The organism is Micromonospora sp. MW-13 (assembly GCF_003434305.1).
Classification (GTDB): Bacteria; Actinomycetota; Actinomycetes; order Mycobacteriales; family Micromonosporaceae; genus Micromonospora.
On sequence record NZ_QKKX01000002.1, the window covers coordinates 1 to 56,554 of the forward strand.

Consider the following 56,554-nt stretch of genomic DNA (forward strand, 5'->3'; position numbering starts at 1 on the left):
CCCACCCACCCACCCACCCACCCACCCACCCACCCACCCACCCACCCACCCACCCACCCACCCGCGTCGATCATGGAGTCGTGGGGGTGCGCGAAGTTCGCAAAGCACCCCTTTCGCCCACCTCAAGTCCATGATCGACGGGTGGGGTGGGGTGGGGTCGGGGCGTGGGGTGGGGTGTCAGGTGGGGGTGACGGTGGGCCAGGGGACGGTCAGTTCGCCGAGGCGCCAGCGGCGCGGGCGGTACTCGATCGGCCAGCCCGAGGCGCGGGTCGCCGCGATCGTGTGCAGCCAGCGCTGGCGGGGGCCGAAGGGGGCGTACGGGGCGGCGACCCGCCAGGCGTCGTCCAGGTCGCGCAGCAGGGCGTGGATGCGTTCGCCCGGCACGTTGCGGTGGATCAGCGCCTTCGGCAGCCGCTCGGCCAGCTCGGCGGGGCTGCCCAGCGTGCTGAGCCTGGCGGCCAGGGTGAGCGTGCGGGGGCCGGCGGCGTCGACCAGCACCCAGCCGCCGAGCCGGCCCAGCTCGTCGCAGGTGCCCTCGACCAGCGCCCCGCCCGGGGCCAGCCGGTCGGTGACCGTCCGCCAGGCGTCGGCGACCTCGCCCTCGTCGTACTGCCGCAGCACGTTGAACGCCCGGACCAGGGCGGGCCGCAGCCCGGCCAGCTCGAACCCGCCCCGGGCGAAGGTGAGCCCCGGCGGGTCGGCGGCGGGTTGGGCGGCGGCGACGCGTACCGGATCGATCTCCAACCCGACCACCCGCACGTCGGCGCGGATCCCGGCGGCGAGCCGGGCGCGCAGCTCCACGGCGGTGACCGGGGTGGCGCCGTAGCCGAGGTCGACCACCAGCGGGTCCGGCGCCGCCCGGAGGCGGTCGCCGCAGGTCTCGACGATCCAGTTGTCCACCCGGCGCAGCCGGTTGGGGTTCGTCGTGCCCCGGGTGACCACGCCCTGGGGTCGCATCAGCGCCGCCTCCGTCCGCGGGACCGGATCACGCCGGGTGGCTCACGGGTTCGCCCGGTGCACCTTGTGCTGGGCGGCCTGGGCCAGCGGGCGGACCACCAGCCGGTCGACGTTCACGTGCGGCGGGCGGGTCGAGCACCAGGCGATGCAGTCGGCGACGTCCTCGGCGACCAGCGGCTCGGCCACCCCCGCGTAGACCGCCGCCGCCTGCTCGGCGTCGCCGCCGAAGCGGACCAGCCCGAACTCGTCGGTCCGCACCATCCCCGGATCGATCTCGACGACCCGGACCGGCCGGCCGCACAGCTCCAGCCGCAGCGTGCCGGCGATCGCCGTCTGCGCGTGCTTCGCGGCGGCGTAGCCGCCGCCGCCCTCGTACACGACGAAGCCGGCGGTGGAGGAGACGACCACGATGGTGCCGGCGCCGGACGCCTCCAGCGCCGGCAGCAACGCCTGGGTGACCCGCAGGGTGCCGAGCACGTTCACGTCGTACATCCACTGCCAGTCACCCACCGAGCCGGACTCCACCGGGTCCAGCCCGCGCGCGCCCCCGGCGTTGTTGACCAGCAGGGTGACCGGGCCGGGGGCCGCGGCGGCGGCCTCGGCCAGCTTGGCGACCGACTCCGCCGAGGTGACGTCGCACGCCACGGCGGTGGCCGCCCCGCCGGCCGCCTCGATCCCGGCGACCAGCTCGGCCAGCCGGTCGGTGCGCCGGGCGGCGGCGAGCACGTGGAACCCCTCGGTGGCCAGCCGGCGGGCGGTGGCCGCGCCGATCCCGCTGGACGCCCCGGTGACGATCGCGACGGAGGTCATCGGGCCATTCTCGCTCGGGCGGGCGGACCCCGTGTCGGCGGGCGGGCGCGCGGCGCCGATGAGGTCCGTCACGCCGGGGGGCCGCCGGGACGCATTTCCGATGCCCGATGGGGAAGATGACACGCGGCGCGCAGGTTGACCGAGAAGCGCCGGTCGTGCGGACGGCATCAACCGTGACAGAGGGAGCGGACGTGGCGGAGTTGCACACCGGTGTCGGTCGTCAGCGAGGTACCCGGCCGTGGTCCCGGCCCCGGCGGATCGCCACCGTGTCGGTGCACACCTCACCCCTGCACCAGCCCGGTACGGGCGACGCCGGCGGGATGAACGTGTACATCCTGGAGGTCGCCCGGCGGCTGGCCGAGGCCGGCGTCGAGGTGGAGATCTTCACCCGGGCCACCTCCGGCGACCTGCCGCCGGTGGTGGAGATGGCCCCCGGCGTGCACGTCCGGCACGTCACCGCCGGCCCCCTCGAAGGGCTGACCAAGGAGGAGCTGCCCGGCCAGCTCTGCGCGTTCACGGCCGGGGTGCTGCGGGCCGAGGCGGCCCGCCCGCCGGGCCACTACGACCTCATCCACTCCCACTACTGGCTCTCCGGGCAGGTCGGCTGGCTGGCCAAGGAGCGCTGGGGGGTGCCGCTGGTGCACACCGCGCACACCCTGGCCAAGGTGAAGAACGCCCAGCTCGCGGTGGGGGACCGGCCGGAGCCGAAGGCCCGGGTGATCGGCGAGGAGCAGGTGGTCGCCGAGGCGGACCGGCTGGTCGCCAACACCGAGGTCGAGGCCCACGACCTGCTTCACCGGTACGCCGCCGACCCGGCCCGGGTCGCCGTGGTCGAGCCCGGCGTCGACCTGGACCGGTTCCGCCCCGCCGCCGGGGACCGGCGCGCCGCGACGCTCGCCGCCCGCCGTCGGCTGGGGCTGCCCGCCGAGGGGTACGTGGTGGCCTTCGTCGGTCGGATCCAGCCGTTGAAGGCCCCCGACGTGCTGATCCGTGCCGCCGCCGCGCTGCGTGAGCGCGACCCGCTGCTCGCCGACGAGCTGACCGTCGTGATCGTCGGCGGCCCCAGCGGCAGCGGGCTGGACCGGCCGACCGCGCTGATCGAGCTGGCCGGCTCGCTCGGGATCGCCGACCGGGTGCGCTTCCTGCCGCCCTGCACGGGTGACGACCTGCCGGCCGTGTACCGGGCCGCCGACCTGGTCGCGGTGCCGTCGTACAACGAGTCGTTCGGGCTGGTCGCCCTGGAGGCCCAGGCGTGTGGCACGCCGGTGCTGGCCGCCGCCGTGGGCGGCCTGGTCACCGCCGTCCGGGACCAGGCCAGCGGGGTGCTGATCGACGGCCACGACCCGGTCGACTGGGCCCGTGCGCTGGCCCGCCTGCTGCCCGACCGGGTGCGCCGGGCCACCCTGGGCCGGGGCGCCGAGCGGCACGCCCGCGACTTCTCCTGGGACCGTACGGTCGCCCACCTGCTCAAGGTGTACGGCGAGACGATCGCCGAGCACCGCGGCCGGCTGGCCGCCCAGCTCGCCGGCGACCCCGCCCTCACCTGCTCCTGGTGAGGCCGGGGGCAGGGCGCCCCGGCCATGGTCTCCGGCGCCCCTCCCGCAGGCGGCGGCCGGCCGTGGGCCGGGCGGGGCGGCCGTAGAGTGGGGCGGATGAGCAGTGCGAAGAGCGAGGTCGCCGCCCTGATCGAGGCGGTGTGCGCCGAGCGGGAGCTGGCCGCCGAGTCCACCGGCGAGGCGTCGTACGCGGTCACCCTGCCCGGCACCCACAAGCTCAAGACGGTCTGCAACCTCGTCGTCGGCGAGCACGCGCTGCGGATCGAGGCGTTCGTGATGCGCCAGCCGGACGAGCGGCGCGAGGAGCTGTGGGCGTGGCTGTTGCAGCGCAACGCCCGGATGTACGGGGTGTCCTTCTCCATCGACGCGGCCGGCGACGTCTACCTGACCGGCCGGGTCAACCTCGGAGGGCTCGACGAGGCCGAGCTGGACCGGCTGCTCGGCGCGGTGCTGACCTACGCCGACGAGTCCTTCGACACGATGCTGGAGATCGGCTTCGGCGCCGCCATCCGGCGGGAGTGGGAGTGGCGGGTCAAGCGTGGCGAGTCGACCGCCAACCTGGCGGCGTTCGCGCACCTCTTCGAGCCGTCGTCGACGGCGCAGGTGCCGGTGGGAGGTTCGGAGCCGTCCTGACGGGTATGCCGCACCGCGCGGTGCGGCACTGGGACCGACCGTGCGCCGAGGACGGACTGTCGAGGAGCGTGAGCGTCGGATGGCTCAGCGGAACAGCTCAGGTCGCGGCGGGACTGCGACCATGACGAAACGGCAGGCAGGCAACCAGACCCCGGGCACCCCGGGGATCTCCGAGTCGGAGATCTCCCGGATGAGGGCCGACGACATCCGTGGCCAGTTGCGTCGCCGCGGCGTCTCCGGGATCTCCGCCCTGCGCAAGCCGGAACTGGTGAAGGCCCTGGCCCGGACGCTGCGCGCCGAGGGCCGCGGCGGCGCGGCGCGGGGCAGCGCCGGGCCGGCGGGCCGCGCCCGCGGCACGAAGGCCGTGGCCGGCGCGCGCAAGGCGACCGGGGGTACGCGCAAGGCGGCCCCGGCCCGGGCGAAGGCGGCTCCGGCGCGGGCGAAGGCGGCTCCGGCGCGGGCGAAGGCCACGGGAGCCAGGGCGAAGGCGGCTCCGGCGCGGGCGAAGGCGACGGGAGTCAGGGCGAAGGCGGCTCCGGCGCGGGCGAAGGCCACGGGGACCAGGGCGAAGGCGGCCCCGGCCCGGGCGAAGGCCACGGGGACCAGGGCGAAGGCGGCCCCGGCCCGGGCGAAGGCCACGGGAGCCAGGGCGAAGGCGGCTCCGGCGCGGGCCAGAGCGGCTCCCGCCCCGGCCCGGAAGGCGGCCCCGACGCGCGGGACGGCGGCGTCCGGCGCCCGGCGGGCGGCCCCCGCCGGTGCCCGGACGGCCGGCGCGAACCAGCGGCCGGCCGCCCCGGCGGCGGCCCGCCGGACGGGAACCAATCAGCGGCAGGCGCCGGCCCCGGCCGGCCGGGGCACCGCGAACCGGCCGCCGCAGGCCGCCCGGACCGGGCGTTCGACGTCCCGGTCGGCGCGGTCCTCGCAGCTCATCACGTCTCTCCAGGACCGGCCGGAGCGCCCCGGGCGCAGCCTGGTCACCACCGACCACGACGTGATCCGGCGCTGGGCGCGGGAGCGCGGCGCACGGCCGGCCACGATCGCCGGGACCGAGCGGGAGGGCCGGGCGGGGGTGCTGACGTTCAACCTGCCGGGCTACCGGGAGAGCAGCCGGGTGCGCGAGATCACCTGGGACGAGTGGTTCCACACGTTCGATGTGCGCCGGCTGAACCTCATCTACCAGGAGCAGTTGCGCGACGGCCGGCAGAGCAACTTCTTCCGCACAGAGTCGCCCGATCGGGAGGACGCCTGAGGGTTTGCGGGAATGCCCGGCGGGTAGACCCTGTTGGCTCAAGGCGAGGCCGAGAGTGCGGGTCCCGGTTCCGGACGACGGTGCTGTGACCGGCGAGACAGCCGATCCGGGTTGAATCCGCAATCTGGGCGAACTAACTTTATTGCACCGCGCCACGCTCGGAAACGTTCGGGGGAGCGGCGGATCGATCAGATCCGTGCACGGGCGAGGCGCAGGGGAACGGATGGGTCACACCGTTGGGGGACGGTGCCATCCGTGGGAACCGGCGGCGCGAGCGGGCGACGCTTACGGGGGTGAGTGTCGCCCGCCGCCGCCGGGCACGATGCGAGCGCCCACCACGACCCAGGGTCGAGGTGGGCGCTTTGCGCGTTTCTGGCCCCGGCCACAGTCGGAGCACCGCCCACCGCCGGGTCAACCCGGGCCGCCGGCCCCGGCCCCGGCCCCGGCCCCAGCCGTGGTCCTGGCCAGGTGCTGTCCTTGCCCGTGCCGCAGGTCGGCGACGCGGCGTTCCCGGGGCGGGCCGGCCAGGAGGTGGCCCACGGCGGCCAGCAGACCCAGCGCGCCGACGATCAGCCAGTGCCGGTCGCCGAGATACTGGAGGCTGAGTCCGCCCAGGGCCGGCGCGACGAACGACGCCGCCGGGAAGGCCAGGTAGAACACCGACTGGTAGCGGGCGCGCAGCTCGGGCGGGGCGAGGTCGGCGTTGATCTGCGCGTTCGGCGGGGCGGCGAGCATCGAGCCGACCGTCCAGACCACCGCGGCGGCCAGGTACGCCGGCAGCGTCCCGGCGAAGGCCAGGGCGCCGAAGCCGAGGGCGAGCAGCGCGGTCGACGTGGCGAGGACGACGTCCTTGCGGTGCCGGTCGATGAGCCGGGGCACGAAGAGCTGCCCGAGCACGATCAGGGCTCCGCCGAGCGCCACCACCGCCCCGTACGCCGACGGCGCCAGCCCGTCCGCGCGCATCGCCAGCGGCATGATCGTCGAGGTCTGCGTGGTGAGCACGGCCAGCACGAAGGTGAGCCCGACGAAGACCAGGAACGTCCGGTCGGTGAGCGCGGTGTGCAGCCCGGGCCGGCGCGGCCCCCGGGCGCCTCCCGTCCGGGCGGTCCGCTGACCGCTCGCGGGCGGTGCGGACCGGGCGCGGGTGAGGGTCTCCGGGACCTTCCAGCCGATCACCACGGCGGCGGTCAGGGTGGCTGCCGCGTCGACCAGGAACAGCGCCAGGAAGCTCGCCTCGGCGAGCAGCCCGGCCAGCAGCGAGGCCACGGCCATACCCAGGTTGAACGCCCAGAACTGGAGGTTGAACGCGCGGGAGCGGCGGTGCTCCGGCACCACGTCGACGATCGCGGCGACGAAGGCCGGGCTGGGCATGGAGTGCACCACCCCGACCAGGGCGGCCAGCGCGGCGATGGCGGCCAGGTGCCGGCTGAAGGCCAGCCCGACCATCAGCCCGGCGGTGGCCAGGTGAGCGGCGAGCAGGGTGGCCCGCCGTCCCCACCGGTCGGCCAGCACCCCGCCGAGCAGCACGCCGCCCGCCCCGCCGGCCCCGTACGCCCCGACCACCGTGCCGGCCAGGGCGGCGCTCGCCCCGCGCCCCTCGGTCAGGTAGAGCGGCAGGAAGAGCATGGCGAACGCGCCGGCCCGGTTGATCAGCAGGCCCGCCCAGAGGTACCAGAACGTGGCGGGGAGACCGCCCGCGGTGTCGTGCCACCGGCGCCGCAGGGGTTGCACCCGACCTCCCGGTAAGGTTTGTTAACTCTTCCGGCGTAGACGGTAGGAAGTCGGGGCCCGGCGCGCCAGCGTGTCCCTGGTCACCGGGCCGGTACGGCCCGGCGGTCCCGGCCGGGCTGCGGGGCGTACCCGTCGGTGGCGGGCCCGACCGGCTCGGCGGGCGCGGTGGCCGCGGCCTAGGCCGCCTGCGGCGCCGGGGACCGGGGGTCGGTGGCCGGCTCGACCGGCGCGGCCGGCGGGCGCAGCGCGGCGGCCCGCCGCTCCCGGGCAGGGCCGGAGACCAGGTGGGCGACCGCCATCACCGCGCCGATCGCCGCGCAGCCCAGCCAGAGCGCGCCGTTGCCGGCCTGCTGCCGGACCAGGCCGCCGAGCAGCGGGGCGGTGGCCCCGGCGAGCTGCCAGGACAGCGAGAACACCCCCTGGTACCGGCCGCGCAGGTCGGCGGGGGAGAGTTCGGCGATCAGGGTGGAGTTGGACGGCGAGTTGAGCATCTCGCCGACGGTCCAGACCAGCACGGTCAGCGCGTAGAACCAGGCGACGTCCGCGAACGCGGTGAGCCCGAAGCCGGCCCCCATCACCACGGCGGCGAGGGCGAGCACGTGCGAGCGGCTGCGCCCCCGGATCAGCCGGGGGACGAAGAGTTGCCCGGCCACGATCAGCACCCCGTTGAGCGCGATCACCGTGCCGTAGGTCGACGGGCTCAGGCCGTCGTCGCCCATGGCGATCGGCAGCATCGAGATGTGCTGGAGGAAGACCAGCGCGCCGAGCAGGTTGAGCGCGACGAAGCCCAGGTACACCCGGTCGGTGAGGATGGTGCGCAGCGCGCCCCGGGGGCGGGCCGCCCCCGGGGCGGGTCCGACCGCGCCGGCCGGGACCCGGGTCTCCCGCACCTTGACGAAGATGACCACGGCGGTGGCCAGGGTGGTGGCCGCGTCGACCACGAACAGCAGCAGGTAGCTGGCCTCGGCGGCGAGCCCGGCGAGGATCGCGGCGCTGGCGAAGCCGAGGTTGATCGCCCAGTAGTTGAGCGAGAACGCGCGCAGCCGGTCCCGCTCCGGGACCACGTCGATCATCATGGCGCCGAACGCCGGCCGGGCCGCCTCGGCGAACAGGCCGAGCAGCAGCGCGCCGACGGCGACCGCCCAGAGTTCCCGGGCGAAGCCGAGGGTGAGCATCATGCTCGCCGCGCCGAGGTGGGCGGTGAGCAGCGTCGGCCGCCGGCCCCACCGGTCGGCGAGCGTCCCGCCCAGCGTGGTGCCGACCGCGCCGCCGACGCCCCAGAGGCTGAGCACCAGGCCGGCCGCGAGCTCGTCGAAGCCGCGTTCCTGGGTGAGGTAGATGGCCAGGAAGACCAGGACGAACGAGCCGAGCCGGTTGATCAGGGTGCCGGTCCACAGGTACCAGAAGGTCCTCGGCAGCCCGCCGGTGGTGTCCCGGAACCAACCCCGCATCGTCCGCACGCTCGCGCCCCCGCCTCGGTAATGACCGATCTAATTAAAGCGCCTTACAACCTAGTCCTGGCCGTGATCGCGGGTCATCAGCTTTTCCACGTGGTGGTCGTCACCGCCGGTCCCCGCGTGTCCGCCCAGGGCGTGCGGCAGGATGATCGGCATGACTGCGAGCGAAGGGCCCACCATCGGGACGCTGGTCCTGCTGCGGCACGGCGAGAGCGACTGGAACGCGAAGAACCTCTTCACCGGCTGGGTCGACGTCGACCTGACCGCCAAGGGCGAGGCCGAGGCGCGGCGCGGCGGCGAGCTGCTGCGCGAGCACAGCCTGCTGCCGGACGTGGTGCACACCAGCGTGATGCGCCGGGCGACCCGAACCGCCGAGCTGGCGCTGAACGCCGCCGACCGGCACTGGATCGCGGTGCGCCGGTCATGGCGGCTCAACGAGCGCCACTACGGCGCGTTGCAGGGCAAGAACAAGAAGCAGACCCTGGACGAGTACGGCGAGGAGCAGTTCATGCTCTGGCGCCGGTCGTACGACACCCCGCCGCCGCCGATCGCCGACGACGACGAGTGGTCGCAGGTCGGCGACCCCCGGTACGCGCTGCTGCCGACCGAGCTGATGCCGCGCACCGAGTGCCTCAAGGACGTCGTCGAGCGGATGCTGCCGTACTGGTACGACTCGATCGTGCCGGACATCCTGGCCGGCCGGACGGTGCTGGTGGCCGCGCACGGCAACTCGCTGCGCGCCCTGGTCAAGCACCTCGACCAGATCGGTGACTCCGCGATCGCCAAGCTGAACATCCCGACCGGCATCCCGCTGCGCTACGACCTGGACCCGCAGCTTCGCCCGCTCACCCTGGGCGGGACGTACCTCGACCCGGCCGCCGCCAAGGCCGCCGCCGCCGCGGTCGCCAACCAGGGCCGCTGACGGCGTGCGGAGGGCCCCCGCCGACGCCTCGTGCGCGGCGGGGGCCCCTCCCGACCCGGCTCACTCGGCCGACGCGGCGGACTCCCCGGTGATCAGGTAGACGACGTGCTCGCCGGCGTTGACCACGTGGTCGGCGAACCGCTCGTAGAAGCGGCCCAGCAGGGTGGCGTCGATCGCCGTCTCCACCCCGTACGGCCAGTCGTCGCCGAGCAGCACCGCGAACAGGCTCTTGTGCAGGTCGTCCATCGCGTCGTCGTCGCGGTCCAGCTCGGCGGCGACGTCGGCGTCGGGCTTGGCCAGCACCATGCCGATCTTCTCGGCCATCCGGTCGGCGATCGACGCCATGTCGGTGAAGACCGGCCGCAGCTCCGCCGGGACCGCCGGGGACGGGTGCCGGCGCAGGGCGGTCTTCGCCACGTGGTCGGCCAGGTCGCCCATCCGCTCCAGGTCGGCGGCGACGTGCAGGGCGGTGATCATGGCCCGCAGGTCGGAGGCGACGGGCGCCTGGCGGGCGAGCAGGTCGCAGACCCGCTCCTCGACCTGGCGGTAGAGCTCGTCGATCTCGGCGTCCCGCTCGATCACGGTCTCGGCCGCCTGGCGGTCGGCGGTGAGCAGGGCGCGGGTGGCCTGGCGCATGGCGGCGCGGATGGCCTCCGCCATGTCCACCAGCAGCTGGCTGACGATCTGGAGGTCGGCCCGGAACTCGTCGCGCATCATCACGTCCTGTGGTCGGTGGTCGCCGGCCCGGTCGGTCCGGGCGTCGGCGCAGGGGCGGGCAGGTGCGCGCCCACCGTAGGCCGGGGGAGATGCCCGGAGGTGAACGCCGGTGAACGACGCGGGACCGAGGAGTGAACATTGCCGGAAGCGAGAGCGTTTCATCCCGTTTGTAGCGTTCTTCAGGTGAACAATGACCCTACGATCGCCGGGTGGAATGGGCGGTGACGGCGGCGGTGGTCGTGGCACTGGTGGCCGGGCTGGCCATCGGGGCGCTGCTGCCCCGGTTCGTGCGGGCGTGGCGTCGCCGCGGCCCGGCCGTCGGGAGCAGCGGGTTCGGCCGCCTGCTTGGGACCAGGGGGAGGCCCGTGATGGTCGACGTTCAGCAGACCGGCCTCTCCAGCCTCGGCCGCCGGACGGTGGACTCGCTGCGCGCCGGCGTCGTGGTGCTCGACCCCGACGACGTGCCGGTCCTGGTCAACCCGGCGGCCCGGGCGATGGGGCTGCTGCGCACCGGCGCCACCCCCGGCACGATCGCCGCCCACCCGCTGATCCGTACCCTGGCCGGGCAGGTGCGCCGCACGGGCGTGCGGCGCGAGATCGAGCTGGACCTGCCGCGTGGCCGCGACAACGCCGGCCCGGGCCCGCTCGGCGTGCACCTGCGGGCGATGGCGATCGGCGGCGGGCACGTGGCCGTCGAGGCCGCCGACGTCACCGAGTCGCACCGGCTGGCCCGCGTCCGCCGGGACTTCGTGGCCAACGTCAGCCACGAGCTGAAGACCCCGATCGGGGCCCTGCAACTGCTCGCCGAGGCGCTGCTGGACGCCACCGAGCCGGCCGGCGCGGCGGCCCTCGACCTCTCCGAGGACCTGGTCGCCGCGCGCCGGTTCGCCGAGCGCATCCAGCACGAGTCGACCCGGCTGGGCCGGCTGGTGCAGGAGCTGCTGGAGCTGACCCGGCTCCAGGGGGCCGAGCCGCAGCCCGCGCCCGAGCCGGTCGCGGTGGACTGGGTGGTCGCCGAGGTAATCGATCGCACCCGCACCAGCGCCGCCGCCCGCCGGGTCGAGGTGGCCACCGAGGGCGAGCGCGGGCTGACCGTGTACGGCAGCGACTCCCAGATCGCCACCGCCGTGGCCAACCTGGTGGAGAACGCCATCAACTACTCGGGCGAGGACACCGAGGTCCGGGTCACCACCCGGGGCGACGGCGAACACGTCGCGATCTCCGTGGCCGACCAGGGGATCGGGATCGCGCCGACCGACGTCGAGCGGATCTTCGAGCGCTTCTACCGCGCCGACCAGGCCCGGTCCCGGGCCACCGGCGGCACCGGGCTGGGCCTGGCCATCGTCAAACACATCGTCAGCAACCATGGCGGCCGGGTCGAGGTGTCGAGCACTCTTGGTGGTGGGTCGACGTTCACCCTCCGGCTGCCCGCCCGTCCGCCGGACGACCTCCTGCCGACACCGCCGTCCGGTGGGATCGAGGCCGGCCCGGCCGATCTCCGGCAGGTCCGACCGTAATGAAAGGAACCCCGTTGAGCCGCGTTCTGGTGGTCGAGGACGAGGAGTCGTTCTCCGACGCCCTGTCGTACATGCTCCGCAAGGAGGGCTTCGAGGTCTCGGTCGCGGACACCGGCCCGGCCGCCCTCACCGAGTTCGACCGGACCGGTGCCGACATCGTGCTGCTCGACCTGATGCTGCCCGAGATGTCCGGGACCGAGGTGTGCCGGCAGCTCCGCCAGCGCTCGCACGTGCCGATCATCATGGTCACGGCCCGGGACAGCGAGATCGACAAGGTGGTCGGCCTGGAGATCGGGGCCGACGACTACGTCACCAAGCCGTACTCGCCCCGGGAGCTGGTCGCCCGGATCCGGGCGGTGCTGCGCCGGCAGAGCCCGGAGGTGGCCGAGTCGGGCGCGCCGACCCTGGCCGCCGGCCCGGTGCGGATGGACATCGAGCGGCACGTGGTGACCGTGGCCGGGAGCGCCGTCCAGCTTCCGCTCAAGGAGTTCGAGCTGCTGGAGCTGCTGCTGCGCAACGCCGGCCGGGTGTTGACCCGCGGGCAGCTCATCGACCGGGTCTGGGGGGCCGACTACGTCGGCGACACCAAGACCCTGGACGTGCACGTGAAGCGGCTGCGCTCGAAGATCGAGCCGGAGCCGTCCGCGCCGCGGTTCATCGTCACCGTCCGCGGCCTCGGCTACAAGTTCGAGCCGTGACCAGGCCGGGGGCCGCGCCCGGGGCCCCGCCGCCGGCGGAGACCGGTCAGCCGTTCCAGCAGTAGCGCCGCTCCGGCCGGCCGGCGACCCCGTAGCGCAGGCTCACCTCGGCCCGGCCGGTCTCCGTGAAGTGCTCCAGGTAGCGGCGGGCGCTGACCCGGGAGATCCCGATCCGGTCGGCGCACTCGGCGGCCGACAGCGTGCCGGAGTGCTCCCGCAGCGCGCGCCCGACCAGTTCGGCGGTCTCGGGGCTGAGGCCCCGGGGCAGCGCCGAGGTGGGGATGTGCGCGCCGGTGCGGGACAGCACCCGGTCGACGTCGGCCTGGTCGCTGACCACGGCGGCCCGCAGCGAGTTGCGCCGGGCGGCGTACTGCTCCAGCCGGGTCCGCAGCTCGTCGAACCGGAACGGCTTGAGCAGGTAGTTGACCGCGCCGTACCGGACGGCGCGGCGGACCGCCTCGGCCTCCCGGGCGGCGCTGATCACCAGTACGTCGCAGTCGTGCCCGGCGGCGCGCAGCCGGGTCACCACGTCCAGGCCGAACATGTCCGGCAGGTACAGGTCGAGCAGCACCAGGTCGGGGCGCAACTCGTCGACCGCGGCCACGGCCTGCTCGCCGGTGCTCGCGGTGCCGACGACCCGGAAGCCCTCGACGCGCTCGACGAACCCGCGGTGGATCCGGGCCACCATGAAGTCGTCGTCCACGACCAGCACGCCGATCATCGGACCCCCTCCGCGACACCGGTCACCGACATCCGGGCGGTGAACATGGCGCCCTCCTCGGTGTTCGTCACCGCGACCTCGCCGCCGCGACGCTTGCACACCAGCCGGGTGAGCGCCAGCCCGATCCCGCGTTCCCCGCCCCGCGCCGCCTTGGTGGTGAAGCCGTGGGTGAAGACCTCCTGGGCGAGTTCCGGCGCGACCCCCGGACCGCAGTCCCGGACGACGATCTCGACCGACGACGCGTCCCGGCGCAGCTCGACCTCCACCCAGGCCGGCCCGGCCGCGCCGCCGGCCCCGCCCGCGCCGCCCGCCACCGCCTCCACCGCGTTGTCGACCAGGTTGCCGAGCACGGTGGCGACGTCCACGGCCAGCTCCGGCTCCAACCGGTCCAGGCCGGTCCGCTCGGAGATCCGCAGCTCCACCCGGCGCTCGGCGGCCACCGCCGACTTCGCCATCAGCAGCGCGGCCACCGCGGTGTCGTGGATCCGGCTGGTGACCGTCAGGTCCAGCGACGCCCGGTGCCGGCTCAGCGCGTCGACGTACCGGACCACCTCGTCGTGCTCGCCGATCTGGATCAGGCCGGAGATGGTGTGCAGCTGGTTGGCGAACTCGTGGGTCTGCGCGCGGAGCAGCTCGGTACTGCTCCGGAACGACCCGATCTCCCGCTCCAGCCGGGCCAGCTCGGTACGGTCCCGCAGGGTGGTGACCGAGCCGAGCCGCCGGCCGTCCTTGTCCACCGTCATCCGGTTCATCACCAGCACCCGGCCGGCCCGGACCACCACCTCGTCGCGGGCCTCCGGGCCGCCCGTGCCGGCCAGCACGTCCCGCAGCCGGCCGGAGATCCGCAGGTCGGCCAGGCTGCGGCCGAGGCACTGCTCGGGCAGGTCCAGCAGCCGGCGGCCGACCTCGTTCACCAGCGTGACCCGTTGGTGCAGGTCCAGCGCGATCACCCCCTCGGCGATGCCGTGCAGCAGCGCCTCCCGGTGCTCGGCCAGCCCGGCGATCTCCCGGGGCTCCAGGCCCAGGGTCTGCCGCTTGATCCGCCGGGCCAGCAGCCACGACCCGGCCACCCCGAGCAGGCTGGCGATGCCGAGGTAGGTGAACAGGTACGACGACGCGCCGACCAGCCGCTGCGACCAGGTCGGCGACGCCTCCCCGATCACCACCACCCCGAGGTGGCGGCCGAGGTTCTCCTCCCCGGCGCCGAGCACCGGCACCTGGGCCACCAGCTCGCGGGACCCGCCGACCGCCAGCTCGCCCGACCAGCTCCGGCCCTGCGCCACCCGGGGGTCGCCGAGCACGATCGGGGTGCCCACCAGGGTGGGGTCGGTGGAGCTGACCACCCGGCCCCGGGCGTCCGCCACGGTCACCGAGGTCACCCCGGACTGGGTCCGCGCGTTCTGCACCAGCGGGGCGACCAGCTCCGCCGGGGCCGGGCGGTCGAGCCGGTCGCGCAGCAGCGGGTTGCCGGCGAGCTGTTCGCCGAGGGCGGCCACCCGGCGGCCCTCGACCCGGTTGAAGGTGGCCGCCGACTGGGCCAGCGACACGGCGGCCACGGCCACCAGCACGACGACGATGATCGCGAGCTGGAGGACCAGCAACTGCCCGGCCAGGGTACGGCGGGGAGTGACCACGACCACAAAGACCTCAATCTCCGCTGGTGACAGAAGCGAGACGGCGAGCCGGCCCGGAGGCCATCATCTTGCCGCCGGACTCCTTCGAAACGGAAGAGAAACATGATGGCAACTCGGAGAAACATGCTGGTCATGGGCGTCGCCGCCGCCACGGCGCTGGCGCTGGGCGCCTGCGGAGCCACCGCGGGGAAGGACGAGGGCGGCTCCGGCGGCGACGGGCCGGTCGCCGGCCTGCGGATCATGGTGCCGAACACCCCGGGCGGCGGGTACGACACCACCGCCCGTACCGCCGCCAAGGTGCTGGAGGACGCGAAGATCGCCACCGGGGTGCAGGTCTTCAACCTGCCCGGCGCGGGCGGCACCGTCGGCCTCCAGCGGACGGTGAACGAGAAGGGCAACGGCAAGCTCGCCATGCAGATGGGGCTGGGCGTGGTCGGTGCCTCGTACACCTCGAAGTCGTCGGCGACGCTCACCCAGACGACCCCGCTGGCCAAGCTGATCGAGGAGGCCGGCGCGATCGTGGTGCCGAAGGGCTCCCCGTACCGGACGATCGGCGACCTGGTCGCGGCCTGGAAGGCCAACCCGAAGGGCCTCGCCGTCGGTGGCGGCTCGTCGCCCGGCGGCCCGGACCACCTGCTGCCCATGCAGCTCGCGAAGACCGTCGGCATCGACCCCCGCCAGGTCAACTTCGTCTCGTACGACGGCGGCGGCGAACTGCTGCCGGCCCTGCTCGGCGGCAAGGTGGCCTTCGGCGCCAGCGGCTTCGGGGAGTTCCTCGACCAGGTCGAGGCCGGCCAGCTCCGGGTCCTCGCGGTCACCAGCGAGGCGCCGATCGAGGCGCTCAGGGACACCCCGACGCTGAAGTCGTCCGGGATCGACCTGGTGTTCACCAACTGGCGGGGCATCGTCGCGCCGCCGGGGATCAGCGACGCCGACAAGCAGGTGTGGATCGACGCGCTGACGAAGATGCACGAGTCCGAGCAGTGGAAGGCCGAGCTGGCCAAGCGCGGCTGGACCGACGCCTTCGTCACCGGCGACGCGTTCGCCACCTTCCTCACCGAGCAGGACAAGTCGGTGGCCGACCTGCTCAAGCAGCTCGGGCTGGCGTGACCGGCATGACGACCCGACCGGACCGGGGCGGCGACCCGCCGCCCCGCTCGGCCGCCGTACGGTCGGTGCCGGAGCAGCCGACGGCCCCGGCCGCGGAGGACACGCCGGCCGGCCCGGACCACGCCGGCGCCGCGGCGACCCCGGCGGCGCGCCGCGGCGACCGGGCCCAGTACGGGGTCTGCGCGTTCCTCGCGGTGGTCGGCGGCCTGGTCATCGCGGACGCACTGCGCACCGGGCACGCGATCAGCACCGCCGACCCGATCGGCCCGAAGCCGGTGCCGCTCCTGCTCGGCGCGCTGCTACTGGTCGTCGCCGCGATCTACGCGGTGGACGTCGCCCGGGGCGGTCGTGGCGAGCCGGAGGCCGGCGAGGACGTCGACCTGACCACCCCGGTCGACTGGCGGACCGTGCTGCTGCTGATCGGCGCCTTCCTGGTCAACGCGGTGCTGATCGACCGGCTCGGCTGGGTGATCAGCGGGACGCTGCTGTTCTGGGGTTCGGCGTTCGCGCTGGGCAACCGGCACCACGTGCGCAACCTGCTGATCGCCGTCGCGTTGTCGCTGGTCACCTTCTACACCTTCGCCATCGGGCTCGGCGTCAGCCTGCCCGCCGGCGTGCTGCAAGGGATCCTGTGATGGACAACCTGGGCAATCTGCTAGACGGGTTCGCCAACGTGCTGACCCCGACGAACCTGCTGATCGCGCTGCTCGGCGTGACCATCGGCACCGCCGTCGGCGTGCTGCCGGGCATCGGCCCGGCGATGACGGTGGCGCTGCTGCTCCCGGTCACCTACGGGATGGAGCCCACCCAGGCCTTCATCATGTTCGCCGGCATCTTCTACGGCGGCATGTACGGCGGTTCCACGACCTCGATCCTGCTCAACACCCCCGGCGAGTCGTCGTCGGTGGTGACCGCGATCGAGGGCAACAAGATGGCCAAGGCGGGCCGGGCCGCGCAGGCCCTGGCGACTGCCGCGATCGGCTCGTTCGTCGCCGGCACCATCGCCACCCTGCTGCTGGTGGTGGTCACCCCGCCGGTGGTGTCGTTCGCGATCAGCCTCGGCGCGCCGGACTACCTCGCGCTGATGCTGTTGTCGTTCGTGGCGGTGACCGCGGTGCTCGGCGCGTCCCGGGTGCGCGGCTTCGCCTCCCTGCTGCTCGGCCTGGTCATCGGCACGGTGGGCATCGACGCGGTGAGCGGCCAGCAGCGGCTCACCCTGGGCATCCCGCAGCTCGCCGACGGCATCGACGTGGTCGTGGTGGCGGTCGGCATCTTCGCCGTCGGCGAGGCGCTCTGGATCGCCGCGCACCTGCGCCGCCGGGCCGCCGAGGTGATCCCGGTGGGCCGGCCGTGGATGGGCAGGCAGGACTGGAAGCGGTCCTGGAAGCCGTGGCTGCGCGGCACCGCGTACGGGTTCCCGTTCGGCGCGCTGCCGGCGGGCGGGGCGGAGATCCCGACCTTCCTGTCGTACGCGACGGAGAAGAAGCTCACCAGGCACCCGGAGGAGTTCGGCCGGGGCGCGATCGAGGGCGTCGCCGGCCCCGAGGCGGCCAACAACGCCTCCGCCGCCGGCACGCTGGTGCCGATGCTGGCCATCGGCCTGCCCACCAACGCCACCGCCGCGGTGATGCTGGCCGCCTTCCAGCAGTACGGCATCCAGCCCGGCCCGCTGCTGTTCGAGCGGGAGTCCGGCCTGGTCTGGACGCTGATCGCCAGCCTCTTCGTCGGCAACCTGCTGCTGCTCGTGCTGAACCTGCCGCTCGCCCCCGCTTGGGCGCGGCTGCTGCGGGTGCCGCGCCCGTACCTCTACGCCGGCATCCTCTTCTTCGCCTCGATGGGCGCGTACGCGGTCAACGCCTCGCCGTTCGACCTGTTCCTGCTGCTGACCCTCGGCCTGCTCGGGTTCGGCATGCGGCGGTTCGGGCTGCCGATCCTGCCGCTGATCGTCGGGGTGATCCTCGGCCCCCGCGCGGAGCTTCAGGGCCGGCGGGCGCTGCAACTCTCCGGCGGCGAGCTGTCCGGGCTGCTCGGCGGCTGGGTGTCCGGGCTGATCTACGCCGCGATCGCCGTGGCGCTGCTCTGGCCGCTGCTCGGCCGGTACGTCGTACGGCCCCTGCGTGAAAGGTTGGTGACCGGATGACCGTGCTGGTGGGGTACGTGCCCTCGCCGCTGGGCGAGGCGGCCCTGCGGGCCGCCGTGGAGCAGGCCCGGTTCCGCGACGAGCCGGTGCTGGTGGTGAACACCTCGCGCGGCGACGCCTACGTGGACCCGCGGTTCGCCCACGAGCCCGACCTGGACCGGGTGGTCCGCGAGCTGACCGCCGCCGGGGTGCCGCACGCGGTCCGGCAACTGGTGCGCGGCCGGGACGCCGCCGAGGAGATCGTGGACATCGTCGAGGCGGAGGACGTGTCGCTGGTGGTGATCGGCATCCGGCACCGCACCCCGGTCGGTAAGCTGATCATGGGGTCCACGGCGCAGGAGATCCTGCTCCGGGTGCCCTGCCCCGTGCTCGCGGTGAAGGCCGGCTGAGTGGGACGGCCGCGTCGCCGGGGACTCCCCCGCTGAGGGGGGTCCCGTGCGCACCCAGGCGGGCCTGCTGCTCGCGCACACCGTCGTCGTGCAGGCGGTGACGTTCATGCTTCGGCCGGCGTCCGCGTACCGGGCGCTGGAACTCGACGTGCCGCCGGCCTGGCTGGGCGTGCTCGGGGCCAGCTTCGCCGTCGTGCCGCTGGTGCTGGCGGTGCCCGCCGGCCACGCCGTCGACCGGTTCGGGGAACGGCGGATCGTGCTGGTCGGCTCGGGCCTGCTCGCCACCGCCGGCCTCGGCTTCGTGCTGCTCGCCGACACGGTCGCCGGGCTGGTGCTGGCCAGCATGGTTCTCGGCACCGGGCACCTCTGCGCCGTGGTGGGGCAGCAGGCCCTGGTCGCCAACCGCACCCCGGCGGACCGGTACGACGCCGCGTTCGGCTACTACACCTTCGCCGCCTCGCTCGGTCAGGCGGTCGGGCCCGGCCTGATCGTGGTCTTCGGCGGGGGACGGCCCATCCCCGACACCGGGGCCATCTTCCTCGGCGCGACCGCGCTGGCCGGGCCGCTGCTGGTCACCGCCGGGTTCCTCCGCCCGTCGGGGCACCACCGTCGCGCGGCCGGGCCGGGCGCCGGCGGGATGCCCGACCTGCTCCGCCAGCCGGGCCTGGTCCGCGCCCTGACGGTGAGCTGCGTCGTCCTGGCGGCGGTCGACATCACGCTGGTCTACCTGCCCGCCCTCGGCGCCGAGCGGGGCATCGCGGCCGGCTCGATCGGCGTGCTGCTCGGGCTGCGGGCGGTCGCCTCGATGGCCTCCCGGCTGCTGCTCGGCCGGCTGGTGGCCGCCGTCGGCCGGCGCCGGTTGCTGATCGGCACCGTCGCCCTCGCCGCGGGTGGCCTGGCGCTGCTGCTGCCGCCGCTGCCGTTCTGGGCGCTGGCGGTGGTGGTCACCGTCTCCGGGCTGGGGTTGGGCGCCGGACAGCCGCTGACCATGTCCTTCCTCGCCGAGTCCGCGCCGCCCGGCCTGCGCGGCCGGGCGATGTCGCTGCGGCTGACCGGCAACCGGCTCGGCCAGGTGCTGATTCCCAGCGTCGCCGGTGCGCTGGCGGCCGGGGCCGGGGCGGCCGGCGTGCTCGCCTGCACCGCGGCCGGCCTGGCCGGCGCGGCGGTCGCCGCCACCGGCCTGCACCGTCCACCCCCCACCGATCCGGTCGGCGGGTGAGCGCACCGTCCGATTCCCGTACGAGAGAAGGAAGAACCATGTCGACCCCTGCCACCGCCGACCTCTACGACCGGCACGGCGACGCGCTCGGCTCCTGCGACACCCAGCTCCGCCAGTACGGCGCGCTGCCCGCCTTCCACGGGCCGGCGGTCACCGTGCGCTGCTTCCAGGACAACGCCCTGATCAAGTCGGTGCTCGCCGAGCCGGGGGACGGCCGGGTGCTGGTGGTGGACGGCGGCGGGAGCCTGCACACCGCCCTGATGGGCGACCTCATCGCCGGGACGGCGGCGGGCAACGGCTGGGCGGGGGTGGTCATCAACGGAGCGGTCCGCGACGTGGCCGCCCTGGCGGCCCTGCCGATCGGGATCAAGGCGCTCGGCACCAACCCCCGCAAGAGCACCAAGACGGGGGCCGGCGAGCGGGACGTGCCGGTCTCGTTCGGCAACTGCACGTTCGCGCCGGGCGACGAGGTGCACAGCGACGACGACGGCGTCGTGGTGCTGCCGGTGAGCGGGCGGGAGTAGGCCCCCCGCCGGGCAGGTCGGGTGACGGGACGCGGCCTGCCCGGTCGGGGCAGGCCGCTCAGGCGCTGGCCGGGTGCGGGGCGACCTGGCCCTGGCGGAGCCGGGCCGTGCACAGCTCGGCGAGCTTCGCGTACGCGGGCATGCCGATCAGCGCGGTCAGCTCCGGCCCGTACGAGACGTACATCGGCTCGGTGCCGACGTGCGCGTCCGTCGACGAGGTGCACCACCAGTCCAGGTCGTGCCCGCCCGCGCCCCAGCCCCGCCGGTCGAACTCGGTCAGGGTGGTGATCAGCACCTTGGTGTTGTCCGGGCGCTTGTGCCACTCCTGGTCCCGGCGGATCGGGAGCTGCCAGCAGACGTCCGGCTTGTACTCCAGCGGGTGCACCCCGTCGCGCAGCGCCTGGGCGTGCAGCGCACAGCCGCCGCCGGCCGGGAAGTCGGCGTCGTTGAGGAACACGCACGGGGCGTCGCCGTCGCGGGTGGCGGTGCGTCGGGCCGGGTTCTTGCCGTCGATGGTGTCGTCGGAGGTCCAGTTCTTGAACCCCCGCCGGAAGTGCTGCCAGGTCTCCGGGGTGAGCCGCTTGACCGCCGCGCGGACCCGCTTCTCGTCGTCGGAGTCGGTGAAGAACGCGCCGTGCGAGCAGCAGCCGTCGGCGGCCCGGCCGGCGACGATGCCGTGGCAGCCCCTGCCGAACACGCACGTCCAGCGGGACAGCAGCCAGGTCAGGTCGGCGCGGACCACGTGCGTGGCGTCGGCCGGGTCGACGAACTCGATCCACTCCCGGGGGAAGTCCAGCCCGACCTCCCGGCTGCGCGGGTCGCCGGGGTCGTCGACCAGGACCTGGATCTCGATCTGGCTCGTCACTCGGCCCAGCGTACGCCCGGTCGCCCCGTCCCACCGGCGGGCCGCCGATCCGGCCAGGCCCTAGTGTCTTCACCATGCGACTGGGAGTCCTCGACGTCGGGTCCAACACCGTGCACCTGCTGGTGGTCGACGCCCACCACGGCGCCCACCCCTGGCCCGCACACTCCGAGAAGGTGGTGCTCCGACTCGCCGAGCAGATCGGCCCCGACGGCGCGCTCACCGAGGCGGGGGCGGACGACCTGGTCAAGGCGGTGGGCATGGCCCGGGCCGCCGCCGCCGGGCTGGAGGCCGCCGACCTGATCGCGTTCGCCACCTCGGCCGTGCGCGAGGCCACCAACGCGCAGGAGGTGCTGGCCCGGGTGCGCGACGAGACCGGCGTACGGCTGGAGGTGCTCTCCGGCGCGGACGAGGCGCGGATGACGTTCCTCGCGGTGCGGCGGTGGTTCGGCTGGTCGGCCGGGCGGCTGCTGGCGCTGGACATCGGCGGCGGTTCGCTGGAGGTCGCCGCCGGCATCGACGAGGACCCGGACGTCGCGGTGTCCCTCCCGCTCGGCGCGGGCCGGTTGACCCGCGACCGGCTCCGGATCGGCCCCGACAGCGCGGCCCCGCCGTCCGCCGAGGCGGTGGAGGAGCTCCGGGAGTACGTCGACAGCCTGCTCGACCCGGTGGCGGAGAAGATGACCGAGGTGGGCTGGGAACGTCCGGTGGGCACCTCGAAGACGTTCCGCACGCTGGCCCGGCTGGCCGGGGCGGCCCCGTCCGGGGCCGGGCTGTGGGCCCGGCGCAGCCTGACCAGGGACGGCCTGCGGCAGGTGCTCGGCTTCGTCCGGCACATCCCGCCGCGGCACCTGTCCGAGTTGGAGGGGGTGAGCGTCGGGCGGGCGCACCAGCTACTGGCCGGGGCGGTGGTGGCCGAGGCGGTGATGCGCCGGCTCGACGTGCGGTCGCTGGACATCTGCCCGTGGGCGCTGCGCGAGGGGGTCATCCTGCGCCGGCTGGATCAGCTCACGCCGATGTGAGCAACCCTGACGTTACGGGGCGATTTGCGACCGCTCGTCACGATGCCGCAGCGGGGCGGGGCTACCCTGGCTGGTGTGACTACCCGCGTGCCGGTGCTCCTGTCCACTTCCTCGGTCTTCCCTGAGCGGACCGCGGCGGCGTTCCAACTGGCTGCGGCGCTCGGCTACGACGGCGTCGAGGTGATGGTCTGGACCGACGCCGTGAGCCAGGACGCCGGGGCGCTGCGCGGCCTGGCCGAGCACTACGGGGTGCCGGTGCTCTCCGTCCACGCGCCGTGCCTGCTGGTCACCCAGCGGGTGTGGAGCCCCGACCCGTGGGAGCGGCTGCGCCGGGCCGCCGAGCTGGCCGAGACGCTGGAGGCACCGACCGTCGTGGTGCACCCGCCCTTCACCTGGCAGCGGGACTACGCCCGGAACTTCGCCGACGGGCTGGCGACGGTCGCCGACCAGTTCGACGGCCTGCGCCTGGCGGTGGAGAACATGTACCCGGTGCGGATGGCCGGCCGGCAGTTCGTCCCGTACGTGCCGGGCTGGGACCCGACCGAGACCGGCTACCCGTCGTACACGCTCGACCTGTCGCACTGCGCCGCATCGCACACCGACTCGCTGGAGATGGCCGACCGGATGGGCGCCGCCCTGGCCCACGTACACCTCGGCGACGGCACCGGCGAGGGGCGCGACGAGCACCTGGTCCCGGGGCGCGGCACCCAGCCCTGCGCCGAGCTGCTCCGCTCCCTGGCGGGGCGGGGCTTCACCGGCTCGGTCGCCGTGGAGGTCACCACCCGGGGCGCGAGGAGCCGCGCGGTCCGCGAGGCGGACCTGCGGGAGGCCCTGGAGTTCGCCCGTGCCCACCTCACCGCCCCGTCCCCGGTCGACGCCTGACCCGCCCCGGCGCGGTCGGCTCCCGCTCGGAGTCGCCGACGGTCCGGCGGGCCGGTCAGCTCACCGGGGTGAGGGACTCACCGGCCGGCGCGGTGACCTGCTCGCCGATCGCCGCCCGCTTGCGGGCCCGGTGCGCGGCCACGTGCGAACGGGTCGCGCAGCGCTCCGAGCAGAACCGCCGGCAGCAGTTCGACGAGGTGTCCAGGTAGACGTTGCCGCAGCGCTCGTCGGCGCAGACCCCGAACCGGGCGCTGCCGTACTCGCAGAGCCAGACCGACAGCCCCCACACGGCGCCGGCCAGGTACTCCGCGCTCACCGACGCGCCCCGGCTGGTCACGTGCATGTGCCAGTCACTGGAGTCGTGGCCGGAGATGCGCGGCTGCACCGGGTACGCCTCAAGCAGCGTGTTCAGCTCGGCCACCGCCTGGGCGTCCCGCCCGGAGGTGCCGTACTCGAAGACGTCGCGCAGGCGCTTCTGCGCCCGCCGGAAGATCGCGAGGTCCCGCTCCGCGACCTCGTCGCGCATCCACGCGTTGTCGTCGGGGAAGATGGCCCGCAGGTCGTCGAGGTCGTCCAGCCGGGCGTTGACGAGGTCAACCCCGGTCCGGGCGTACGCGTCGAAGTTCACGCCTTCAACCGTAGACGACTCAGGGGAGTCGCGGTGTGTCGATGTAGTGCGGCAGGAACCGGGCGTAGCCGTCGGTGATCAGACTCCGGCTCTCCCGCACCCCCGCGCCGGCCGGCTGCCCGTCGACGATCCAGCTGCCCAGCACCACGTGGTTGCCGTCGAAATCCGGCAGGGCCCGGAACTCCTGGTAGCAGAAGCCCTCGTCGCCGTAGATGCCCGGATTGGTGATCTCCTCGCCACCGGTGACGATCCGCACCGAGCCGCCCTCGCGGCCGAGCAGCGGCTTGGCGACGTACTCGGTCATCCCGCGCGGCGAGTCCAGGTACGCCGGCAGCAGGTACTCGTGGCCGGGGTACAGCTCCCACAGCACGGCGAGCAGCGCCTTGTTGGACAGCAGCAGCTTCCACGCCGGCTCGATCCAGGTGGTCGGGGTGCCCGGGTCCAGCGCCAGCGGGCCGTACGGCTCGGCGAGCATCCACTCCCAGGGGTAGAGCTTGAAGCAGGTGGTGACCGGCCGGTCGGCGGCGTCGACGAAGCGCCGGCCGTCCCAGCCGACGTCCTGGATCGGCAGCAGCTCCGCCGTGAGCCCGGCCTGCCGGGCCGTCTCGGCCAGGTACCCGGCGGTGATCTGGTCCTCGCCGGATTCCTCCTCGTTCGACCAGGCCACGTGCACCTGCTTGTCGTGCAGGTCGGCGCCGAACCTCGCCCAGGCGGCGACGAGCCGCTCGTGCAGGCTGTTCCACTGGTCCGCCTCGGGGCGGGTCTGCTCCAGCCAGTACCACTGGACGATGCTCGCCTCGACCAGCGAGGTGGGGGTGTCGGCGTTGTACTCCAGCAGCTTCGGCGGCCAGGTGCCGTCGTACCAGAGGTCGAAGCGGCCGTAGAGGCTGGGCGGCGCCTCGCGCAGCGACCGGGCCACCGCCTCGGCCGCCCAGGCGGGGATGCCCAGCTCGGCGTACCGGTTGCCGGCCACGATGTGCTCGGCGGCGGCGACGGACATCCGGTGCAGCTCCGCGGTCGCCTCCTCCAGCCGGAGCACCTCCTCCAGGCCGAAGGCGTACGCCGCGGTCTCGTCCCAGTACGACATGATCCCGCCGTCGGGCAGCTCGGTGTCGATGTACACCAGGCCCTGCGAGCGGACGGTGGCGTCCCAGTCCGGGCGGGGGGTGACCGCCTCGCGCCGCACGTCAGCCCCCGCAGGAGGCGAGGTGGGTGCCGAAGCCGCCGCGTTCGGGCACGGCGGCGGCGACCGGCCGCGGCTCGGCGCGGGTGGCGTCGGCGGCGGTGGTGGGCACGTGCATCGCCAGCGCCACGGTCGTCCCGCCGCCGGCCGGCCCGAGCGCGCAGTCGTCGTCATCGTCGTCGGAGGACATGTTGCAGCCGGAGAGGGTGAGCGCGAGGGCTGTCAGCGCGCCGAGCTGCACGGTGGCCGACCGGAGCCGGCGTCGGGGGCGTTCTTCCACGTGGATCGTTGTAGCTGATCCGCGCCACGTCGGCAGCCCCGGGGGCGGGGGCGACGTACGATGCCCGCCCCCCGGCGCGGGGGTGACCCCGGGCGTTACCCTCGGCACATGCTCCGTTCCGTCATTCTTGCCGCCTCCCGGTCATCCCAGGTCGAGCGGCTCGTCGCGACGGCCCCGTTCACCCGGGACGTCGTCCGCCGGTTCGTCGCCGGCGCCGGCACCGACGACGCGTTGCGCGCGACCCGCGAACTCGTCGCGGACGGCCTCGCGGTCACCCTCGACAACCTCGGCGAGGACACCGTCACCCCCGACCAGGCCACCGCCACCCGGGACGAGTACCTGAGGCTGCTCAGGCTGCTCTCCGAGGCCGGGCTCACCCCGGCGGCCGAGGTCAGCGTGAAGCTCTCGGCGCTCGGCCAGATGTTCGACGAGCAGCTCGCGTACGACAACGTCCGGGCGATCTGCGCGGTGGCCCACGAGGCGGGCACCACGGTCACCCTGGACATGGAGGACCACACCACCACCGACTCGACGCTGGACGTGCTCGGCAAGCTGCGCAAGGACTTCCCGTCGACCGGGGCGGTGCTCCAGGCGTACCTGCGGCGGACCGAGTCGGACTGCCGGGAGCTGGCCTCGACCGGGTCCCGGGTGCGGCTGTGCAAGGGGGCGTACAAGGAGCCGGAGTCGGTGGCGTACCAGTCCGCCCGCGAGGTGGACAAGTCGTACGTGCGGTGCCTGAACATCCTGATGTCCGGCGACGGGTACCCGATGCTGGCCACCCACGACCCGCGTCTGATCGCCATCGGCGAGGACCGGGCCCGCTGGTTCGACCGGGGCCCCGACCGCTTCGAGTTCCAGATGCTCTACGGCATCCGGCCGGACGAGCAGGCCCGGCTGGTCGGCGAGGGCTACCTGGTCCGCACCTACCTGCCGTACGGCACCGACTGGTACGGCTACCTGATGCGCCGGCTCGCTGAGCGCCCCGCCAACCTGGCCTTCTTCGGCCGGGCCCTCGTCTCGAAGAAGTAGCCGGCCCGGTGCTCGTGCTGATGGGCACGGGGACCCGGCGGCGGGGCCGGCCGGCCGTGGCGGCGCTCGCCCGAACGGTCCGCAGGTCGTAACCTTCGCCGGGTGACCGACGGGTTGGACGGGTGGAACGAACCGCGGCGACACCGGCTCTGGCCGCTTCGGGTCGTCCTCGGCGTGGTCCTGACGATGCTCACCTGCGGCCTCCCGACCGTGCTGCTGATCGGCGTCCTGCACGAGGTCGCCGGCCGGCCCACGGTCGGCCGGCTCGGGCCCGCCGACGCGGCCGACCCCGCCACCCGGGCGGCGCGCCAGCTCGGCGAGCGGATCGCCGGGCAGCTCGACCGCCAGGCCGCCGCGCTGCTCGGCGGCGACCGGGCCGGGTTCCTCGCCGTCGCCGAGCCGGCCGCCCACCCCGCCCTCACCCGCCGGTACGCCGCCCTGCGGGCGCTGCGGGTCACCGTCTGGCGGCCCGAGCCGACCGGCCTGCCGGCCACCGTCCCCAGCCGGCCCGACGAGTGGCGGATCGTCGTCCGCTTCCAGTACTGCCTCGTGGTTCCCGGCTGCCGGCCGAGCCCGGTGCTGATCGGCACCCGGTGGCGGGACTCCGGCGGCGAGGTCCGGCTGGTCGCCATGGAGGAGTCCCGGTCCGCCGAGACCGGCACCCGGCCGTGGGAAATCAGCGAGCTGGTGGTCGCGGTCGGTCCGCGTACCGTCGTGGCCACCACCCCGGCGCTGCGCGGGAAGCTGCCCGGCCTGCTCCGCCAGGCCGAGGCGGCGGCCCGGGTCGCCGACGGGTACGCGGTCGCCGGCGCGCCGCCCGACCGGTACCGGGTCTTCTACGCCGGCCGCGCCGAGTGGCTGAGCTGGTACGGCGGCGGCCGGCCGAAGTGGACCGGCGGGTACGCCGTCACCGTCGGGGGCGGCCACCACGAGGTGGTGCTCAACGCCGACGGTCTCTCCGCCGCCGGCGCCGACGACCTGCTCCGGCACGAGCTGACCCACGCCGCGTCCCTGCCCGAGCGCGGGTACCCGGCCACGTCCACCTGGTGGCTGGTCGAGGGGATCGCCGAGTACGCGGGCGCCGGCGGCCAGCCGGTCGGCCGGTACGAGGGGCTGGCCGAGGTGCGCGAGTTGCTCGCCCCGGGCGGTGGCTGGAACGGCCGGCTGGACGCCCTGACGCCGGCCGACGACGCCCCTGCCCGGCGGGTCGGCGGCAGCTACGGCGTCGGGTACCTGGCCGTGCGCCACCTCGTCGACCGGTTCGGCGAGCAGCGGCTCCTCGCGTTCTTCAGGTCGGTGGTGCACGACCGGCGGTCGCCGGACGAGGCGTCCGAGCAGGCGTTCGGCGAGCCCTGGTCGGCGCTGCACGACGAGTGCGTCGGCTCCGCCCGGGCGGCGGCGGGCTGAGCCGACGACGGGTCCCGGGGCGGTCGGCGACGGCGGCCCGGCTCATGATCGACCGCTGTCCGGCCCCGACGGGGGACCTGAGACACTGTTCCCCGCTCCCAGCGCGGAGCCCCGGTCCGCGTCCGGAAGCGGATCGGGGCACCCGTCCGGTGGCTCCGGTGGCGCCGCCGGAGCCACCGGGCGCCTCCGCGCACCGTCACCGGGAACGGGGTGGTCGGCGGGGCGGGACGGCGGTCGCGTACGGGCGGAAAACGCCGGATGACCGGCCGGGAACGCCATCCGTCCATGATCAGTTACGGGAAGGGATCGCGCCGGTCACAGCCGTCCCGCTACCGTACTGGTAACACGCGCGTAGCCCGTCCTGGCGGGAGCATCCCGTCCGGCGGCACGCGCCGGGCATGGGATGGGTCGGTGAGCCATGGCCGGGTCGCAGTCCGACGGTCGGCTGTCGGAGGTCAAGTTCCTCACCGTCGCCGAGGTGGCGTCGGTGATGCGGGTGTCCAAGATGACGGTCTACCGCCTCGTGCACAGCGGTGAGCTGACCGCCGTGCGGGTCGGCCGGTCGTTCCGGGTGCCCGAGCACGCGGTGCACGAGTACCTGCGGGGCGCCTTTCAGGAGACCGCCTGATCCGTCCCCGACCACCCCGCCGAGTGCGACGTAACGGGCATCGACGGGGGCGCGTTGGTCCTGCTGACGCTCTCCGGCTACCCTGGACCGGACCGTGACCCGACACCGGTGCGCCCCGCCGTCCGCCAAGTGGTCCGGTCCATTGTCCGCAAGCGGTCGTCGACGCCACTGCGTGGTGTCACCCGGTCCGCCCCGCACGTTGCATCGAAAGGCTTTCGTATGGGCTCGGTGGTCAAGAAGCGCCGCAAGCGCATGGCTAAGAAGAAGCACCGCAAGCTGCTGCGCAAGACCCGCGTCCAGCGTCGCCGTCTCGGCAAGTGACCCGGGCCGGGCCCAGGCCCGGCACCGGCGTCGCTTGCCAACTGTCGACCCTCGGAGGGCTCAGGTGATCAGGCCGCGGTTGTCCCGGCTCGATCCTGCCTGCCGAGGTTGGTGCACGACATGACCCCCGGTGGCACCCCAGGTGCCCCGGGGGTGGTCGTCGTCACCGGGACCGGTCGCTACCTCGGCGCCCACGTCGCGGCCCGGCTCGCCGCCGACCCGCGGATCGAGCGGGTGATCGGCGTCGACCCGGCCGCTCCGAACCCGGAGCTGGCCGGCCTGCTCGACGGCGTCGAGCGGATCCGGATCGACCTCGGCTCCCTCGGCGGCCTCCTCGCCGACCTCGACGTCGACGCCGTCGTGCACCTCGCCCTCGTCACCGCCCCCGACCCGCAGCAGGGCGGCCGGTCGGCGATGAAGGAGCAGAACGTCATCGGCACCATGCAGCTCCTCGCCGCCTGCCAGCGGGCGCCCAGGCTGCGCAAGCTCGTCGTCCGGTCGTCGACCGCCGCGTACGGGGCGTCGTTCCGCGACCCGGCGGTCTTCACCGAGGAGACCGAGCCGCGCGAGGTGCCGCGCGGCGGCTTCGGTCGCGACATCCTCGACATCGAGGGGTACGTCCGCGGCTTCCGCCGCCGCCGTCCCGACGTCACCGCCACCGTGCTGCGGTTCGCGCCGTTCATCGGCTCCACCGCCGACACCACGCTGACCCGGTACTTCTCCCAGCCGTTCGTGCCCACGGTGTTCGGGCGCGACCCCCGGTTGCAGTTCGTGCACTTCGACGACGCGCTGGAGGTGCTGCACCGCTCGGTCGCCGAGGACCACCCGGGGACGTTCAACGTGGCCGGGCCCGGCGTGCTCGCCCTGTCCCAGGCGATCCGGCGGGCCGGCCGGGTGGGCGTGCCGGTGCTCGAACCGGGCCTGTCCGGGGCCGCCGCGCTGGCCCGCAACCTCGGCTTCGGCCGGTACGGCCTGGACCAGGTCGACCTCTTCGTGCACGGCCGGGTGGTGGACACCTCCGCGCTGGAGCGCGAGTACGGTTTCACGCCCCGGTCCACCGTCGCCGCGTTCGACGACTTCATCCGCGCCCACCAGGGCGGTGTGGTGGTCACCCGCAGGCAGCTCGCCGCCGCCGAACGGGCCGTCCTCGACGGCATCCGCCAGGTGCGCGCGGCCGTACGGGAGCAGCCGTGAGCCAGCCGGACGAGGAGCGCCGCCGCGCCGGGGCCAACGGCCGGTACGACGTACCGCTGGACGTGGCCGGCTCGGACGCGGAGCCGGCGCGGTGCAACGGCCGGCACCCGGCCCCGGAGGCCGCCCCGGTTCCGGACGCCGGGACCGCCCCGGCGGCCGACCCGCCGGGTGGGGCGGCGGAGCCCGGGCCACGGGACCCGGCGGTACCGGACGGACCAGGCGACGTGTGGGACCGGCGGGTCGCGTCCGGGCTGGCGTTCCTGCGGCGCAGGTTCTCCGGCGACTACCAGGTGGACGAGTTCGGCTTCGACCCGGAGCTGACCGGGTCCGTCTTCCACCCGCTGCTGCGACTGCTCTACCGGGACTGGTTCCGCACCGAGGTCACCGGCCTGGAGCACGTGCCGTCGGATGGGTCCGGCCTGGTCGTCGGCAACCACTCCGGCACGGTGGCGCTGGACGCGCTGATCCTCTCCGCCGCCCTGCACGACCAGCATCCGGCCCACCGCTACCTGCGGCTGCTCGGCGCGGACCTGGTGTTCCGGATGCCGGTGGTCTCCGAGATCGCCCGCAAGACCGGCGGGACGGTCGCCTGCAACCCGGACGCCGAGCGGCTGCTCGGCTCCGGCGAGCTGGTGGGCGTCTTTCCCGAGGGGTTCAAGGGCATCGGCAAGCTCTACTCCGACCGGTACAAGCTGCAACGCTTCGGCCGGGGCGGGTTCGTCTCGGCGGCGCTGCGCACCGGCACCCCGATCGTTCCGGTGGCGATCGTGGGCGGCGAGGAGATCTACCCGATGCTCGCCGACATCAAGCCCCTCGCGCGGCTGCTCAAGCTGCCGTATTTCCCGGTCACGCCGACGTTCCCGTGGCTCGGCCCACTCGGGATGGTGCCGCTGCCGAGCAAGTGGCTGATCGAGTTCTGCCCGCCGATCCCGACCGCCCACCTCACCGACTCGGCCGACGACCCCCTGGTCGTGTTCAACCTCGCCGACCAGGTGCGGGAGACCATCCAACAGACCCTGCACACCCTCCTGGAACGCCGCCCCGACCCGTTCGGCCCCTGATCCCGCGCCGGCGGCGCGCTGCCGGCCCCGTGGCGGTCAAGCCGGCCCGGTGGCGGTCAGTGGGGGTGGCGGCGCCGGTGCAGCGCCAGCCCGGCGCTCACTGCGCCGGCCAGCAGCCCGGCCGCCGCCGTCGACGGCACGGCGATCCTGGCCACCCGTCGGCCGGTGCGGAAGTCCCGCACCGCCCAGCCCTGCTGCCGGGCCTGCCGCAGCAGCGCTGCGTCCGGGTTGATCGCCACCGCCCGGCCGACGGTGGAGAGCATCGGCAGGTCGTTGACGGAGTCGCTGTAGGCGGCGCAGCGGGACAGGTCCAGCCCCTCGACCTCGGCGAGCTGGGCCACCGCCTCGGCCTTGGCCGGGCCGTGCATCAGGTCGCCGACCAGCCGGCCGGTGTACGCGCCGTCGACCACCTCGGCCACCGTGCCGATCGCCCCCGTCAGGCCCAGCCGGGCCGCGATCACCCGGCCGATCTCGACCGGCGCGGCGCTGACCAGCCAGACCCGCTCGCCGATGTCGAGGTGCTGCTGCGCGAGGCGGCGGGTGCCGGTCCAGATCCGGGGAGCCATCAGCTCGTCGAAGATCTCCTCGGCGAGCCGTTCCACGTCGTCCACCCGCCAGCCCTCGACGAAGGCCAGCGCGGCCTCCTTGGCCTGCGACATGTCCCCGGCGTGCTCGGTGGCGAGCACCCGGAACCGGAGCTGCTGCCAGGCGAACCGGGCCAGGTCGCCGGTCGTGAAGTACTTCCGGGCGGCGAGCCCGCGGGCGAACCAGTAGATCGACGCGCCCTGCATCATCGTGTTGTCCACGTCGAAGAACGCGGCGGCGCCCGGGTCGGCGACGACCGGGGTGGCCGGCGCGGCTTCGGTCTCCGCCCAGCCAGCCGTGTGACCGTGGCGGTCGGTGCTGACCGTCACCTTGCGGGTACGGGCCACCCGACCTCCCTCGCTCGACGACCCGACAAGTGCCTCCAGCGAGAGTAGCCGGCCGGGCTGGCCGCCCGGCCCGCTGCGCGGGAACTGTGGCATGCGCTGCGTGTCCGCTGGTCAGCGGCCCGGGCCGCCCCCCGGGGCGGGCGGCAGCCCGCTGGGTCGGGCGCGCCCCGGCGGGGTCCGTCGGGGCCGTCGGGTGGCTCAGCGGTCGCCGGGACAGGCGGCGGGGGTCGGGCCGAGCGCGTCGCTGCCGGCCGGGGCGGGCAACTCGCAGTCGATGGCCGCGCGCAGGGCGTCCGAGCGTTTCCGGATGGCGTCGAGCAGGGTGAGCGAGCGGCGGACCCGGTCCCGCTCCGCCCGGCCGGCCCCGTCGAGCAGGTCGCCGACGGCCCGGCGCTGTCCGGCGACGAAGGTGTTCACCGCGTCCAGGCCGGCCGGGTCGGTGCGCTGCGCGGCGGTGGTGGTCAGCAGTCGTACGCCCTGGCGGGTGTCCGAGTCCATGTCGTCGAGGACGGCCTCGAACCCGAGCTGGTCCCCCCGCAGCGCGGCGGCCTCGCCGAGCCGGGTGCGGGCGAAGTCGAGGAAGAGCTGACCTCGGCTGAGGTCCGAGCTGGCCAGCGCGAGCTGGGCACGTTCGGTGGAGCGCTTCATGCCGTAGAGGGCGTCGCCGGGCACCGCGTTCTCGCTGGCGGCGGAGATGCCGGAGACGGCGATGGCGCCGGCGGCCACCCCGACCAGGATGGCGCCCCGGGCGCGGGCCCGGCGGGCGGTCGCCGCGGGCAGGAACGAGCCGCGCTGCCCGGCGCCGACCGCGCCCCGGTGGCCGGCCGGTGCCGCATCGGTCGCCCCGGTCGCCGTGGCGCCGACACCCTCCCGTTCGGCCGTGGCGACGAGCATCGCCCGCAGCCCGGTTCGGAAGCCGGTGTCGATCTCGACGGTCGGGGGATCGGCGTTGAACTGCCGGCTGACCGCGACGAGCGCGGCGAGCTGGTCGTCGGCCCGGGACCTGACGTGGTGACGTCGGCCGCCGTTGGCTTCGTCGAGAAGCTGCGCGAAGCGCTCGGCGCGCCGGCGGGAGAAGAGGTCGCTGTCCACCGCAGGCACCTCCTCTCGCTGGTCACGGCCGGTCGGCCGCTGTCCTCACCAGCGACCGGCGGCAGCGCGCGCCGACGAACGAAAGGCCGTGGCCGGCCGCGCTGTCCGGACCGTGGGGCCCGGGGATGCCGGGGCAACCACCGGTCGCACCCGGAGAAACGCTCCGCGCCGGGCACGGGTTACGGGGCCGGCGGGAGCGAAACCACGAAGAGTGATGGCCATCACGCTGTGGTGAGCGTGGATCCACCGTCGGATCAGGGCTGGAAGCCGTCCGGCAGCAGCCGGGCCAGGGCCCGGACCGCCCGGTACTGCAACGCCTTGATCGCGCCCTCGTTCTTGCCCATCGCCCGGGCGGTCTCCGCGACCGAGAACCCCTGGAGGAACCGCAGCACGATGCACTCCTGCTGCTCCGGGTTGAGCTGCTTCACGGCGGTGAGCAGGGCGACGTTGGTGATGTGCTCGACGACGGCCGCCTCCGGGCTGCCCTCCGGCCCGCGGTCCTCCCGGTCGGCGTCCAGCACGTCGCCGGTGGTGACCTCCAGCCGGTACCGCCCGGACTTGAAGTGGTCGGCGACCAGGTTCCGGGCGATGGTGACCAGCCAGGCGCCGAGGTCCCGGCCCTGCCAGGTGAAGCTGCCGATCCGCTTGAGGGCGCGCAGGAACGTGTCGGAGGTGAGGTCCTCGGCGAGCTGCCGGTTGCCCACCCGGAAGTAGACGAAGCGGAAGACCGTGTCCACGTACCGGTCGTAGATCAGCCCGAACGCCTCGGCCTCGCCGGCCTGGGCGCGCTCGACCAGCGTCCAGACCTCGGTGGCCGGGTCGGACGGGTCGGGCCGGCTGGGGTAGCCGGTCGACGTGCCGCCGGGCTCGGCCGGCGGGCTGGCGGACACCGCCGGTAGCACCGCGGTCTCGGTCGTCGCCGGGTCGGTAGTCGGCGGCGTGTCGGCGCTGCGCCGGCCCTGGGCCGGCATGGTCGGCCTGGCCGGCGAGGCGACCCGGCCGCCGTTGCCCCCGGGCGCGGCCGGGCGGGGCGGCGCCTCGTTGTGGTGCGAGCGGTTGGGCAGGCGTCTGGACGCCCCGTCGGCGCGCGCGGGGACGCTCCACAGGTCGTCGGAGCCGCGGGCCGCGCCCAGCCGTTCGTTGAGGGCGGCGCGGGCCGCCGCGGCCAGCCCACCCGGTCGCTCCGCGTAGCCGAAGCTGGTCACCGTGCCTCCCCGGTCCGGTCCCACGCCGGCCGCCGGGACGCCGCCGTGCGGGCAGGGTCACGGTGGCCGGGCAAAGTCCTTCCGGGACGTGCCGACAGGCGGCAGATCCCCTTGAGGTGCTGGTCCAATGCGCTCACAGGCACGGGGGCCTCCTCGGGCTGAGGGGTGTCGACTCACGGCAAATGGGGTGAGCCGACCCGAGTGATGATAGGGCCAACGTCACCCGCGCGTGGCAAGTCCGTTACACAGAGCGGAAGTATTTCCCGACCCGTCGCACCGATGGCGGACCGGTTGTCCGTCGCGTGTGGTTGACTTTCGCCCGGGGAGCTGGTCCGCATTGGAACCCCAGGTCAACCTGCGGATGTGGGCCCGGCCGGCGGCCCGCCGGACGGCCCCGCCGACCGCGCCCGCCGGGGCCGGTGGGGCGGTGCCGGCGGGGGACCGGGCGCGGCCTCGGGCGTGGCCGGGCGAGCCGCCGCTGTGCCAGACTCTGCCACCGTGCGGGACGCGGCCGACGGCCCCACGCCGAACCTCGTCGACCGGCTCCGCCGGACCGGCGGCCGACCACGGCGACCGCCCCGCGTTGCACCGGCGGGGACACCACCCTGACCTGGTCCCCACTGGACGCCTCGGTGACCGCGGTCGCGCGGGCCCTGGCCGCCGCCGCCCGGCCGCACCCGCGCTCCCGGTCACCCTCCGTGTCGGCCGACGACCCGCCGCCCTCCGCGCTCGCCGTGCCTGCGGGGGTGGCCGAGTCGGCGGTACGGGGTGTGCCGCACCCGCGGACCGGGAAGACTGTCCGGGCGTACGTGGTGCCGGCGCCGGGTCGTCCGGTGACCGGGAGGAACCGCTCGCCCACTGCGCCCGTAACCTGGCCCGGTTCAAGTGCCCGACCGCCGTCGAGTTCGTCGACGCGCTGCCGTACTCGGCGATCGGCAAGGTGCGCAAGACCCAGCTCAGGCCGGCACCGTCCCCGGCGGCGCCGACCGACACCCGCACGGAGGTTCCCGATGTCCAGTGACGCCCGGCTCGCCCTGATCACCCGCCCCGGCTGCCACCTCTGCGAGGACGCCAAGGCGGCGCTCGACCGGGTGGTGGCGGTCACCGGGGACCGGTGGATCGAACGGGACGTGACCGGCGACGTGGAGCTGGAGCGCGAGTACGGCGACCGGCTGCCGGTGGTGCTGCTCGACGGCAAGGAGCACGGCTACTGGCGGGTCGAGGAGGAGCGGCTGCTGCGGGACCTGACGACGCCGCAGCTCTGAGCGCGCGCCGCCCGCCTCCGCCCCGCCCCGCCCCGCCCCCGGCACGTCGGGGGTGGGGCTTATCGTGCGGGGATGACCCCTGCGCGCGCCCATCTGGTATGGGACTGGAACGGCACCCTGCTCAACGACCTCGACCTGGTGGTGGCCGCCACCAACGCCGCCTTCACCAGCGTGGGCGGGCCGACGGTCAGCGCGGACGAGCACCGGGTCCGGTTCCGTCGCCCGATCGCCGACTACTACGCCGAGGTGCTCGGCCGGGCCGTCGACGACGAGGCGTTCGGCGAGCTGGACCGGATCTTCCACGACGCGTACCGCAGCGGGCTGACCACCTGCGCGCTGGCCGACGACGCGGCGGTGGCGATGGCGGCCTGGCCGGGCGGCCAGTCGCTGCTGTCGATGTGGTTCCACGACGAGCTGGTGCCCGCGGTGCACACCCACGGGCTGACCGACAGGTTCGCCCGGGTGGACGGGCTGCGCGCCACGGTCGGCGGGGACCGCAAGGCGGAGTCGCTGGTCAAGCACCTGGCCGAGCTGGGGGTGGACGGCCGGGACGTGGTGCTGATCGGGGACTCGATCGACGATGCCGACGCCGCCGAGTCGGTCGGTGGGCGGGCCGTGCTCTACACGGGCGGGTTCACCGACCGGGCCCGGCTGCGCGCGTCCGGGCACCCGGTGGCCGACACCCTCACCGGGGCGGTCACCCTCGCCGCCGCCCTCCGATGACCGGGGCCGGTCAGGTGCGCAGGTAGGTCAGCACGGCCAGCACGCGGCGGTGCTGGGTGGTGTCGGGGGGCAGGTCCAGCTTGGTGAAGATGTTGCGGACGTGCTTCTCCACCGCCCCGTCGGTGACCACCAGGGCGCGGGCGATGGCGGTGTTGGAGTGCCCCTCGGCCATCAGGGACAGCACCTCGCGCTCGCGGGGGGTCAGCTCGCGCAGCGGGTCGTCGCGCCGGCGGCGGACCAGTAACTGGCCGACCACCTCCGGGTCGAGCACGGTGCCGCCGGCGGCCACCCGGGCCAGCGCGTCCAGGAACTCGTCGATGTCGGCCACCCGGTCCTTGAGCAGGTAGCCCACCCCGCCGCCGCCGGCCCCGCCGGTGGTGGCCAGCAGGTCGTCGGCGTACGACACCTCGACGTACTGGGAGAGCACCAGGACCGGCGTACGCGGGACCAGCCGGCGGGCCTCCACGGCGGCGCGCAGCCCCTCGTCGGTGTGCGACGGCGGCATCCGCACGTCGACGATCGACACGTCCGGCCGGTGGGTCACCACCGCCTCGACCAGCGCGTCGCCGTCGCCGACGGCGGCCACCACCTCGTGCCCCTGTTCGGTGAGCAGCCGCACCAGCCCCTCCCGGAGCAGCACGGCGTCGTCCGCGATGACCACCCGCATGGTGCTGATGTCTACCACGTCCGGGTCGTGGGCCGGGCCGTCGGCGCTCACAGCGGCAGTTCCGCGCGGACCTCCGTCGGGCCGCCGGCCGGGCTGACCACGTCCAGCCGGCCACCCGCCGCGCGCACCCGGTCGGCGATCCCGGCGAGGCCGTGCCCCTTGGCCAGGTGCGCCCCGCCGTGGCCGTCGTCGCTCACGCCGACGGCCAGCCGGCGCTCGTGTCGGGTCACCGCGACCGCGCACTCCGTCGCCCCGCTGTGCTTGGCGACGTTGGTGAGCGCCTCGGCGACCACGAAGTAGGCGGTGCTCTCCACGGCCGGGTCGAGCCGTTCGCCGGGGACCTCCAGCCGGGGGTCGATCCGCAGCTCGACCGGGACCAGCCCGCGCCCGGCCAGGGCCGCGAGGGCGCTGGGCAACCCACGGTCGACCAGGATCGGCGGCGCGATGCCCCGGGACAGGGCGCGCAGTTCGGCGAGGGTGTCGCGGGTCTGGGTGACCGCCTCGTCCAGGGTCTGACCGGCCGCCTCCGGGTCGGTGGCGAGCTGCTGGCGGGCCCGGCTCAGGTCCATCGCCAGCCGGACGAGGCGCTGCTGCGGGCCGTCGTGGATGTCCCGCTCCAGCCGGCGCAGCGCGGCGGCCTCGGCGGAGACGGCGGCCCGCTTCTGCTCCTCCAGCACGGTGATCCGGTTGCGCATCTCGGCCACCCCGGTGAGCAGGGCGCGGGCGAAGCCGGCCTGGAGCCGCGCGCACCCCCGGACCACCATCGGCAGGGTGATCAGGAAGAACACCCCGATCGCGGTGTTCAGCCCGATCCGGGCGGCGGGCGAGTCGCCCAGGCCGAGGAGGGTGCTGAGGTCCTGGTTCTCGTCGCTGCGTGGCAGCGCCCAGTCGTAGGTCCAGTAGAGGCTGCCGACCAGGGTGCCGGCCCACCAGGTGACGGTCACCACGAAGGTGACGACGGACACGATGAGCTTGAGGATGCCGTGGGCCAGGTCGAGCCAGGACTGGGCGTCCCGGATCGGCACGAAGATCCGCCGCCAGGCACCCGCGCCCGGCTCGGACTGCCGGTAGTCGGGCCGGACCCGGGCCTGGCCGAGCACGGCGGGCAGCCGCAGCCGCTCGATGTCGGCCAGCCCGCGGGCGGTGTACAGGGTGCCGGCGAGCACCGGCAGGCCGATCACGGTCACCACCAGCCCCAGGCCGAGCGCCAGCCCCACCACCAACACCACGAAGCTGGCCAGCGCCAGGGGCAGGCCCAGCAGCACGTAGCTGGAGTCGTGCAGGAGTTGGCGGGGGACGCTGGACGAGGTGGCGGGCGGGTCGGTGACGGTTACGGCGGTCATGGTCCAAGGCTAGGCAGCGAGGCAGTGCGGACCCATCCCGCCGCCCGGTCAGTCCGGCGTAGGGCCAGCCCTACCAGGCGTCGCCCGCCCGGCGCGCGATTGGTGAGGGAAGTCGGGTTTGAGCAATAATCGGCGCGACGGCGCGAGGCCGCCGCATCGATCTTGTGGAACGGAGGGGCAGGTGGGGACGGGTCGCGGCTCTTCAAGATCGCGATTTGTGCGTGTGTTCACAAGCGCCTACTCTGTAGTTCCGACGCGTCCTGCTAGCACAGCCGGCAATCTCGGTCGCCAGTGGGAGTCCCGATTCGGCCGGCCCCTTGAGCTGGCCGAGGATCGCACCGCACGGAGTCTCATGAGTCAGCAGCACCGTCACCCTGGCGCGTCCGGTCGCGCCGGTGCCGTACCGGCGCTTCCGGACCTGCCCGAGGCGACCGTCGCGCGGCTCCCCGAGTACCTCCGCGCCCTGCACAACCTCGCCGAGTCCGGCCACGAGACCGTCTCCAGCGACGGCCTGGCCACCGCCGTCGGGGTCAACTCCGCCAAGCTCCGCAAGGACCTGTCCCACCTCGGCTCGTACGGCACCCGGGGGGTCGGCTACGACGTCGCCCTGCTGGTCGACCAGATCGAGTTCGTGCTCGGGCTCACCCAGCGGCGGGCCGTCGCCCTGGTCGGGGTGGGTAATCTCGGTCACGCCCTGGCCGGCTACGCCGGCTTCGCCAGCCGCGGCTTCCGGATCGCCGCGCTGCTCGACGCGGACGCGTCCCGGGTCGGCGAGGAGATCAACGGGCTGGTCGTACGGCACGTCGACGAGCTGCCCGCCATCGCCGCCGAGGAGTCCATCGCGATCGGCGTGATCGCCACCCCGGCCGCCGCCGCCCAGGCGGTCGCCGACCAACTCGTGGCCGTCGGCGTGACGAGCATCCTCAACTTCGCGCCGTGCGTACTCTCGGTGCCGGAGGGGGTCGACGTGCGCAAGGTCGACCTCGCCATCGAGCTCCAGATCCTGTCCTTCCACGAGCACCGCAAGGCGTCCCTGACCGCGCTGCCCGCCACCGGCGGCTCCGCCCTCACCGCCCTGCCCGGCGGGCTCGCGGCCACCGACTCCCAGGAGGCGATCGGCACGTGAATCTGCTCGTCGTCGGCGCGTCCTACCGCACCGCTCCCGTCGCCACCCTGGAGCAGTTGGCGGTCGCCCCCGCCGACCTCACCCGCACGTTGGACCGCCTGGTCGCCCAGCCGTACGTGAGCGAGGCGGTGCTGGTCTCCACCTGCAACCGGGTGGAGGTCTACGCCGCCGTGTCCGGTTTCCACGGCGGTCTCGGCGACATCTGCGCCGTCCTCGCCGAGCAGGCCGGCGCCCCGGCCACCAGCCTGGCCAACCACCTCTACGTGCACTACGACGCCGCCGCCGTGGACCACGTCTTCCGGGTCGTCACCGGGCTGGACTCGATGGTGGTCGGCGAGGCGCAGATCCTCGGCCAGCTCCGGGACGCGTACCACTGGGCGACCGGCGCCGACGCCGCCGGCCGACTGCTGCACGAGCTGATGCAGCAGGCGCTGCGGGTGGGGAAGCGGGCGCACACCGAGACCGGGATCGACCGGGCCGGGCAGAGCGTGGTGACCGCCGCGCTCGGCCTGGCCGCCACGCAGCTCGACGGCGAACTGGCCGGGCGGCCGGCCCTGGTGGTCGGGGCCGGCGCGATGGGCGCGCTGGGCGTGGCGAGCCTGTCCCGGCTCGGCGCGGGCCCGCTCACCGTGACCAACCGGGGGGCCGACCGGGCCGCGCGGCTGGCCGAGTCGTACGGAGCCAGCGCGGCGCCCATGGCCGAGCTGACCGACGTGCTCTCCACAGTGGACATCGTAGTGGCCGCCACGGCGGCGACCGAACCGGTCCTCACCCGCGAGGTGATGACCCGGGCGCTCGCCGACCGCGACCCCGACCGGGGGCCGCTCGTGCTGCTCGACCTCGCCGTCCCGAGGGACGTGGAGGCCGGCGTGGCCGTCCTGCCCGGCGTCGAGGTGATCGACATCGACCGGATGGCGGCGACCCTGGCCGACGGGCCGGCCGCCGCCGACGCCGCGGCAGTCGAGCGGATCGTGGCGGGCGAGGTCGAGTCCTTCCTCACCTGGCTGCGCGGCGCCGACGTCGCCCCGACCGTGGCCGCGCTGCGCGGCCGGGCCGAGGACGTGGTCACCGCCGAGCTGCGCCGGCTGGCCCAGCGCCGCCCCGACCTCAGCGACGACCAGCGCACCGAGGTGGCCCGAACGGTGCACCGGGTGGTGCAGCGGCTGCTGCACCAGCCCACCGTGAAGGTCCGTCAGCTCGCCGCCGAGCCCGGCGGCGACCAGTACGCCGCGCTGCTGCGCGAGCTGTTCGACCTCCAGGTCCCGCACACCTCCCCGGTCGACACCGTCCCCGACGTGGTCGACACCGACACCACCCCGTACCCCGGAGGCGAGAGATGACCGGCCCCCTGCGCCTCGGCACCCGGGGCAGCGCGCTGGCGATGGCCCAGTCCGGCCACGTCGCGGCGGCGCTCACCGAAGCGACCGGCCGGAAGGTGGAGCTGGTCGAGGTGGTCACCGCCGGCGACCGCTCGGCCGCCCCTGTGCACCGGCTCGGCGTCGGCGTGTTCGTCTCCGCGCTGCGCGACGCCCTGGCCGCCCGGACCATCGACCTCGCCGTGCACTCCTACAAGGACCTGCCCACCGCGGCGGCCCCCGGGCTGCACATCGCGGCGGTGCCCGCCCGGCAGGACCCGCGCGACGCGCTGGTCGCCACGGGCGGGCGCACCCTCGCCGAGCTGCCGCCCGGCGCGATGGTCGGCACCGGCGCGCTGCGCCGCATCGCCCAGCTGCACGCGCTCGGGCTCCAGCTGGGGGTCACCCCGATCCGTGGCAACGTGGACACCCGCCTGGCGCGGGTCCTCGGCCCGGACGCCGACCTCGACGCGGTCGTCCTCGCCCGGGCGGGACTGGCCCGGCTCGGCCGGGCCGACGTGATCACCGAGACGCTCGACCCGATGCTCATGCTGCCCGCGCCCGCCCAGGGCGCGCTGGCCGTGGAGTGCCGGGTCGACGAACCGGACCTGGTCGAGCTGCTCGCGGTGCTCGACCACGCACCGTCCCGGGCCGCGGTCACCGCGGAACGGGCGCTGCTGGCCACCCTGGAGGCCGGGTGCAGCGCACCCGTGGCCGCCTATGCGGAACTCGCCGAAGGTGACGCCGGCGATGAGATCTACCTGCGCGGGGCGGTGATCAGCCCGGACGGTTCCCGAGACCTCAGGCTGTCCCGCACCGGAACGCCCGCCGACGCGGCGGAGATCGGCAAGGCACTCGCCGCCGAACTCCTCGACCTCGGCGCCGACTCGATCCTCGGCAAAGACGGACACGCCGGCCCGGGGACCCAGCAATTTGGGAGCACAGAATGACCCGCACCCGTAAGCCCGTAGGCCGCATCGCGTTCGTCGGGGCCGGTCCCGGCGACCCGGGCCTGCTGACCCGCCGGGCGCACGACGCCCTGGTCGACGCCGACCAGGTGGTGTACGACCGGGGAGTCCCCGAGTCGCTGCTCGACGCCGTCCGTGCCCAGGCCAAGTCCGACGCGCAGTTCACCCCGGCGGAGGGCGTGCCGGGGGATGTGGCGAAGGTGCTGATCTCGGCCGCCCGATCCGGCCAGAACGCGGTGCACCTGGTCGCCGGTGACCCGTTCGGCCACGACTCGGTGGTCAAGGAGGTGCAGGCGGTCGCCCGTACCGCCGCGCACTTCGAGGTGGTCCCGGGCGTCGGCCAGGCCGAGGGCGTCGCCACGTACGCGGGCGTGCCGCTGCCCGGCGTCCGCACCGCCGCCGACGTCGAGGACGTCAGCACGCTGGACTTCGACGCGCTGGCCGCAGCCGTCGGCCGGGGCTCGCTCGCGCTCGCCGTGGACGCCGGCGACCTGGCCGCGATCCGCGACGGCCTGCTCGCCGCCGGGATCGACGGCACCACCGGCGTCGGGGTGACCGGCGACGGCACCGGGGAGACCCAGTACACGACCACGTCGACCGTCGACTCCTTCGTCGCGGCGGCGCTCGGCTTCACCGGCCGGGTGGTGCTCACCGTCGGCGAGGGCGTCGGCCAGCGGGACAAGCTGAGCTGGTGGGAGAACCGTCCGCTGTACGGCTGGAAGGTGCTCGTCCCCCGTACCAAGGAGCAGGCCGGCGCGATGAGCGCCCGGCTGCGCGCGTACGGGGCGATCCCGTGCGAGGTGCCGACGATCGCGGTCGAGCCGCCGCGCACCCCCGCCCAGATGGAGCGGGCGGTCAAGGGCCTGGTGGACGGCCGGTACGCCTGGGTGATCTTCACCTCGGTGAACGCCGTCCGGGCGGTCTGGGAGAAGTTCGCCGAGCACGGCCTCGACGCCCGGCACTTCGGCGGCGTCAAGATCGCCTGCATCGGCGAGGCCACCGCGGACGCGGTCCGCGCGTTCGGCATCCAGCCGGAGCTGATCCCCGCCGGGGAGCAGTCCTCCGAAGGGCTGCTCGCCGAGTTCTCGCCGCACGACCAGATCCTCGACCCGGTGGGCCGGGTGCTGCTGCCGCGCGCCGACATCGCCACCGAGACGCTCGCCGCCGGGCTCACCGAGCGCGGCTGGGAGGTCGACGACGTGACCGCGTACCGGACGGTCCGGGCCGCCCCGCCGCCCGCCGAGATCCGGGACGCGATCAAGTCGGGCGGGTTCGACGCGGTGCTGTTCACCTCGTCCTCCACCGTCCGGAACCTGGTCGGCATCGCCGGGAAGCCGCACGCGCGTACCGTTGTTGCGGTCATCGGGCCCAAGACGGCGGAGACCGCGACGGAGTTCGGCCTGCGGGTCGACGTGCAGCCGCCGCACGCCTCGGTGCCCGACCTGGTGGAGGCGCTCGCCGCCTACGCCGTCGAGCTGCGCGAGAAGCTCGCAGCCATGCCGGCCAAGCAGCGCCGGGGCTCGAAGGTGCAGGGGCCGACCGCCCTGAGGTTCCGCTAGCCGCAAGGGAGAGCCCGCATGTCGTACCCCGAGATCCGGCCCCGCCGGCTGCGCCGCAGCGCGGCCGTGCGGCGGCTGGTCTCCGAGACCCGTGTCGACCCGGCCGAGCTGGTCGTGCCGATGTTCGTCAAGGAGGGGCTGACCGAGCCGCGGCAGATCGCGTCGCTGCCGGGGGTGCTCCAGCACTCCCGGGACTCGCTGCGCAAGGCCGCCGCCGAGGCGGTCCAGGCCGGCGTGGGCGGGATCATGCTGTTCGGCGTGCCGGTGTCGCGTGACGGGCGCGGCTCGGGCGGTGCCGACCCGGCGGGCATCCTCAACGTCGCCATCTCCGACGTGGTCGCCGAGGTGGGCGACGCGACCGTGGTGATGAGCGACCTGTGCCTGGACGAGTTCACCTCGCACGGGCACTGCGGGCTGCTCACCGGAGACGGCGCGGTGGACAACGACGCCACCCTCGCCGCGTATGCCGAGATGGCGGTGGCCCAGGCCGATGCCGGGGTCGGGATGGTCGGGACGTCCGGAATGATGGACGGCCAGGTCGGCGTGGTCCGCCGGGCCCTGGACGCCGCCGGGCACACCGACGTCGCGGTTCTCGCGTACGCGGCGAAGTACGCCTCCGCCTTCTACGGCCCGTTCCGGGACGCGGTGGAGTCGGCCCTCGACGGTGACCGGCGCACCTACCAGCAGGACCCGGCGAACCTGCGAGAGTCCCTGCGCGAGGTCGCGCTGGACGTCGCCGAGGGTGCGGACCTGGTGATGGTCAAGCCGGCCCTGCCCTACCTCGACGTGGTGGCGGCGGTCCGGGCCGCCGTGGACGTGCCGGTCGCCGCCTACCAGGTCTCCGGCGAGTACGCGATGGTCGAGGCCGCCGCCGCGAACGGCTGGATCGACCGGGAGCGGGTGATGCTGGAGACGCTCACCTCGATCCGCCGGGCCGGCGCGCAGATCATCCTCACCTACTGGGCGGTCGAGGCCGCCAATCTGCTCCGCGCGCGCTACTGAGCGTTACGAGGTCGTCGGGCTGGCCCCGGGCCACCGTGCGCCCGGCCTCCGCCGTCCGGCGGCGCCGCTTCCTCGCTGGCCAACTGCTGTGTCCTCCACGTCGGGGGGCTCTGTTCCCGTCCCTCTGCCCCGCCCCTCCAACATCCCACCCGCGCCCCCTTTGCTTTGCACCCACTGGCGCAACGCTGACACTCAGTGACGATTGCGTCGAAGGGTGCAGAGCAAAGGGGGCGGGGGGGTCTTGGGTGGAAGCCGTTTCCGCCTCTGCCCGGGTGCGTGGATCCTGAGTCTCGGCATCGAGCGCCCGGCCATGCAGACATGCAGACATGCAGGCATGCAGGGACGACGGGTTTTCCACAGGGACCGCAGGTTGTCCACAGCCACGCGGGGCGGGGTTGCGGCCCGCCCGTGGACGGGGGCAGCGTGGGCCCATGGCAGCCGATCGTGCCGCAGCCCAGCCGGACGACGAGTCCAGGGGCGACGACCCGCCGACAATGTTGACCGAGCCCTTCGACATCCCGTGGCCGGCGGCCGGCATAGTCCGGGCCGTCCGTCGTCGCGCCGACGCCAGTCAACGGGAGCTGGCCAGGTACGCGGGGGTGCACCCGTCCACGATCGGGCGGATCGAGGCGGGTGCTCTGACCCCCAGCATCGCCATGCTGCGCCGGCTGATCGCGGTGGCGGGCTTCCGGCTGGCCGTGGTGGACGAGTTCGGCCAGGTGCTCAAGCCGATGCGCGACCGGGACGACATCCGGGACGGGGCTGAGCGCCGTTACCCGTCCCACCTGGACACCATCCTCGACCCCGAGCCCGGGGAGTGGTGGGCCGACGTCTACGGGCTGGCCCGCCCGCCCGAGACCTTCTACCGCAACCGTGCCTACCGGGACGCCCTGCGCCGTCGCAGCCAGTGGGAGGTCCGGGTCGCCAAGTACCGGCATGTGCCGCCACCGCCGCGCGTCGTCCCCCCGTACGGCTGACGGCCCGCCACCCGGGTTCTCGACCGGGTGGCGGGCCGCCAGGAAACGCCGGAACCGTCAGTCGTCGTTGACGATGGTGCCCACGGCGAGCGGGTCGGCCAGGCGCAGACCCGGCACCCCGGCCACCAGCAGGTTCACCTTCTCGTCGGCCTCCTGCTTCCGGTCACCCCGTACGGTGACCGCGAAGGTCAGCGAGGTCTGCCCGGCGGCGAGGGTCTTGCAGCCGACGTACGGGTCGTAGTCCGACCCGGCCTGCGCCGTGGTGCCGAACGTGGCGGCGCAGAGCAGCACGGGCTGGGACAGTGCCCGGGACACGGTGACGGTGAACGTCAGCGGGCGGTCGCCCTTGTCGCCCTCGACCACCGTCGCGTCGCTGACGCTCAGCGACGCCCGGGAGCGGAACCGGGCCACCTGCGGGTCGTGGTCGCTGGAGCCGCGCGACCCGTCCCCGGTGAACTCCGCCGGCCAGTCGGCGTTGATGTGCGCCGCCCGCACCTGGACCAGGTCGTCGCGCAACGCGTCGTTGACGAACAGGTGGTCCAGCGTCTGCGCCTGCCCCTCGAAGCTGTACGAGTAGGCGGACGACGGGACGTCGGCGACCAGGTCGTCCCAGAGGCTGTGCAGGCCTGCGTCGTACAGCGGGGCGAGCTGGTCCGACGGGGTCGGGTCCGCTCCCGTGGCGATCGGGTCGTCGGGGCGGGGGAAGACGTTCAGGTCGCCGCCGTAGACCACCCGGGCGTTCCGGTCCGAATTCTGGATCGCGGTGACCAGCGCGGCTCCGTACGCGGCCTGCTCGGTGCGCTGCCCGACCCGGCTGTCCGGCCCGGACGAGAAGTGGTTGCTCAGCGCCCACAGGTAGTACCCCTCGGCACCACCGGGGGTCGCCTTGACCAGGAACTTGCCGAGCTGCGGGGCCCGGGTGTAGACGTTGTTGCCGTCCTTGCCGGTGGAGGTGTCGGTGTCGGCCGGCAACACCGCGTTGAGCGCCTTCGGGTTCTGCACGTCCGCGTTGGACGGCAGCCCCGCCGACCGGTACGGCACCACCGGCGCGGAGCCGAGCAGCGGGTCGGCGGCGGTCGCCGCCGCCAGCGACAGCCGGTCGGTGCGGTAGAGGAACCCGGCGGTGATGCCCCGGGCGTCCGCGCCGGTCCGGTCGTACGCGGCGGCGTACGCCGGGCCGCCGGCGGCGGCGATGGCCAGCGCCAGGTCCTGGAGGGTGTCCGGCGCGCCGTCGGCGTCGTTCGTGTCGCCGCAGACCAGCTGGGTGCCGGAGACGGAGCAGATGTCCTGGTCCTCGGCCTCCTGCACCAGGATCAGGTCCGGCGAGTGCAGGTCGGTGCGGATCTGGTCGGCGAGCGCCGACAGGTGCTCCCGGTAGTCGGCCTCGCTGGCCGGCACGTAGTCGAACGGCGGGCTGACCCCGGTGCAGCCGGAGTTGCCGGCGAAGTCGCAGCCGTCGAACGGGTCGTCCCGGTGGTCGTAGAGGTTCTCCACGTTGTAGGTCGCGACCGCGATCTCCTGCGACCGGTCGGCCGGCTTCGGCGGGTTGTTCCGCGAGGGGTCGGCCCCGGGGGCGAAGACGGCCTTCTCGACCTGGACGCCGTACTTCTCGAACGAGTAGTAGATCGCGCCGTACGCGTCCTCGCTCAGGGTGTCGAAGGTCCTCGACGGCGGCAGGAGCGCAGTGCTGTCCCCGGCGGTGCCCTTGACACCCATGCTGCCGAGCATGATCCGCTGGCCGTTGCCGTCGTCGAAGCGCCGGGTCGGGTCGTTGTCCAGCGGGTGCGCGTCCCGGAACACCCGGCGGGCGTACGGGTCGGCGCGGGCCAGCAGCGGGTCGTCCCGGTCGACCAGCCAGGTCTCGGCGTCGGCCGTGGACGCGAAGACGCCCCGCCCGCTCACCGCGCCGCTGCCGGCGCGGACCCGCAGCCGGGCGCCCTCGTGCCGCTCCCAGAACCGCTGGGCGGCGGCCAGGTCGGCCGGGGGCACCGCGTCGTCGACCGCGACGGCGGCGTTCACGTCCAGCCCGGAGGCCACCTTCCGGACCAGGGAGGCGCCGGAGAGCTGGGTCATGTTGAAGTACTCGGACACCCGGGCCCGGAGCACGACCTCGTCGCCGACGGTCGGCACGTAGCCGCCGATCAGCGAGGTGAACGCGCCCATGAAGACGAAGATGCCGTCCGAGGACGTCGGGTCGCCGTCGGTGCCGTCGGCGCGGCTCTGCAGGAAGAAGCCGCGCTGCTCGGCTCCGGCCGAGGTACGGGCCAGGGTGAGCTGGGTGATCACGCCCCGGACGTCGTACAGGGCGCTGCTGGTGCCGTTGCCCGAGGCCGGCGCGAGCGGCGACCGGTCGGCCGGACCGGACTCGGCGTCGGTGGTCGGGCCCTGCACCTCGCCGACCGTCAGCTCCCGGGTCACCGTCACGGCCAGCGTGCACGCGGCGGTGCCGCCGTCGGCGTCGGTGGCGGTCAGGGTCACCGTGTACGACCCGGCGGCCAGGTCGGCGCTGGTGGCGACGGTGGCGCGGGCGGTGCCGCCCACGGCGTCGGCCGGGGTGAACCCGGTCCGGGTGATCGAGCCGGTGGCCGGGGCCGGGCTGACCGAGGTGACCGCCAGGTCGACGATCGTGTCGTCGGGGTCGGTGGCGGTGACCTCGCGACTGGCGACCGTGCCGGCCGCCGTGGTCAGCGCGCCGCCGCAGGTGACGGTGGCGGGCTGGTCGACCGGGCCGCCACCGTCGACGCTGTGGGTACCGAGACCGTCGAAGGTGTCGGTGGCGAAGCCGGCCCACTGGGCGGCCGGGTCGAACGCGTCCGACGGGTCGGGGTCGCCGGAGGTCACCGTCGGCAGCCGGCGCAGCGTGTTGTCGGCGGTGCTGGTGAGTCCGCTGCCCCACTCGGTGCCCGGGTCGACGCCGACCTGGCCGATCGAGTCGAGGACCGTGGTGCCTCTGCGCAGCACGATCGCGTCGTCGCCGTTGAACAGGCTGGCGGTGGTGGTCTGGTCGGCCTGGGCGAGGATCGCGGGGGCGGCGGAGGCGGCGGCGAACACGAACGTGTCGCCCGCGGCCACGGTGCCGGTCAGCGCCAGGGTGGTCGCCGTGGTGTTGCCGTTGAAGTAGAGCTGGAGCTGGTAGCCGCCGGCGGTGAGGTCGACGGGGGCACCGGTGCCGTTGTAAAGCTCGATCGCCTTGTTGTTCGACGAGCCCTCGACGTACTCGGAGATGAACAGGTCGGTGGGCGCGGCGCTGGCCGCGGGGGGTGCGATGCCGATGACCGGGATGGCGACGGCAGCGGCGGTTGCGAGCGCGGCGAATCTGCGGCGCGGGCGCATGGGGCCTCCACGATGGGTGGACGGGAACCAACGCACGTTAAGGTGCGGCGCTGTCCGCCGTCCATCCCCCGAGGGGCGCATTGGTGAATTCCCGACCCGGGGCACTCTCGCGCCGGGGCCGCCGGGTCAGCGGGCCGGGGCCGGGTCAGCGGGCGGGATCGAGCCGGTGCACCAGCTCGGCCACGTCCACGCTGTACTCGCACCACTCCCGGTCGGGGCGGAATCCCAGCTCGGCGTTGACCTTGAGCATCGCCTCGTTGGCCTGCGCGTTCCAGGTCTGCACCTCGGCCAGCTCCGGCTCGGCCGAGCGCAGCTCCAGCAGCATCCGCGCCTTGATCGCCCGGTCGATGCCGTAGCCCCGGTGGTCCTGCACCACGATCGTGTCGTACTGGTCGGCCCGGGTCGGGTGCTGCGCCGGGACCACCACCTCGGTCAGCCCGGCCACCTCGCCGGTGCGCTCGTGGATGGCGAGCACGATGTAGGGCTTCATCCCCCGCCGGTGCAGCGTGTCCAGGCTGTCCCGCAGCCGCTGCGGATCGTACGAGCTGGGGCGCAGCTCGCCGTCGTCCACGTCGCGGACCTCGGCCTTGGCCCGCGCGTACGCGTCGATCAGATCGTCGGGCGGGCCGCCGGGGCAGAATTCCACCCGGTACCCCGCGCCGACGCCGGCGGCCATCTCGGCCAGCGCCGTCCAGTCCACCGCGGACAGGTCCAGCACGCTGCGGGTCTCCACGTACTCCCGGGAGAAGCCGAGCGCCTCGTAGAACGCCACCGCCGGGGTGTCGCCGACCACCTCGACCCCGATCGACCGGAAGCCCTCCTGGTAAACCCGGCGGGCGGCCAGCCGGACCAGGTTCCGGCCCAGGCCGGCGCGGCGCGCCGTCGGGTGCACCAGCACCTCCAGCACGCCGATGTCGCCGAGCAGCAGCACGTGGACGTGGCCGAGCATCGCGCCGGGACCGCCCGCGGCGGACGGCTCGGCCTGGGACACCCAGGAGATCCGCCGCTCGCCGGGCATCACCTCGGAGAGGTACTCCCGTAGGGAACTCTCCCGCCAGGGCGGATCCTGCGGAAGGTCGGCCGCCAGCACCGCGTTCAGCGTGTCCACCAGCGACGCGATCTCGGCGGACGACGCGGTCCGGGCATCCCACTCGCGCACCATCACCCGTCTAGCTTGCCGCTAACCGCAGCGTGACGGAAGTGTCCAGTTCTCCAATGTACGCGGACGATCACTTCACGTGCGGCTGGCCAACCCGTACTCGTTGGCCTTGTCGAAGACGTCCTCGGCGTACCGGCGCACGTCGTTGTACGACAGGATGGCCCCCCACCAGTCGCCCGGGACGGTCAGGTTCCGGCCGCCCTTGCACAGGTAGTTGCCGGCGGCCAGGGCGGCGTCGTCGATGTCGTGCGGGTCCTTGCGGCCGTCGTTGTCCGCGTCCGCGCCGATCTCCTGCCAGGTGGTCGGGATGAACTGCATCGGCCCGATCGCCCGGTCGTAGACGGTGTCCCGGTCGTAGAGCCCCCGGTCGGTGTCCAGGATCTTCGACCGGCCGCCCTTGCCGTCGAGCGGGTCGCCGATGATCTCCGGGAGCGCCCGCCCGTCCAGGCCGAGGCTGGCGCCGTTGGCCTGGCCGTGCCGCGACTCGACGTACCCGATGGCGGCGAGCGTGGTCCAGCTCAGCCGGCAGCCGGGGGTGCTCTGCGCGAGAACCAGCTCGGCGTAGCCGTACGCCTGCATGGCCACCGGGGAGATGCCGGCCTTCGCCCCGGTCTGCTGCGCCCACCCGGCGAGCGCGTCGGCGGGCCGACCGGTCACCACCGGCCCGCCGGGCAGGCCGCCCGGACCCGGGGTCGCGCCGGGCAGCGCTGTCGCGCCGGGCGGCAGCGGGGTGCCGGTGGCGCCGGGGACCATCCCGCCTCCCGGTACCGCCGTGCCGATCCCCGGCGTGCTGGCGGTCGCGTCGACCGCGACCGGGCGGGGCTCCGGCGCGGTCGCCGGCACCAGCAGCGCGCCGGCTGCGGCGGTCGCCCCGACCAGGGCGAGCAGGAACAGCCCGGGCAGGGTGAGCCGGCCGCTCGGGCGCCGGGACCAGGCCCGGGTGGCCCGGGCGGCGGCGAGGGCCGCCTGCCGCGGCGGAGGCAGCCGTACGGCGTGGGCGAACGGCACCCGCCGCCGCGACCTCCTGGCCCGCCCGCCTGCGGCCGTGGCCGTCCCGTCACCGTCGGCCTTGTCGGCGGTGTCGACGTTCTCGGCGGTACCGGCGTTCTCGGCGGTGCCGGCCTCTCCGGCGGTGCCGACCTTCTCCGCGGCGTCCGCGTTCGCGGTGCCGGCGGCCTTCTCGGCGTCCGCCCCCGTGGCGTTGTCCGCCTTCGCGGTGTTGTCCGCCTTCGCGGTGCTGGCGGCCACGTCGGTGCCGTCGGTCTTTGCCAGGGGGTCGGCCGTTTTCGCCGTCGGGTCGGTGGGATCCGGCTTCGCCGCCGTGGTGGCATCCGTCGCCAGCAGGCCGGGCTCGGGCTTCTCGGCCGGGGCGGTGGCGTCGGTCCGCCCCGGCGTGGTCGCGGCCAGCAGGCCGGGCTCCGGCCCGGTCTCCGCTCCGGCGTCGGTCTGGCGGGCGGCCGACAACCCCGAGGAGTCGGCGGGCGGCGCGGCGTCGGCGGCCCGGGGTGCGGCTTCGGCGGGCGCCGTCGACCGCAACCAGGGCCGACGGGGGCGCGGCAGCCTGCCGCCCGCCGGGCGTCCGCCCGGGTCCTCGGGCGGCGCGGCCGGTCGTAGGGGTCGAACCGTCGCTCTGTCCTCGCCGTCCACCCGTCGAGTATCACCCATGTCCCGCGTCCCGTCAGGACCGGTCGTACTCTTGTGCCATGCCCCGGTACGAGTTCCGCTGCCGCGCCTGCGGCGACACCTTCGAGGTCAACCGTCCGATGGCGCGGGCCGGTGAGCCGGCGTCCTGCCCCCAGGGGCACGCCGACACGGTCAAGCTGCTCTCCACCGTGGCCGTGACCGGTCGGGGTGGTGCCGGCCCGGCCGCGCCGGCCCCCTCCGGCGGGGGCTGCTGCGGCGGGGGCTGCGGCTGCTGATCCCGTCCCCTCCGGCCGGCGGTTCCCCGCCGTCGTCGGCACGGTGCCGACGTCGTGCCCTTCGTGCGGGGCGTGCCGTCCCGACCTGCCGGTTACGGCCCTCGATGGCACCGGGGGTCTGAGTCCGCCCGGCCGTTCTCACGATGCGTGACGGCGCGGACATAGGGCAGCATGAACCCGTCGTTACGGGGGCGGAGGTTCGACGTATGTCGCCAGGGATCCACCTCCCGAGCGGATGGGTGACCTTCGTGTTCACCGACATCGAGGGTTCGACGCGACTGGCCCAACTGCTCGGCCCGGGGTACCCCCCGGTGCTGCGGGAGCACCGCCGCCTGCTGCGCGACACCCTGGCCGGCACCGACGGCGCGGAGCTGCTGACCGAGGGCGACTCGTTCTTCATCGCGTTCCCCGACGCCGGCGCGGCGCTCACCGCCTGCCTCACCGCGCAGCGCGCGCTGGCTACCCACGACTGGCCGGCGCCCGAGGCCGCGCCCCGGGTCCGGATGGGCCTGCACACGGGCTGGGCCGAGCCGCGCGACGGCGAGTACGCCAGCCCCGAGGTGCACCGGGCCGCCCGGGTCGCCGCCGCCGCGCACGGCGGGCAGGTGCTCTGCTCGGGGTCCACCGCCCGGCACGCCGACCCGCTGCCGACGGGCGCGTCCCTCATCGACCTCGGGCTGCACCGGCTGCGCGGCTTCGACGACCGGGAACGGCTGTTCCAGCTCGTCGCGCCCGGCCTGGAGCGGCAGTTCCCCCGCCCGCGCACCGCCGACGCGGTGGCGCACAACCTGCCGACCCAGGTGACCTCGTTCGTCGGCCGGGAACCCGAACGGGTCGAGCTGCGCCGCCTGGTCGAGCGGCACCGGCTGGTCACGGTGCTCGGCGCGGGCGGGGCGGGCAAGACCCGGCTCGCCGTCGAGCTGGTCACCGGGATGGTGGAGGACCACCCGGACGGGATCTGGTTCGTCGACATCGCAGCGGTGACCGACCCCGGGCTGGTGGCGTTCGCGGCCGCCGCCGTGCTCGGGCTGCGTCCGGAACCCGGCCGTCCGATGGTGGACACCCTCGTCGAGTACGCCGCCACCCGCCGGATGCTGGTCCTGCTCGACACCTGTGACGCCCAGCCGTCCGCCTCGGCCGAGCTGATCTCCCGGCTGCTCGCCGGCGGGGGCGGGACCCGGGTGCTCGCCACCAGCCGGGAGTCGTTCGGCCTGCCCGGCGAGGTGGTGTGGCGGATCCCGCCGCTGTCCGTGGAGCCCCGGTCCGACGGCGCGGAGAGCGACGCGGTGGCGCTGCTGCTGGACCGCACGGCGGCGGCCCGGGGCGGACGGCGGCCGGTCCCGGCCGAGTCGGCGGACCTGTGGCGGGTGGTGCAGCGGCTGGACGGCCTTCCGCTCGCCATCGAGCTGGCCGCGGCCCGGTTGCGGGTGCTCTCCGTCGGCCAGCTCGCCGAGCGCCTGGATGACGTGCTGGGCACCCTCGACGCTGGCCGGGACGACGCCGGACCGGTGCGGCCCGAACTCGGCTGGACGGGCAACCAGCAGGACACCGTCGACCTGGTGGCGGCGTCCCGGGGCAAGGCTCCGCCCACCCCGGCCGTCCGGGCGGTGCAGCGCTCGGCCAGCGAACGGCACCGCACCATGCAGGCCACCGTCACCTGGTCGTACCGGACGCTCGGGCCCCGGGCCGCCCGGCTGCTGCGCTGGCTCGCGGTCTTCGCCGGGCCGGTGGACCTGCCGACCGTGGAGTGGCTGCTCGACGACGACCCGCTCGACCCGTTGTCGGTGCTGGTCGACAAGTCGATGATCCAGGCCGAGCCGCACGCCGCGGGCAGCACGTACCGGATGCTCGACCCGATCCGGGCGTACGCGGCACGGCGGCTGGTGCAGGCCGGGGAGGAACGGGCCGCCCGGGACCGGCACCTCGCCTGGTCGGCGTACGCGCTGCGGCGGGCGTACCTCGGCCCGGACGGCCGCCCGGTCACCCTCTCCCTGTACGCCCTGGACCCGCTCGCCGGCGAGCTGCGGGCCGCCCTGCGCTGGTGCGCCACCGGCGGCAGCGCCCGGGCGGGGCTGCGCCTGGCCGGTGGGCTGGACCAGTGGTGGCGGGAGCGTGGGCTGGCCCGGGAGGGGCGGCTCTGGCTGTTCCGGCTGTACGGCCGGATGGCCGAGACCGGGGAGGTGGTCCCGGAGGACGAGCTGGCGGTGGCGTACCACATGCACTCGCTGCACGCCGGCGCGGACGGCGAGTTCACCGAGGAGCTGCGCTACTCCCAGCGGGCCGAGGCGGCGGCCCGGCAGGCCGGCGACGCCGGCCTGCTGGCCCGGGTGCTGGCCGGGCGGGCGGGGCCGCTGGTCGACATGGGACAGTTCGCCGAGGCCGAGCGGGTCTGCCGGGAGGTCATCGACTGGGCGTACGAGGGGGACGTCGTCCCCGACGCGCTGCCCGCCGTGTTCAGCCTCGCCGAGCTGCTCTGGCGGCGCGGCGCGTTGGCGGAGGCGGCGGAGCTGCTCGGCGCGGCCCGCCCGGTCGAGGCGGCCCGCCCTGCCGACCGGGGACGCCGGTCGGTCGACATGCTGCTCGGCATGGTGGCGCTGGCCCGGGGGGACCTGATCGCGGCGCACGAGCACCTGCTGGTCGCGCTGCGGTCCCGGATGAGCCACGGCTTCCACCGCCGGGCCTGCGACACCCTGAACGCGATCGCGGTGCGGTGCGCCTCCGGGGGCGATCCGCTGACCGCCGCCCGGCTCTTCGGCGCGGCCCAGGCGACCCGGGCGAGCATGCGGTCGACGCCGGGCATCTGCGGCCCGTACTGGCTGGAGCAGCAGGCCGGGCTGCGCCGGACGCTGGGCGACGGGCCCTTCGACGCCGCGTACGGCGAGGGCGGCGAGCTGGCCCTGGAGGAGGCGGCGGCGCTGGCGCTGGCGGTGGAGCATCCCGACCTGGGCGCGGACTCGACCCGGTTCCAGTGCACCGGCGCGGTCGCCCCGGGCCAGCTCGGCCCCGAGCCGGGCCGCCGCTCGGCGGGCCACCCGGAACGTGCCTGACCCGAGCCGCGCGCCCCGCGGGTCTCCGATGCAACCGGTGGCAGCCGCGGGTGCCCGGCCGGCCGGGGCGGCTCGGGAAGGGCCCCCGGCACGCCGGAGGCGTCGACCGGGGGCCCTGCGCTCAGCCGCGGGCGGCGGCGCGGGCCTCGGCGTCGGCCTTGATCCGGGCGGCCCGGTCGAGGTCGGACTGCTGGACCGCGGCGACGGAGCCGAAGACGCTCACCGCCTGGTAGTAGGTCCAGGCCAGGCTGGTGCAGGCCGGCCGGACCACCGAGTTGTACGTGGCGCAGACCCGCTTGAGGTCCTCGTAGAAGGTGCTGTCGAGCCGGGACTTGTTGGCCGGGAACTGGCCCATGGCCTTGTAGTTCCGGTAGCCGAAGTCGTGCCGGTGGCAGGACAGGCTGAAGTTGAAGCCGAGCGGGTTGTCCGGGCTGGACGAGCAGTAGTCGGTCGACCAGTTGAAGGCGTACTCGCTCCAGGCGGCCTTGTTCAACCGGGCGGAGTTCCAGGCGTTGTAGCTGCTGGCGCTGGTCTGCGTCCAGCTCGACAGCACGCTGAGCTTCTGGCTGGTGCTGACGGCGGCAGCGGCGGGGTTGGCGGCCCCCAGCGCGGTGAGCAGCGCGAACGTGCCGGCGGCGAGGAGGGTGGCGAGGCGTCTGGACACGGTGGACCTCCGCGGGGGTGGCGGTGTGAGCGGGTGACCGGTGGGGGGCCGGTTCGACAAGTGTCGATCACGAGACGGGTGCCACAGCATGTCATAGACCAACATCTGGTGACATCAGTTGAAACAGACAAGTGCCCCGGGCCGCTGGGACGGCCCGGGGCACTCGCTCACGCTGTCAGCGCACGAAGCGCGGCGGGCTGACGAGGCTCTCGTTCGACAACCGGTCCAGCGCGGTCACGTGGTACGTGTACCGCTGGCCGGCCTCGGCGGTGGCGTCCACCCAGGACTGCACGGCGTCGGGGGTGGCGCGGACGGTGCCGACCAGGTGCGACGCGTCGGCGAAGCCGCACTTCCCGACCAGGCCGGTCCCGTCGAACCGGTAGATCGCGTACGAGGCCGCCGTGCCGAGCGGTCCCTTCCCGTCGGCGGGCTGCCGCCAGCTCAGCCGGACCCCGTCGTCGGTCCGCGCGGCGCCGGTGAGCACCGGGGGCAGCAGCGGCTTCGCCGGCAGGTGCCGCATCGCCGGCACCAGGGCCGGGCGGGAGTAGTGCTCGGCCGCGTAGGTGTCCGTCGCGCCGAGCCGGTTCGCCTTCACCTGCACGGCGGAGAAGTGCACGTTGCCGAGCACCTCCGGGTACGACCGGTTGAGCGTCAGGTGGTCGGTCAGCTCGCGCGGGTTCATCCAGTACGAGCCGTACGCCGGGTCACCGCTCTTGTAGTCGGCCTGGCCGATGTAGAGCTGCACGCGGGTGCCGCGCACCGTCTCGGCCCACCACGGCACCAGCCGGGCGTAGTCGGCCGCCGGGTACTGGCCGATGTACCAGTAGAGCTGCGGCACGATGTAGTCGATCCACTCCTCCTTCACCCACTTGCGGGTGTCGGCGGAGATGATGTCGTACGACTGGCTGCCGGTGGTGTCCGAGCCGAGCGGGTCCACCGACTTGTTCCGCCAGATGCCGAACGGGCTGACCCCGAACTTCACCCACGGCTTCGCCGCCTTGATCTTGGCGTTCATCTCCTGGACCAGCAGGTTGATGTTGTCGCGCCGCCAGTCGGCCCGGTCGGTGAAGCCCCGGTTGAACTCGGCGAACGTCGCGTCGTCCGGCACCTGGTGGGTGCCGCTCGGGTACGGGTAGAAGTAGTCGTCGAAGTGCACGCCGTCGACGTCGTACCGCTGGACCGCGTCCATCATCGCGGTCTGGACGAACTCGCGGACCGCCGGGATGCCGGGGTTGTAGTAGAGCCGGCTGCCGGCGACCCCGGCCGGCGGGTACGCGAAGGTCCACTCCGGGTGCTGCCGGGCCGGGTGGTTCGGCGCGAGCTGCGCGATGTCCGCGCCCGCGCCGCCCGGGGCCGGCATGGAGATCCGGTACGGGTTGAACCAGGCGTGGAACTCCAGGTTCCGCTTGTGCGACTCGGCGACGAGGAAGGCCAGCGGATCCCAGCCCGGATCCTGCCCGCGTACCCCGGTCAGGTACTCCGACCAGGGCTCGTACGGCGAGGGCCAGAACGCGTCGGCGGTGGGCCGGACCTGCACCACCACGGCGTTGTGGTTCAGCTTCTGCGCCAGGTCGAGCCAGCCCAGGTACTCCGCCTGCTGGGCGGCGACCCGGTCCGGTGCGGTCTGGGACGCCTTGCTCGGCCAGTCGATGTTGACCACCGACGAGATCCACATGGCCCGGAACTGCCGCTTCGGGGTGGCCGGGTCGGTGGTGCAGGAGGTGGTGGCGGCGTCGG

50 protein-coding genes and 2 pseudogenes (1 of these 52 cut by a window edge) are annotated in these 56,554 nt (G+C 74.5%); 31 read left to right on the plus strand and 21 right to left on the minus strand.

All coding sequences use genetic code 11. The features are described 5' to 3' along the window. Positions 1-177 precede the first annotated feature (177 nt). Positions 178-957: a class I SAM-dependent methyltransferase gene (locus C5N14_RS01235; protein ID WP_117664952.1), complete on the minus strand. Its 780-nt coding sequence runs from the start codon at positions 955-957 to the stop codon at positions 178-180. A 42-nt stretch (positions 958-999) separates the two neighbouring features. After that, entirely contained in the window at positions 1,000-1,767 is a 768-nt protein-coding gene (locus C5N14_RS01240) for an SDR family NAD(P)-dependent oxidoreductase (RefSeq protein ID WP_117664953.1), read from the minus strand. Positions 1,768-1,883: 116 nt separating this feature from the next. Between C5N14_RS01240 and mshA the strand changes: the two genes are divergently transcribed. The 3 genes from mshA (at position 1,884) to C5N14_RS32570 (ending at position 5,205) form a co-directional block, all read left to right on the plus strand. Beyond that, positions 1,884-3,323, plus strand: coding sequence for a D-inositol-3-phosphate glycosyltransferase (gene mshA, locus C5N14_RS01245; protein WP_207892587.1), 1,440 nt, complete (start codon positions 1,884-1,886; stop codon positions 3,321-3,323). Between the two features lie 96 nt (positions 3,324-3,419). Next, positions 3,420-3,956, plus strand: coding sequence for a YbjN domain-containing protein (locus C5N14_RS01250; RefSeq protein ID WP_117664955.1), 537 nt, complete (start codon positions 3,420-3,422; stop codon positions 3,954-3,956). A 190-nt stretch (positions 3,957-4,146) separates the two neighbouring features. Continuing rightward, the gene (locus tag C5N14_RS32570; protein ID WP_371685784.1) at positions 4,147-5,205 is read left to right on the plus strand and encodes a hypothetical protein; all 1,059 of its coding nucleotides are present in this window, start codon (positions 4,147-4,149) and stop codon (positions 5,203-5,205) included. 411 nt (positions 5,206-5,616) lie between these two features. Here C5N14_RS32570 and C5N14_RS01260 read toward each other — a convergent pair whose 3' ends face one another. Both C5N14_RS01260 and C5N14_RS01265 read right to left on the minus strand, forming a co-directional pair. Further along, entirely contained in the window at positions 5,617-6,936 is a 1,320-nt protein-coding gene (locus C5N14_RS01260) for an MFS transporter (protein WP_117664957.1), read from the minus strand. Positions 6,937-7,115: 179 nt separating this feature from the next. Next, positions 7,116-8,396: pseudogene (locus C5N14_RS01265) on the minus strand (MDR family MFS transporter); the annotation flags it as partial. A gap of 151 nt (positions 8,397-8,547) precedes the next feature. Here C5N14_RS01265 and C5N14_RS01270 point away from each other — a divergent pair. Next, positions 8,548-9,315: a phosphoglyceromutase gene (locus tag C5N14_RS01270; RefSeq protein WP_117664959.1), complete on the plus strand. Its 768-nt coding sequence runs from the start codon at positions 8,548-8,550 to the stop codon at positions 9,313-9,315. 60 nt (positions 9,316-9,375) lie between these two features. On the opposite strand, the gene phoU is transcribed toward C5N14_RS01270, so the two are convergent. Further along, a complete protein-coding gene (gene phoU, locus C5N14_RS01275; protein WP_117665062.1) occupies positions 9,376-10,029 on the minus strand; it encodes a phosphate signaling complex protein PhoU in 654 nt (217 codons plus the stop codon). 212 nt (positions 10,030-10,241) lie between these two features. On the opposite strand from phoU, the gene C5N14_RS01280 reads away from it, so the two are divergent. After that, entirely contained in the window at positions 10,242-11,549 is a 1,308-nt protein-coding gene (locus C5N14_RS01280) for a cell wall metabolism sensor histidine kinase WalK (protein WP_207892581.1), read from the plus strand. 14 nt (positions 11,550-11,563) lie between these two features. After that, positions 11,564-12,247: a response regulator transcription factor gene (locus C5N14_RS01285; RefSeq protein WP_117664961.1), complete on the plus strand. Its 684-nt coding sequence runs from the start codon at positions 11,564-11,566 to the stop codon at positions 12,245-12,247. 46 nt (positions 12,248-12,293) lie between these two features. Here C5N14_RS01285 and C5N14_RS01290 read toward each other — a convergent pair whose 3' ends face one another. Both C5N14_RS01290 and C5N14_RS01295 read right to left on the minus strand, forming a co-directional pair. Beyond that, a complete protein-coding gene (locus C5N14_RS01290; RefSeq protein ID WP_117664962.1) occupies positions 12,294-12,968 on the minus strand; it encodes a response regulator in 675 nt (224 codons plus the stop codon). Next, positions 12,965-14,602 (minus strand): ATP-binding protein, encoded by a 1,638-nt coding sequence (locus C5N14_RS01295; protein ID WP_243639037.1) that lies wholly within the window; start codon positions 14,600-14,602, stop codon positions 12,965-12,967. The genes C5N14_RS01290 and C5N14_RS01295 overlap by 4 nt, the downstream gene beginning before the upstream one ends. 105 nt (positions 14,603-14,707) lie before the next feature. Here C5N14_RS01295 and C5N14_RS01300 point away from each other — a divergent pair, with 105 nt between their 5' ends. The 6 genes from C5N14_RS01300 to rraA are packed head-to-tail and all read left to right on the plus strand — an operon-like array spanning position 14,708 to position 19,984. Further along, complete coding sequence (locus C5N14_RS01300) at positions 14,708-15,712, plus strand: tripartite tricarboxylate transporter substrate binding protein (RefSeq protein WP_243639039.1); 1,005 nt, start codon at positions 14,708-14,710, stop codon at positions 15,710-15,712. Positions 15,713-15,717: 5 nt separating this feature from the next. Beyond that, positions 15,718-16,347: a tripartite tricarboxylate transporter TctB family protein gene (locus tag C5N14_RS01305; protein WP_117665063.1), complete on the plus strand. Its 630-nt coding sequence runs from the start codon at positions 15,718-15,720 to the stop codon at positions 16,345-16,347. Further along, positions 16,347-17,852, plus strand: a complete 1,506-nt coding sequence (locus C5N14_RS01310; protein WP_117664965.1) for a tripartite tricarboxylate transporter permease — start codon at positions 16,347-16,349, stop codon at positions 17,850-17,852. The genes C5N14_RS01305 and C5N14_RS01310 overlap by 1 nt, the downstream gene beginning before the upstream one ends. Then, entirely contained in the window at positions 17,849-18,241 is a 393-nt protein-coding gene (locus tag C5N14_RS01315; RefSeq protein WP_117664966.1) for a universal stress protein, read from the plus strand. Before C5N14_RS01310 ends, C5N14_RS01315 begins: the two co-directional genes overlap by 4 nt. A 46-nt stretch (positions 18,242-18,287) precedes the next feature. Further along, entirely contained in the window at positions 18,288-19,460 is a 1,173-nt protein-coding gene (locus tag C5N14_RS01320; RefSeq protein ID WP_207892582.1) for an MFS transporter, read from the plus strand. Between the two features lie 38 nt (positions 19,461-19,498). Next, positions 19,499-19,984, plus strand: coding sequence for a ribonuclease E activity regulator RraA (gene rraA, locus C5N14_RS01325; RefSeq protein ID WP_117664967.1), 486 nt, complete (start codon positions 19,499-19,501; stop codon positions 19,982-19,984). Positions 19,985-20,042: 58 nt separating this feature from the next. Here rraA and C5N14_RS01330 read toward each other — a convergent pair whose 3' ends face one another. After that, on the minus strand, positions 20,043-20,849 hold the full coding sequence (locus C5N14_RS01330) for a hypothetical protein (RefSeq protein ID WP_117664968.1): 807 nt from the start codon (positions 20,847-20,849) through the stop codon (positions 20,043-20,045). A 74-nt stretch (positions 20,850-20,923) separates the two neighbouring features. On the opposite strand from C5N14_RS01330, the gene C5N14_RS01335 reads away from it, so the two are divergent. Next, positions 20,924-21,868 carry a Ppx/GppA phosphatase family protein gene (locus C5N14_RS01335; RefSeq protein ID WP_117664969.1) on the plus strand — a complete coding sequence of 315 codons (945 nt, stop codon included), beginning with the start codon at positions 20,924-20,926 and terminating at the stop codon, positions 21,866-21,868. A gap of 75 nt (positions 21,869-21,943) precedes the next feature. Further along, positions 21,944-22,750 carry a sugar phosphate isomerase/epimerase gene (locus C5N14_RS01340; RefSeq protein ID WP_207892583.1) on the plus strand — a complete coding sequence of 269 codons (807 nt, stop codon included), beginning with the start codon at positions 21,944-21,946 and terminating at the stop codon, positions 22,748-22,750. 55 nt (positions 22,751-22,805) lie between these two features. On the opposite strand, the gene C5N14_RS01345 is transcribed toward C5N14_RS01340, so the two are convergent. From C5N14_RS01345 to C5N14_RS01355, 3 genes are read right to left on the minus strand one after another with little or no spacing between them, the layout of a single operon-like run. After that, positions 22,806-23,378 (minus strand): CGNR zinc finger domain-containing protein, encoded by a 573-nt coding sequence (locus C5N14_RS01345; RefSeq protein ID WP_117664970.1) that lies wholly within the window; start codon positions 23,376-23,378, stop codon positions 22,806-22,808. 19 nt (positions 23,379-23,397) lie between these two features. Further along, positions 23,398-24,564 (minus strand): glutathionylspermidine synthase family protein, encoded by a 1,167-nt coding sequence (locus tag C5N14_RS01350; RefSeq protein WP_117664971.1) that lies wholly within the window; start codon positions 24,562-24,564, stop codon positions 23,398-23,400. 1 nt (position 24,565) lies between these two features. Then, on the minus strand, positions 24,566-24,841 hold the full coding sequence (locus C5N14_RS01355; RefSeq protein WP_243639042.1) for a hypothetical protein: 276 nt from the start codon (positions 24,839-24,841) through the stop codon (positions 24,566-24,568). Positions 24,842-24,949: 108 nt separating this feature from the next. On the opposite strand from C5N14_RS01355, the gene C5N14_RS01360 reads away from it, so the two are divergent. The 7 genes and pseudogenes from C5N14_RS01360 to C5N14_RS01390 all read left to right on the plus strand — a co-directional run bounded on the left by C5N14_RS01360 (position 24,950) and on the right by C5N14_RS01390 (position 30,481). Then, entirely contained in the window at positions 24,950-25,870 is a 921-nt protein-coding gene (locus C5N14_RS01360; RefSeq protein WP_117664972.1) for a proline dehydrogenase family protein, read from the plus strand. A 102-nt stretch (positions 25,871-25,972) separates the two neighbouring features. After that, entirely contained in the window at positions 25,973-27,277 is a 1,305-nt protein-coding gene (locus C5N14_RS01365) for a hypothetical protein (RefSeq protein ID WP_117664973.1), read from the plus strand. A 19-nt stretch (positions 27,278-27,296) separates the two neighbouring features. Further along, a pseudogene (locus C5N14_RS34055) lies at positions 27,297-27,539 on the plus strand (hypothetical protein); the annotation flags it as partial. 156 nt (positions 27,540-27,695) lie between these two features. Continuing rightward, positions 27,696-27,905 carry a helix-turn-helix domain-containing protein gene (locus tag C5N14_RS01375; RefSeq protein ID WP_117664974.1) on the plus strand — a complete coding sequence of 70 codons (210 nt, stop codon included), beginning with the start codon at positions 27,696-27,698 and terminating at the stop codon, positions 27,903-27,905. Between the two features lie 219 nt (positions 27,906-28,124). Next, on the plus strand, positions 28,125-28,226 hold the full coding sequence (locus C5N14_RS01380; RefSeq protein WP_007465623.1) for a 30S ribosomal protein bS22: 102 nt from the start codon (positions 28,125-28,127) through the stop codon (positions 28,224-28,226). 120 nt (positions 28,227-28,346) lie between these two features. After that, on the plus strand, positions 28,347-29,420 hold the full coding sequence (locus C5N14_RS01385) for an NAD-dependent epimerase/dehydratase family protein (RefSeq protein WP_117664975.1): 1,074 nt from the start codon (positions 28,347-28,349) through the stop codon (positions 29,418-29,420). Positions 29,421-29,644: 224 nt separating this feature from the next. After that, on the plus strand, positions 29,645-30,481 hold the full coding sequence (locus tag C5N14_RS01390; protein ID WP_117665067.1) for a lysophospholipid acyltransferase family protein: 837 nt from the start codon (positions 29,645-29,647) through the stop codon (positions 30,479-30,481). Positions 30,482-30,537: 56 nt separating this feature from the next. On the opposite strand, the gene C5N14_RS01395 is transcribed toward C5N14_RS01390, so the two are convergent. The 3 genes from C5N14_RS01395 to C5N14_RS01405 all read right to left on the minus strand — a co-directional run bounded on the left by C5N14_RS01395 (position 30,538) and on the right by C5N14_RS01405 (position 33,611). Beyond that, on the minus strand, positions 30,538-31,506 hold the full coding sequence (locus C5N14_RS01395) for an HAD family phosphatase (RefSeq protein ID WP_117664976.1): 969 nt from the start codon (positions 31,504-31,506) through the stop codon (positions 30,538-30,540). A gap of 105 nt (positions 31,507-31,611) precedes the next feature. After that, a complete protein-coding gene (locus C5N14_RS01400) occupies positions 31,612-32,505 on the minus strand; it encodes a DUF5667 domain-containing protein (protein WP_117664977.1) in 894 nt (297 codons plus the stop codon). A 254-nt stretch (positions 32,506-32,759) separates the two neighbouring features. After that, positions 32,760-33,611: an ECF subfamily RNA polymerase sigma factor, BldN family gene (locus tag C5N14_RS01405; protein ID WP_371685785.1), complete on the minus strand. Its 852-nt coding sequence runs from the start codon at positions 33,609-33,611 to the stop codon at positions 32,760-32,762. A 1,109-nt stretch (positions 33,612-34,720) separates the two neighbouring features. Here C5N14_RS01405 and C5N14_RS01415 point away from each other — a divergent pair. Continuing rightward, positions 34,721-34,975 carry a glutaredoxin family protein gene (locus tag C5N14_RS01415; RefSeq protein WP_117664979.1) on the plus strand — a complete coding sequence of 85 codons (255 nt, stop codon included), beginning with the start codon at positions 34,721-34,723 and terminating at the stop codon, positions 34,973-34,975. 72 nt (positions 34,976-35,047) lie between these two features. Continuing rightward, the gene (locus C5N14_RS01420; RefSeq protein WP_117664980.1) at positions 35,048-35,698 is read left to right on the plus strand and encodes an HAD family hydrolase; all 651 of its coding nucleotides are present in this window, start codon (positions 35,048-35,050) and stop codon (positions 35,696-35,698) included. 10 nt (positions 35,699-35,708) lie between these two features. On the opposite strand, the gene C5N14_RS01425 is transcribed toward C5N14_RS01420, so the two are convergent. Together C5N14_RS01425 and C5N14_RS01430 are read right to left on the minus strand one after the other, a co-directional pair. Further along, complete coding sequence (locus tag C5N14_RS01425) at positions 35,709-36,365, minus strand: response regulator transcription factor (protein ID WP_117665068.1); 657 nt, start codon at positions 36,363-36,365, stop codon at positions 35,709-35,711. A 47-nt stretch (positions 36,366-36,412) separates the two neighbouring features. Continuing rightward, positions 36,413-37,708, minus strand: coding sequence for a sensor histidine kinase (locus tag C5N14_RS01430; RefSeq protein ID WP_117664981.1), 1,296 nt, complete (start codon positions 37,706-37,708; stop codon positions 36,413-36,415). Between the two features lie 352 nt (positions 37,709-38,060). Between C5N14_RS01430 and C5N14_RS01435 the strand changes: the two genes are divergently transcribed. The 6 genes from C5N14_RS01435 (at position 38,061) to C5N14_RS01460 (ending at position 44,695) form a co-directional block, all read left to right on the plus strand. Further along, positions 38,061-38,834, plus strand: a complete 774-nt coding sequence (locus tag C5N14_RS01435) for a redox-sensing transcriptional repressor Rex (RefSeq protein WP_117664982.1) — start codon at positions 38,061-38,063, stop codon at positions 38,832-38,834. Beyond that, positions 38,831-40,174, plus strand: coding sequence for a glutamyl-tRNA reductase (locus tag C5N14_RS01440; protein WP_117664983.1), 1,344 nt, complete (start codon positions 38,831-38,833; stop codon positions 40,172-40,174). The genes C5N14_RS01435 and C5N14_RS01440 overlap by 4 nt, the downstream gene beginning before the upstream one ends. Continuing rightward, on the plus strand, positions 40,171-41,139 hold the full coding sequence (gene hemC, locus C5N14_RS01445) for a hydroxymethylbilane synthase (RefSeq protein ID WP_117664984.1): 969 nt from the start codon (positions 40,171-40,173) through the stop codon (positions 41,137-41,139). The genes C5N14_RS01440 and hemC overlap by 4 nt, the downstream gene beginning before the upstream one ends. Then, entirely contained in the window at positions 41,136-42,716 is a 1,581-nt protein-coding gene (locus C5N14_RS01450) for a uroporphyrinogen-III synthase (RefSeq protein ID WP_117664985.1), read from the plus strand. The genes hemC and C5N14_RS01450 overlap by 4 nt, the downstream gene beginning before the upstream one ends. Positions 42,717-42,734: 18 nt before the next feature. Continuing rightward, a complete protein-coding gene (gene hemB / locus C5N14_RS01455; protein WP_117664986.1) occupies positions 42,735-43,718 on the plus strand; it encodes a porphobilinogen synthase in 984 nt (327 codons plus the stop codon). Positions 43,719-44,149: 431 nt separating this feature from the next. Beyond that, positions 44,150-44,695, plus strand: a complete 546-nt coding sequence (locus C5N14_RS01460; protein ID WP_117664987.1) for a helix-turn-helix domain-containing protein — start codon at positions 44,150-44,152, stop codon at positions 44,693-44,695. A gap of 57 nt (positions 44,696-44,752) precedes the next feature. Here the strand turns inward: C5N14_RS01460 and C5N14_RS01465 are convergent, their stop codons facing one another. The 3 genes from C5N14_RS01465 to C5N14_RS01475 all read right to left on the minus strand — a co-directional run bounded on the left by C5N14_RS01465 (position 44,753) and on the right by C5N14_RS01475 (position 50,852). Next, positions 44,753-48,028: a lamin tail domain-containing protein gene (locus C5N14_RS01465; protein WP_117664988.1), complete on the minus strand. Its 3,276-nt coding sequence runs from the start codon at positions 48,026-48,028 to the stop codon at positions 44,753-44,755. A gap of 145 nt (positions 48,029-48,173) precedes the next feature. Next, on the minus strand, positions 48,174-49,190 hold the full coding sequence (locus tag C5N14_RS01470; RefSeq protein ID WP_117665069.1) for an N-acetyltransferase: 1,017 nt from the start codon (positions 49,188-49,190) through the stop codon (positions 48,174-48,176). A 72-nt stretch (positions 49,191-49,262) separates the two neighbouring features. Continuing rightward, positions 49,263-50,852, minus strand: a complete 1,590-nt coding sequence (locus C5N14_RS01475) for a lytic murein transglycosylase (RefSeq protein WP_371685781.1) — start codon at positions 50,850-50,852, stop codon at positions 49,263-49,265. Positions 50,853-50,890: 38 nt separating this feature from the next. Here C5N14_RS01475 and C5N14_RS01480 point away from each other — a divergent pair, with 38 nt between their 5' ends. After that, positions 50,891-51,106: a zinc ribbon domain-containing protein gene (locus tag C5N14_RS01480; RefSeq protein WP_117664989.1), complete on the plus strand. Its 216-nt coding sequence runs from the start codon at positions 50,891-50,893 to the stop codon at positions 51,104-51,106. A gap of 206 nt (positions 51,107-51,312) precedes the next feature. Continuing rightward, entirely contained in the window at positions 51,313-54,153 is a 2,841-nt protein-coding gene (locus C5N14_RS01485; protein ID WP_117664990.1) for an adenylate/guanylate cyclase domain-containing protein, read from the plus strand. 121 nt (positions 54,154-54,274) lie between these two features. Here C5N14_RS01485 and C5N14_RS01490 read toward each other — a convergent pair whose 3' ends face one another. Both C5N14_RS01490 and C5N14_RS01495 read right to left on the minus strand, forming a co-directional pair. Beyond that, positions 54,275-54,817: a phospholipase gene (locus C5N14_RS01490; RefSeq protein WP_117664991.1), complete on the minus strand. Its 543-nt coding sequence runs from the start codon at positions 54,815-54,817 to the stop codon at positions 54,275-54,277. 175 nt (positions 54,818-54,992) lie between these two features. Continuing rightward, on the minus strand, positions 54,993-56,554 hold the 3' portion of the coding sequence (locus tag C5N14_RS01495) for a glycoside hydrolase family 10 protein (RefSeq protein ID WP_117664992.1). The gene runs 103 nt beyond the window's last position; the window shows 1,562 of its 1,665 coding nt (coding positions 104-1,665); its start codon lies off the right edge, out of view — the gene reads right to left on this strand; it ends in the stop codon at positions 54,993-54,995.

What these genes read in the sequence shown, in the direction of transcription:
- C5N14_RS01250 (WP_117664955.1), top strand. Translation starts at nt 3,420, where the DNA reads ATGAGCAGTGCGAAGAGCGAGGTCGCCGCCCTGATCGAGGCGGTGTGC.
- C5N14_RS01450 (WP_117664985.1), top strand. Translation starts at nt 41,136, where the DNA reads ATGACCCGCACCCGTAAGCCCGTAGGCCGCATCGCGTTCGTCGGGGCC.
- C5N14_RS01315 (WP_117664966.1), top strand. Translation starts at nt 17,849, where the DNA reads ATGACCGTGCTGGTGGGGTACGTGCCCTCGCCGCTGGGCGAGGCGGCC.
- rraA (WP_117664967.1), top strand. Translation starts at nt 19,499, where the DNA reads ATGTCGACCCCTGCCACCGCCGACCTCTACGACCGGCACGGCGACGCG.
- C5N14_RS01475 (WP_371685781.1), bottom strand. Translation starts at nt 50,852, where the DNA reads ATGGGTGATACTCGACGGGTGGACGGCGAGGACAGAGCGACGGTTCGA.
- mshA (WP_207892587.1), top strand. Translation starts at nt 1,884, where the DNA reads ATGACACGCGGCGCGCAGGTTGACCGAGAAGCGCCGGTCGTGCGGACG.
- C5N14_RS01465 (WP_117664988.1), bottom strand. Translation starts at nt 48,028, where the DNA reads ATGCGCCCGCGCCGCAGATTCGCCGCGCTCGCAACCGCCGCTGCCGTC.
- C5N14_RS01460 (WP_117664987.1), top strand. Translation starts at nt 44,150, where the DNA reads ATGGCAGCCGATCGTGCCGCAGCCCAGCCGGACGACGAGTCCAGGGGC.
- C5N14_RS01380 (WP_007465623.1), top strand. Translation starts at nt 28,125, where the DNA reads ATGGGCTCGGTGGTCAAGAAGCGCCGCAAGCGCATGGCTAAGAAGAAG.
- C5N14_RS01385 (WP_117664975.1), top strand. Translation starts at nt 28,347, where the DNA reads ATGACCCCCGGTGGCACCCCAGGTGCCCCGGGGGTGGTCGTCGTCACC.
- C5N14_RS01375 (WP_117664974.1), top strand. Translation starts at nt 27,696, where the DNA reads ATGGCCGGGTCGCAGTCCGACGGTCGGCTGTCGGAGGTCAAGTTCCTC.
- C5N14_RS32570 (WP_371685784.1), top strand. Translation starts at nt 4,147, where the DNA reads ATGAGGGCCGACGACATCCGTGGCCAGTTGCGTCGCCGCGGCGTCTCC.
- C5N14_RS01485 (WP_117664990.1), top strand. Translation starts at nt 51,313, where the DNA reads ATGTCGCCAGGGATCCACCTCCCGAGCGGATGGGTGACCTTCGTGTTC.
- C5N14_RS01420 (WP_117664980.1), top strand. Translation starts at nt 35,048, where the DNA reads ATGACCCCTGCGCGCGCCCATCTGGTATGGGACTGGAACGGCACCCTG.
- hemC (WP_117664984.1), top strand. Translation starts at nt 40,171, where the DNA reads ATGACCGGCCCCCTGCGCCTCGGCACCCGGGGCAGCGCGCTGGCGATG.
- C5N14_RS01235 (WP_117664952.1), bottom strand. Translation starts at nt 957, where the DNA reads ATGCGACCCCAGGGCGTGGTCACCCGGGGCACGACGAACCCCAACCGG.
- C5N14_RS01240 (WP_117664953.1), bottom strand. Translation starts at nt 1,767, where the DNA reads ATGACCTCCGTCGCGATCGTCACCGGGGCGTCCAGCGGGATCGGCGCG.
- C5N14_RS01425 (WP_117665068.1), bottom strand. Translation starts at nt 36,365, where the DNA reads ATGCGGGTGGTCATCGCGGACGACGCCGTGCTGCTCCGGGAGGGGCTG.
- C5N14_RS01360 (WP_117664972.1), top strand. Translation starts at nt 24,950, where the DNA reads ATGCTCCGTTCCGTCATTCTTGCCGCCTCCCGGTCATCCCAGGTCGAG.
- phoU (WP_117665062.1), bottom strand. Translation starts at nt 10,029, where the DNA reads ATGCGCGACGAGTTCCGGGCCGACCTCCAGATCGTCAGCCAGCTGCTG.
- C5N14_RS01305 (WP_117665063.1), top strand. Translation starts at nt 15,718, where the DNA reads ATGACGACCCGACCGGACCGGGGCGGCGACCCGCCGCCCCGCTCGGCC.
- C5N14_RS01470 (WP_117665069.1), bottom strand. Translation starts at nt 49,190, where the DNA reads ATGGTGCGCGAGTGGGATGCCCGGACCGCGTCGTCCGCCGAGATCGCG.
- C5N14_RS01480 (WP_117664989.1), top strand. Translation starts at nt 50,891, where the DNA reads ATGCCCCGGTACGAGTTCCGCTGCCGCGCCTGCGGCGACACCTTCGAG.
- hemB (WP_117664986.1), top strand. Translation starts at nt 42,735, where the DNA reads ATGTCGTACCCCGAGATCCGGCCCCGCCGGCTGCGCCGCAGCGCGGCC.
- C5N14_RS01415 (WP_117664979.1), top strand. Translation starts at nt 34,721, where the DNA reads ATGTCCAGTGACGCCCGGCTCGCCCTGATCACCCGCCCCGGCTGCCAC.
- C5N14_RS01335 (WP_117664969.1), top strand. Translation starts at nt 20,924, where the DNA reads ATGCGACTGGGAGTCCTCGACGTCGGGTCCAACACCGTGCACCTGCTG.
- C5N14_RS01290 (WP_117664962.1), bottom strand. Translation starts at nt 12,968, where the DNA reads ATGATCGGCGTGCTGGTCGTGGACGACGACTTCATGGTGGCCCGGATC.
- C5N14_RS01300 (WP_243639039.1), top strand. Translation starts at nt 14,708, where the DNA reads ATGGCAACTCGGAGAAACATGCTGGTCATGGGCGTCGCCGCCGCCACG.
- C5N14_RS01395 (WP_117664976.1), bottom strand. Translation starts at nt 31,506, where the DNA reads ATGCCACAGTTCCCGCGCAGCGGGCCGGGCGGCCAGCCCGGCCGGCTA.
- C5N14_RS01270 (WP_117664959.1), top strand. Translation starts at nt 8,548, where the DNA reads ATGACTGCGAGCGAAGGGCCCACCATCGGGACGCTGGTCCTGCTGCGG.
- C5N14_RS01435 (WP_117664982.1), top strand. Translation starts at nt 38,061, where the DNA reads ATGAGTCAGCAGCACCGTCACCCTGGCGCGTCCGGTCGCGCCGGTGCC.
- C5N14_RS01310 (WP_117664965.1), top strand. Translation starts at nt 16,347, where the DNA reads ATGGACAACCTGGGCAATCTGCTAGACGGGTTCGCCAACGTGCTGACC.
- C5N14_RS01430 (WP_117664981.1), bottom strand. Translation starts at nt 37,708, where the DNA reads ATGACCGCCGTAACCGTCACCGACCCGCCCGCCACCTCGTCCAGCGTC.